This is a genomic window from Nocardia sp. NPDC050717 (assembly GCF_040654275.1).
Lineage (GTDB): Bacteria > Actinomycetota > Actinomycetes > Mycobacteriales > Mycobacteriaceae > Nocardia.
Genome location: NZ_JBFAHR010000005.1, coordinates 282,829 through 324,244, shown reverse-complemented (window position 1 = coordinate 324,244; position 41,416 = coordinate 282,829). Strand labels below are relative to the sequence as shown.

General features: G+C 71.6%; 36 protein-coding genes and 4 tRNA genes (1 of these 40 cut by a window edge). 20 read left to right on the top strand and 20 right to left on the bottom strand.

All coding sequences use genetic code 11. From position 1 onward, the window contains the following. Positions 1 to 506: 506 nt before the first annotated feature. The 4 genes from AB0H56_RS14065 to AB0H56_RS14050 form a co-directional block, all read right to left on the bottom strand. Positions 507 to 1,364, bottom strand: coding sequence for a hypothetical protein (locus AB0H56_RS14065; RefSeq protein ID WP_357161963.1), 858 nt, complete (start codon positions 1,362 to 1,364; stop codon positions 507 to 509). A gap of 1,065 nt (positions 1,365 to 2,429) precedes the next feature. Continuing rightward, positions 2,430 to 2,885, bottom strand: a complete 456-nt coding sequence (locus AB0H56_RS14060; RefSeq protein WP_357161960.1) for a hypothetical protein — start codon at positions 2,883 to 2,885, stop codon at positions 2,430 to 2,432. 545 nt (positions 2,886 to 3,430) lie between these two features. Further along, positions 3,431 to 3,745, bottom strand: coding sequence for a hypothetical protein (locus AB0H56_RS14055; protein ID WP_357161957.1), 315 nt, complete (start codon positions 3,743 to 3,745; stop codon positions 3,431 to 3,433). A 59-nt stretch (positions 3,746 to 3,804) separates the two neighbouring features. Continuing rightward, a tRNA-Val gene (locus AB0H56_RS14050) sits at positions 3,805 to 3,876 on the bottom strand. Positions 3,877 to 4,301: 425 nt separating this feature from the next. Between AB0H56_RS14050 and AB0H56_RS14045 the strand changes: the two genes are divergently transcribed. The 5 genes from AB0H56_RS14045 to AB0H56_RS14025 all read left to right on the top strand — a co-directional run bounded on the left by AB0H56_RS14045 (position 4,302) and on the right by AB0H56_RS14025 (position 7,086). Further along, positions 4,302 to 4,374: transfer RNA gene (locus AB0H56_RS14045), tRNA-Gly, on the top strand. A 39-nt stretch (positions 4,375 to 4,413) separates the two neighbouring features. Further along, positions 4,414 to 4,484 (top strand) — tRNA-Cys (locus AB0H56_RS14040). A 1-nt stretch (position 4,485) separates the two neighbouring features. Next, a tRNA-Val gene (locus AB0H56_RS14035) sits at positions 4,486 to 4,560 on the top strand. A 169-nt stretch (positions 4,561 to 4,729) separates the two neighbouring features. Continuing rightward, on the top strand, positions 4,730 to 5,803 hold the full coding sequence (mraY, locus tag AB0H56_RS14030) for a phospho-N-acetylmuramoyl-pentapeptide-transferase (protein WP_357161954.1): 1,074 nt from the start codon (positions 4,730 to 4,732) through the stop codon (positions 5,801 to 5,803). A gap of 65 nt (positions 5,804 to 5,868) precedes the next feature. Further along, positions 5,869 to 7,086: a hypothetical protein gene (locus AB0H56_RS14025; RefSeq protein WP_357161951.1), complete on the top strand. Its 1,218-nt coding sequence runs from the start codon at positions 5,869 to 5,871 to the stop codon at positions 7,084 to 7,086. On the opposite strand, the gene AB0H56_RS14020 is transcribed toward AB0H56_RS14025, so the two are convergent. Next, positions 7,025 to 7,978, bottom strand: a complete 954-nt coding sequence (locus tag AB0H56_RS14020) for a hypothetical protein (protein WP_357161948.1) — start codon at positions 7,976 to 7,978, stop codon at positions 7,025 to 7,027. The genes AB0H56_RS14025 and AB0H56_RS14020 overlap by 62 nt on opposite strands. A 383-nt stretch (positions 7,979 to 8,361) precedes the next feature. Between AB0H56_RS14020 and AB0H56_RS14015 the strand changes: the two genes are divergently transcribed. Both AB0H56_RS14015 and AB0H56_RS14010 read left to right on the top strand, forming a co-directional pair. Further along, on the top strand, positions 8,362 to 10,983 hold the full coding sequence (locus AB0H56_RS14015; protein WP_357161945.1) for a hypothetical protein: 2,622 nt from the start codon (positions 8,362 to 8,364) through the stop codon (positions 10,981 to 10,983). A 215-nt stretch (positions 10,984 to 11,198) separates the two neighbouring features. Then, positions 11,199 to 11,663 (top strand): CinA family protein, encoded by a 465-nt coding sequence (locus AB0H56_RS14010; protein ID WP_357161944.1) that lies wholly within the window; start codon positions 11,199 to 11,201, stop codon positions 11,661 to 11,663. Between the two features lie 8 nt (positions 11,664 to 11,671). On the opposite strand, the gene AB0H56_RS14005 is transcribed toward AB0H56_RS14010, so the two are convergent. Further along, positions 11,672 to 12,601 carry a LysR family transcriptional regulator gene (locus tag AB0H56_RS14005; protein ID WP_357161941.1) on the bottom strand — a complete coding sequence of 310 codons (930 nt, stop codon included), beginning with the start codon at positions 12,599 to 12,601 and terminating at the stop codon, positions 11,672 to 11,674. Positions 12,602 to 12,668: 67 nt separating this feature from the next. Beyond that, positions 12,669 to 14,177 (bottom strand): NAD(P)/FAD-dependent oxidoreductase, encoded by a 1,509-nt coding sequence (locus AB0H56_RS14000; protein WP_357161938.1) that lies wholly within the window; start codon positions 14,175 to 14,177, stop codon positions 12,669 to 12,671. A gap of 71 nt (positions 14,178 to 14,248) precedes the next feature. Between AB0H56_RS14000 and AB0H56_RS13995 the strand changes: the two genes are divergently transcribed. Continuing rightward, a complete protein-coding gene (locus AB0H56_RS13995) occupies positions 14,249 to 14,791 on the top strand; it encodes a GNAT family N-acetyltransferase (RefSeq protein ID WP_357161935.1) in 543 nt (180 codons plus the stop codon). Here AB0H56_RS13995 and AB0H56_RS13990 read toward each other — a convergent pair. Together AB0H56_RS13990 and zapE are read right to left on the bottom strand one after the other, a co-directional pair. Further along, entirely contained in the window at positions 14,784 to 15,584 is an 801-nt protein-coding gene (locus AB0H56_RS13990) for a tyrosine-protein phosphatase (RefSeq protein ID WP_357161932.1), read from the bottom strand. The two genes, AB0H56_RS13995 and AB0H56_RS13990, sit on opposite strands and share 8 nt — an antisense overlap. Before the next feature lie 62 nt (positions 15,585 to 15,646). Further along, entirely contained in the window at positions 15,647 to 16,666 is a 1,020-nt protein-coding gene (zapE, locus tag AB0H56_RS13985; RefSeq protein ID WP_110035669.1) for a cell division protein ZapE, read from the bottom strand. Positions 16,667 to 16,701: 35 nt separating this feature from the next. Between zapE and AB0H56_RS13980 the strand changes: the two genes are divergently transcribed. The 4 genes from AB0H56_RS13980 to msrB all read left to right on the top strand — a co-directional run bounded on the left by AB0H56_RS13980 (position 16,702) and on the right by msrB (position 20,969). After that, complete coding sequence (locus AB0H56_RS13980; RefSeq protein ID WP_357161928.1) at positions 16,702 to 17,463, top strand: pyrimidine reductase family protein; 762 nt, start codon at positions 16,702 to 16,704, stop codon at positions 17,461 to 17,463. A gap of 32 nt (positions 17,464 to 17,495) precedes the next feature. Continuing rightward, positions 17,496 to 19,049, top strand: coding sequence for an alpha/beta hydrolase (locus AB0H56_RS13975; protein ID WP_357161925.1), 1,554 nt, complete (start codon positions 17,496 to 17,498; stop codon positions 19,047 to 19,049). A gap of 84 nt (positions 19,050 to 19,133) precedes the next feature. Continuing rightward, a complete protein-coding gene (locus AB0H56_RS13970; RefSeq protein ID WP_357161923.1) occupies positions 19,134 to 20,474 on the top strand; it encodes a glycosyltransferase family 87 protein in 1,341 nt (446 codons plus the stop codon). Positions 20,475 to 20,540: 66 nt separating this feature from the next. Then, complete coding sequence (gene msrB, locus AB0H56_RS13965) at positions 20,541 to 20,969, top strand: peptide-methionine (R)-S-oxide reductase MsrB (RefSeq protein ID WP_357161920.1); 429 nt, start codon at positions 20,541 to 20,543, stop codon at positions 20,967 to 20,969. A 34-nt stretch (positions 20,970 to 21,003) separates the two neighbouring features. Here msrB and hemQ read toward each other — a convergent pair whose 3' ends face one another. From hemQ to hemE, 6 genes are all read right to left on the bottom strand, one after another. Further along, a complete protein-coding gene (hemQ, locus tag AB0H56_RS13960; protein WP_357161917.1) occupies positions 21,004 to 21,699 on the bottom strand; it encodes a hydrogen peroxide-dependent heme synthase in 696 nt (231 codons plus the stop codon). A 28-nt stretch (positions 21,700 to 21,727) separates the two neighbouring features. Then, complete coding sequence (locus AB0H56_RS13955) at positions 21,728 to 21,883, bottom strand: hypothetical protein (RefSeq protein ID WP_357161914.1); 156 nt, start codon at positions 21,881 to 21,883, stop codon at positions 21,728 to 21,730. Between the two features lie 52 nt (positions 21,884 to 21,935). Next, positions 21,936 to 23,174 carry a globin domain-containing protein gene (locus AB0H56_RS13950; RefSeq protein ID WP_357161911.1) on the bottom strand — a complete coding sequence of 413 codons (1,239 nt, stop codon included), beginning with the start codon at positions 23,172 to 23,174 and terminating at the stop codon, positions 21,936 to 21,938. Positions 23,175 to 23,178: 4 nt separating this feature from the next. After that, entirely contained in the window at positions 23,179 to 23,643 is a 465-nt protein-coding gene (locus AB0H56_RS13945) for an Rrf2 family transcriptional regulator (protein ID WP_357161908.1), read from the bottom strand. Between the two features lie 304 nt (positions 23,644 to 23,947). Further along, complete coding sequence (locus tag AB0H56_RS13940; protein WP_357161905.1) at positions 23,948 to 25,306, bottom strand: protoporphyrinogen oxidase; 1,359 nt, start codon at positions 25,304 to 25,306, stop codon at positions 23,948 to 23,950. A gap of 446 nt (positions 25,307 to 25,752) precedes the next feature. Then, the gene (gene hemE, locus AB0H56_RS13935; RefSeq protein ID WP_280347455.1) at positions 25,753 to 26,808 is read right to left on the bottom strand and encodes a uroporphyrinogen decarboxylase; all 1,056 of its coding nucleotides are present in this window, start codon (positions 26,806 to 26,808) and stop codon (positions 25,753 to 25,755) included. A 404-nt stretch (positions 26,809 to 27,212) separates the two neighbouring features. Between hemE and AB0H56_RS13930 the strand changes: the two genes are divergently transcribed. Both AB0H56_RS13930 and AB0H56_RS13925 read left to right on the top strand, forming a co-directional pair. After that, entirely contained in the window at positions 27,213 to 27,764 is a 552-nt protein-coding gene (locus AB0H56_RS13930) for a DUF3000 domain-containing protein (protein WP_233001424.1), read from the top strand. Between the two features lie 22 nt (positions 27,765 to 27,786). Continuing rightward, positions 27,787 to 29,037: a ribonuclease D gene (locus AB0H56_RS13925; RefSeq protein WP_357161900.1), complete on the top strand. Its 1,251-nt coding sequence runs from the start codon at positions 27,787 to 27,789 to the stop codon at positions 29,035 to 29,037. Positions 29,038 to 29,088: 51 nt separating this feature from the next. Here the strand turns inward: AB0H56_RS13925 and AB0H56_RS13920 are convergent, their stop codons facing one another. Genes AB0H56_RS13920 through AB0H56_RS13910 form a run of 3 tightly spaced genes read right to left on the bottom strand, consistent with a single transcriptional unit; the run spans position 29,089 to position 31,828 of the window. Then, positions 29,089 to 30,141 (bottom strand): ABC transporter substrate-binding protein, encoded by a 1,053-nt coding sequence (locus AB0H56_RS13920; protein ID WP_357161897.1) that lies wholly within the window; start codon positions 30,139 to 30,141, stop codon positions 29,089 to 29,091. Between the two features lie 3 nt (positions 30,142 to 30,144). Then, positions 30,145 to 31,032: an ABC transporter permease gene (locus AB0H56_RS13915; protein WP_357161894.1), complete on the bottom strand. Its 888-nt coding sequence runs from the start codon at positions 31,030 to 31,032 to the stop codon at positions 30,145 to 30,147. Then, the gene (locus AB0H56_RS13910; RefSeq protein ID WP_357161891.1) at positions 31,022 to 31,828 is read right to left on the bottom strand and encodes an ABC transporter ATP-binding protein; all 807 of its coding nucleotides are present in this window, start codon (positions 31,826 to 31,828) and stop codon (positions 31,022 to 31,024) included. The genes AB0H56_RS13915 and AB0H56_RS13910 overlap by 11 nt, the downstream gene beginning before the upstream one ends. Positions 31,829 to 31,995: 167 nt before the next feature. Here AB0H56_RS13910 and AB0H56_RS13905 point away from each other — a divergent pair, with 167 nt between their 5' ends. From AB0H56_RS13905 to AB0H56_RS13890, 4 genes are all read left to right on the top strand, one after another. Next, complete coding sequence (locus AB0H56_RS13905) at positions 31,996 to 34,002, top strand: ATP-binding protein (protein ID WP_357161888.1); 2,007 nt, start codon at positions 31,996 to 31,998, stop codon at positions 34,000 to 34,002. Continuing rightward, positions 33,993 to 34,673 carry a response regulator gene (locus tag AB0H56_RS13900; RefSeq protein ID WP_357162097.1) on the top strand — a complete coding sequence of 227 codons (681 nt, stop codon included), beginning with the start codon at positions 33,993 to 33,995 and terminating at the stop codon, positions 34,671 to 34,673. The genes AB0H56_RS13905 and AB0H56_RS13900 overlap by 10 nt, the downstream gene beginning before the upstream one ends. A gap of 32 nt (positions 34,674 to 34,705) precedes the next feature. Beyond that, positions 34,706 to 34,858 carry a hypothetical protein gene (locus AB0H56_RS13895; RefSeq protein ID WP_357161885.1) on the top strand — a complete coding sequence of 51 codons (153 nt, stop codon included), beginning with the start codon at positions 34,706 to 34,708 and terminating at the stop codon, positions 34,856 to 34,858. A gap of 76 nt (positions 34,859 to 34,934) precedes the next feature. Then, entirely contained in the window at positions 34,935 to 35,765 is an 831-nt protein-coding gene (locus AB0H56_RS13890; RefSeq protein WP_357161882.1) for a class I SAM-dependent methyltransferase, read from the top strand. Between the two features lie 39 nt (positions 35,766 to 35,804). Here AB0H56_RS13890 and dxs read toward each other — a convergent pair whose 3' ends face one another. Then, entirely contained in the window at positions 35,805 to 37,703 is a 1,899-nt protein-coding gene (dxs, locus tag AB0H56_RS13885; protein ID WP_357161879.1) for a 1-deoxy-D-xylulose-5-phosphate synthase, read from the bottom strand. Positions 37,704 to 37,985: 282 nt separating this feature from the next. On the opposite strand from dxs, the gene glsA reads away from it, so the two are divergent. Both glsA and AB0H56_RS13875 read left to right on the top strand, forming a co-directional pair. Then, a complete protein-coding gene (gene glsA / locus AB0H56_RS13880) occupies positions 37,986 to 39,794 on the top strand; it encodes a glutaminase A (RefSeq protein ID WP_357162094.1) in 1,809 nt (602 codons plus the stop codon). 69 nt (positions 39,795 to 39,863) lie between these two features. After that, positions 39,864 to 40,538: an SIMPL domain-containing protein gene (locus AB0H56_RS13875; RefSeq protein ID WP_357161876.1), complete on the top strand. Its 675-nt coding sequence runs from the start codon at positions 39,864 to 39,866 to the stop codon at positions 40,536 to 40,538. 296 nt (positions 40,539 to 40,834) lie between these two features. On the opposite strand, the gene AB0H56_RS13870 is transcribed toward AB0H56_RS13875, so the two are convergent. Beyond that, a protein-coding gene (locus AB0H56_RS13870) for a TRAM domain-containing protein (RefSeq protein WP_357161873.1) crosses the window boundary here: on the bottom strand, positions 40,835 to 41,416 show its 3' portion. It continues 765 nt past the right edge of the window; 582 of the gene's 1,347 nt are visible here — the last part of the coding sequence; its start codon lies beyond the right edge, outside the window; the stop codon is at positions 40,835 to 40,837.

The window sequence follows — 41,416 nt, the reverse complement described above, 5'->3', positions numbered from 1 at the left end:
ACCGCGGGTGGATCCGCGGGTCACCGCGGGCCGATCCGCAGTTCACCGCGGGTCGCTCCACAGGTCACCGCGGGTGGATCCGCGGGTCACCGCGGGCCGATCCGCAGTTCACCGCGGGTCGCTCCACAGGTCACCGCGGGTGGATCCGCGGGTCACCGCGGGCCAATCCGCAGTTCACCGCGGGTCGCTCCACAGGTCACCGCGGGTGGATCCGCGGGCCAGCGCGGGCCAATCCGCAGGTCGGCACAGGCCAATCCGCCGGCCAGCGCGCGACAATCCGCAGGTCACAGCGGGTCGATCGATCCGCAGGTCAGCGGGGGTCGATGCACGGGCCGTTGCGCGGGTCGGTGTGCAGGGCAGCGTCGGTCGTTGTGCGGGTCGATTCGTGGGGACAGCGTGGGGTCGATCGACGGGGTTGGGCGCGCGAATCTCTGGGCGCGGCGGGCAGTGTGTAAATCGGTCGGCGGGCCAGGCGCACGAGACGATGCGCGGGACTGATGTGCGGGTCAACGGGCAGGTCGACGCGCGGGGTCGGTGCGCGGCCGTCTGCGACGGTCACCGGGTCGGGGTGGTAGCGGTGGACCGTTGCGGCCGGGGGCTGGTAGGCTGGCACGGAACATGCCGTAGGTGATGCGTTGTCGCACTGTGGCATCGAGTGCCTCGCGCAGGGGTCCGTCGCGCAGGACCGCTTCGGTGCCGAGCAGGCCTTCGACGAGGGCCAGCGCGCCGGCGGTGTCGCCGTGGTCGAGGCGCTCCCGGACACCGGTCAGCCAGTCCGGGCGACGGTGCGCCGCATCGATGACCTGCAGGCACGGCAGCGGCGTGCCGGTCAACGCGACCAGCAACTCCTCCCGCCGGATCTCGGCCGGGTCGTGATCCAGGGCGGACAGCACCCCGTCGACCAGGCCGATCCGGTGACGTTCACCCCGGCAGTGGACAAGTGTCTGCTGCAGCTGTCCCGAGTCGCGGCGCGGGCGATCCGCCGGGCCGCGACCGGGCGCGAGCGCCTCGGCGACCAGCGGATGCAAGCGGTCCGGGGTGATCGCGCCGGATCGCAGCAATGCAAGGTCGGGCAGCACCCGGGTCGCGGCATCGGGAAGGACGGGGAGCGAGGAGGTTTCGGCGCGCGGATGGTCGGGCAGGATCCGCACTCTCCCGCCGTCGATCTCGAGCACCAGGTGGCGTCGTCCCCCGAGTCGCACCACGAACGGCCCGGCACGCCGCTCGGCTCGCAACAGGATGTCGGCTTCCGCCGCCCAGCGGTCGACGGCGAAACCCGCCGCCACAAGCTCGGCCCACGGATCGTCGGCGGCGTCACATGAGCGCGGGACCGCCCACCGGTCCACCTCGGATCCGGCTGCCACCAGCCCACCGCGCCGGTTCTCCTCGTGTTCGGGTAGCCCGCTACGCCGGTCCCCACCACGTTCGGGTAGCCCACGACACCCGTCCCCGTCCCCACCGCATTCGGGTAGCCCACTGCACCGGCCACCGTCGCGTTCAGGTAGCCCACCGCACCGGTCCCCACCACGTTCGGGTAGCCCACTGCACCGGCCACCGTCGCGTTCAGGTAGCCCACCGCACCGGCCACCGTCGCGTTCAGGTAGCCCACCGCACCGGCCACCGTCGCGTTCAGGTAGCCCACCGCACCGGTCCCCACCACGTTCGGGTAGCCCGTTGCACCGGTCGGTATCGGACCCGAGGCCGCCGCTGTCGTCGAATCGTGCTGCCCCGGAACGGATTCGCAGGTCCTGCGTTCGGCGGGCATCCCACAGGTGCCGGTGCAGGTCGAGCCGATAGCGCCGATCCGGGCGTGGGTGCGGGTGCAGTGTCGGCGACGCCCCGTCCCACACCGCCAGCGCGATCCGCTGTCCGGCATCCGCCCACGCGGGTGCGGTGCGCACCACCACGTGGACGGGTTGCGTTCGCTCCGAACAGCTTCCGTCGTAGCTGGCCAGGGAGATCGTCAGCCCCGGCCGCAGCAGACCGTCGGGCGCCACCCGAGGGAGATGCCAGCGCAGCAGATCCGGCGCCAGATACCGCAGATCGTCGCGCACCCGAGCGGCCAGATCCCGACCGTGCGTCCGCGCCACCGCACGGAGTTCGAGGTCGACATCCACGCCGGCCGCGGCACAGGCGCCCGCCCAGTCGCCGACTCGCCTTCTGGCAGTGGCCGTCTCGATCATCGACCAGGGCACGGCGAAGTCACGCACCCGCGACCACAGGCGCAGCCGGGCATCGTCCCACCACGTGGTGGACGCGCGGACGCGCGGCGAAGCAATCAGAAATTCCGCTCGATCGAGCGAGGAAGCCGGTTCGAGGACCGGCGTGCGGCTCAACGGCCTGGGCGCTCGACGCCCTTTCGACTAGAAGTCATGTGGCCCAGTATGCACAACCCCGCGCCGCCGGACAACCAACGACCCCGGCTCGGCTCAGCGCAGCACGCCACGGCGAACCATCCGGTGGCAGTAGGCCGCGAACGCGACCGAGAGCAGGAAGACCACCAGGTCGAACAGCGCCAAGCGCGTCCCCAGAATGTCCAGACGGTCCCGGAAACCGTAGGTGACCAGCGCCAAAACGATCTGACCGACTACGCCCGCGGTCGCCGCCGCGAAGGCCCAGCGGCTCCGCGCCAGCAGCAGCACCGCCGCGAGGAGTCCGCCCCACACCCCGACGGTCCAGAACACTGCGAGCAGGAGCGGGTAGTCGGTGAAGTACGCGACCTGCTCGGCCGTGTAACCCTGCGACCGGAAGTACTCGGCGTTCTCCGACAACGCCATCACCTGGTCGTAGACCCCGCCCAGATTCAGCAGCAGGAGCACCACTCCGACCACCCACACGTGCCAAGGTGTGCGGATCCGGGCAGCCTGCGTTCCGTGCTCGGACATCGCGCCGGCACCCCCTGTCTACTCGGAACCACCGGCGTCCTCCGGTGGCGGTCAACCAGCCACCGCTCGCCGCCCGACGCCGCGCCTCTCGACACCAGCCTAGGTCGACGACCCGACCACCGCCCGGCGATTCCACGGACACACCACGTCCGGACGTCGGTGCGGCTCAGCCGAACTCGGCCAACCGACCGTCATCACATCGGGCACACAGCACCGCATCCGCCCGGGATCCGCGGCGACGCACGCGCGGTGCACCCTGTTGACATCCATCGGGCACACTGCAAGCGCGACGCTGGGACCGCGATGATCTTCAGCTGTCGACCATCAGGTCGAGTGGCCGTAGCCCAGACGTCCACATGCAGTAGTCGATGAATGGTCCGACGAACTGCAACGGGACCTGCATATTCCTACACGCCCGCGCCACGTCCACTCACTGACTTTCCGTGTACCGCGGTGGATGCGCGATGCCCGCGGCCGATGCAAAGGCACCGCTCGACCAGCACGATGGCGAGCCCGCCCATCACCTGGAGACGGTCGCCGTCGGACTACGGCGTCGTGAATCGGACCGGTCCGAACTCGAACTCGGCCTGCTCGATCGCCGCGGCGATATCCGAGTGGTAGGTGTCGGTGACACAGTTCCACTCGGCGTCGCAGTAGAACAGGTAGGCCCCGTCGCCGCCGTCGTAGCGGGCGATCGCGAGTGCGGCGAAGCCGTCGACCACGGTCCCGGCAACGGTGTGGCGTGTGCGACCGATCGGTGCCAAGTCGCCGATCTCGGCAACCCGCAGGACTTGTGCGCCGTCGATCAGCGCCGGGACAGGCCTCGGATTCGTTCGATCAGCGTTCACGATCAGCCCCACAGGTATGTAGCAAAAAAATGCAGGCCAGCAGCGAAGGCTGCTGACCTGCATTCTCGGAGTGGTCCCAGCTGGTTTCGAACCAGCGACCTTCCGCGTGTGAGGCGGACGCTCTCCCGCTGAGCTATGGGACCGAACTGTGCGCCGAGGGGCTTCGGGGGTGCCTCTCGAACGAGATGGAACATTAGCACGGGGTACCCGTGTGACACCAAATCGCCTCGTGACGGGGAGCATCGGGCTTCCGTGCGCTCGCTGGACGGGTGCGGCCGCCGCCCCGCCCTGTCCCGGGCGACGGATGCCGCCCGGGTGGCAGATGCCGCGAACATCATTTGATGCGCATATCTATGTTTTTTCATGTCATGGGCCATCGGGCGTTCACCGGGGCGCCACGGACGATTCAGCGCCGCGACCATCTCCCGACCGCGGGAACAACACCCCTGTAATTCACATTTAGGCCCATCTACCAGCCGATTTGTAGTCTGCGCCGACCGTCGGCTAATGTTTCTCTCGCACCACGGAGAGCAGCTAGCCGCCAGGCCGGCCACTCCGGAGTGTGAATGCGGATGTAGCGCAGCTGGTAGCGCATCACCTTGCCAAGGTGAGGGTCGCGGGTTCGAATCCCGTCATCCGCTCGAGAGGTAGGTTAGGCATCATGCCATCCTCCTTTGCGCGGTGGAGTGGCCGAGTGGTGAGGCAACGGCCTGCAAAGCCGTGCACACGGGTTCGATTCCCGTCTCCACCTCGCGCGATTAGCTCAGCGGGAGAGCGCTTCCCTGACACGGAAGAGGTCACTGGTTCAATCCCAGTATCGCGCACCACAAGAAGGCCCCGGTTTCGACCGGGGCCTTCTTGCTGTTCCGGGGAAGATCATCCGATGTAACCCAGGTCACTCCTTTGCCGGACGGGGACCGCACTCCCCTAGGATCGGCACTCGGCGTCGCCCGGCCGGTGGTGGCGCGGTGGACGGCGGCAGGGAGAGGCGAGCAGTTGAGGCAGATCCTGTTGTCGGCGGGGATCGCCCTGTTCGTGACCATCACCCTCACCCCGGTACTCATCCGGGTGTTCGCCCGGCGCGGGTTCGGGCAGGAGATCCGGATCGATGGACCGGCCAGTCACCAGACCAAACGCGGCACCCCGACGATGGGAGGGCTCGCGATCGGCGCGGGTGTGTGGGTGGGGTTCCTCGGCTCGCATCTGATCGGGCTGCTGTGGAACGCGCCCGGACCCAGCGCCTCCGGCATCCTCGTGCTGCTGCTGGCCTCCGCGCTGGGCATGGTCGGATTCCTCGACGACTCCATCAAGCTGCGCAAACACCGCAACCTCGGGCTGACGGCGGCGGGCAAATACCTCGGGCAGATCGGTGCGGCCGTCGTGTTCGCCGTGCTGATCCTGCGCTTCCCCGGCGCCACCGGCCTCACCCCGGCGAGCAACAACCTCTCCTATGTCCGTGACATCAACACCATCGCCTTCACCTCGCTGATCTTCGTCGCGTTCATCTGCCTGCTGGTGGTGGCCTGGTCGAACGCGGTCAACATCACCGACGGCCTCGACGGGCTGGCCGCCGGTTCCATGAGCCTGACCCTCGGCGCGTACGTGGTGATCACGCTGTGGCAGTTCGAGAACTCGTGTGAGCTCGATCCGGGGCGTGGCTGCTACAACGTGCGCGACCCGCTCGACCTGGCGGTCGTGAGCGCCGCGGCGGCGGGCGCGTGCATCGGGTTCCTGTGGTGGAACGCGGCGCCCGCCAAGATCTTCATGGGCGACACCGGGTCGCTCGGGCTCGGCGGGCTGGTGGCGGGGCTGTCGATCACCAGCCGCACCGAACTGCTCGCGGTGGTGCTCGGCGCGCTGTTCGTCGCCGAGATCCTGTCGGTGCTGCTGCAGATCGTGGTGTTCCGTACGACGCACACCCGGCTGTTCCGGATGGCGCCGTTCCATCACCACTTCGAGCTGAACAACTGGCCGGAGACCGCGGTGATCATCCGGTTCTGGGTGCTCGCCGGCATCGCGTCGGCGATCGGGTTGTGCCTGTTCTACGGCGAATACATCACCGCGATCTGAACGGGCGCTGTCGGTGGCCCCGGCTACGCTGACCCGACACAGCGAGCCGAGCGGGAGGATGGCCAGTGAGAGCCGGGAGCGGGCGCGAACTCGACCACGACATCGCCGCGGAGGTGTCCTTCGAGCTGGAGGAGCTCGACGAGCTGGTCGCCGAGCTGCTGGTCGAGCATGCCGAACGCGCCGCAAGGGACGCGAAGATCGTCGCCCTGCGGCTGGGCATCGGCGGGCAGCGCCCGGAAACCCTCACCCGCATCGGCGCCCGCTACGACCTGGCCCGCGACCGGGTCCGCCAGCTCTACGCCAAGGCCATCGGCCAGCTCCTGCGCGAAGTCGCCCGCTCCGGGCATCGCAGCGCCGCGGTGTTCGCCCACCGCTACCCGCGTGATGTCGGCGATCTGCGCCTGGTCCGGACGCTGCTCGCCGAGACCTATGCCACCGACACCGATCTGGTGGCGATGGAGTGGTCCTATCTCAAGCTGCGCCTGGCCGGGCACGACCAGACCGACGCCAAGCGGGTCGCCGGGTACGTGATGCAGCGAATCCTCGGCTGGCAGAAGAAGACCGCCAGCATCCTGGCCAAATTGCGACCGCTCGACGAGACCGACGACCTCGACGCGCTGCTCGACGACATCGCCGGGGGCGACGGCACGCCCGCACCGCTGCCCACCGCCTCGGCCCGGGTCGCCGACGGCGACGACGACGGCCGCGGCCGGTTCTATCTCGCCTCCATCGGCCGCGACGTGGCCTACGACTCCGCGCTCACCGCCCGCCTCCTGCGCAGCCTCGACGCCGACCCGAGGGTGACGGCCTTCCAGGAGGAACCGGTCGCGCTCACCTACCGGTTCGGTGAGCAGGACCAGGTGCACTATCCGGCGGTCGCCGCGCAATTCACCGACGGGCGGATCACGCTGATCGACGTCGTCCCGCTGGGCCGGATCGCCTTCCACCACACCAGGGTCCAGTGCGAGCTCGGCCGCGCGCACGCCGACGCCAACGGCTGGGGCTGGCACGCCTGGACGGGCAGTGCCCTCGACGAGGCCGCGCTGCGCGCCCGCCCGATCGACCCCGCCGTCGAGGCACGCCTCACCGCCGACCTGGCGCGCGGCCCCTACGATCGCCGCGCCCTCGCCGCGCTGCGCGCCGAGACCGGTCTCGAGCTGCTCGACCTGGCCGGGCTGGTGCTGCGCAACGACTGGCGGTGGGAACGAACGCCGATGCGGCTCAGCGCATCACCATCGCGCCCGCCATCAGCGTCACGCACAGCAGCATCGCGCAGCAGGTGAGCCACTGCCACTGATTGATCGTGCGATCCATCCGCGCGATCGTCGCCCGCAGACCGGCCGCGATCCGCTGCTGCGCGACGAGCTCGCTGCGCACGCCCGCCAGCGTGATGGCCTCGGCGTCGGCGTTCACGCCCGCCCGATCGATCCGGTGGTGCAGGCGGGAGACGAGCTTCTGCTTGTCCCGCACGGTCTGGCGCGACACCGCCAGCTCCACCCGCTGGTCGCGCAGTTGCTTGCGCTGCTGTTCGATCAGGGCGGCCTGCGCCCCGGTATGCCGTTCCCAGGTGCCCACCTCGGCCCACCCTCCTGTCATCAGATCCACGTGTCCCCAGTGGATCTCACCGTTCACCCAGCCCGCGAGGACATCGCGCAGTTCCCAGCTCGCCCGCGACGCCGTCGCGAACCCGGACTCCCCCGCCGCCAGCATGCCCTGGTCGACGCGGTAGTCGGCGGACGCGGGCGCGAAGTCGGCGATGCCGACCGCGGGCACCAGCGGCACCCAGTAGCCGCGCGGGCAGACCCACAGCACATCGTCGATCCCCGCGGCCCGCAGCCGCTCACGGTGGGCGCGGGCGGCGGTGATGTCGAGCGGGCCGGTGCGCACCTCCACCACGCAGCGACGGTCGCCGCGACGCCAGTAGACGTCGACGGGGATGTCGTCGACGCGGGCGTCGACCTGCGCCTCGTCGGCTCCCGCCGCCGTGAGACGGCCACAGATCCAGTGCTCGAGCCGCTGCGTATTCCACTGTCTGGCCACACATTCGGGGCAGCCGCAGCCGTAGCCGGTCCGCTCCGGCGCCGCGCGCCGGGTGCCCTCGGAGATGCCGAGTTCGTCCAGCAGCGCCCGTCGTCCACACGCGACCTTGGTGTCGCCTCGCCGCTTCGTCCTCACACCATCACTCCCTCACCCGGGACCCTGACGTGTGCCAGCGCCCACGCCATGTGTCCAGGTTCCCGCAGCGGCCGACACGCCGCCAGCCCCCTTGACCCGCGCTCGGGTGCGTCACCGATCGGTGATCGAGATCACACACGCGACTCTGCTTGTATATCAAGCCATTTCATTGTGCCAACGTCGCAGAACGACGCCGAGATCTTGATCATTTCGATACACACACCCGGCCTGTTGCTGGTCCTTTTCGTCCGGATTACGAATCGGTTCGGCGCGTCGCCGAATCCGTCCGGCGGCCATCGCGCCCGGACGGAGCGGGCCGACGGTGGATATGATCGCTGCGGCCGGGGCGGGCACGCTCGCCGAGCACGGGAAGTAGGGTGTGCATGAACCACGCTGAGCACGACGAATCCATCGGGTCGATGCTGGCGAGTATCGCCGCGGCACTGCGTGAGGTCAGTGACAAGCTCGATATCGTCGCCGCCCGGGTGCAGCACGAGGTGCCGACCTTTCCCGCCGACGACGATCTTCCCGAGAAGACCAGGATCCACCGGCTCGAATCCTGGGCATTTCATGCGTCACAGGACATTTCGCGGTTGAGCTCCCGGCTCGACGCCCTCGACGGTGGTGACACGCCGCCGCGCACGGGGCGCAGCACCCCGAGCCGCCGTGAGGTCAGGGAGGCCGCCGAACGCGCGGCCGCCGAGGCGGAGCACGCCGACGAAGGGGCGCGGCCACCGCTGGAACGGCGGTCCCCCCGCACCGATCACCTCGGCGATCCGACGTGGCCGCTCACCGTCGCCCCGATTCCCCGGGCGAGCGGGGAAGCCTCGGGTGCGGAAGCTGTTTCGTGGTCGCCGTTCTCGGCCCCCGACAGCGAGTCGCGCTCGGATCAGAGCGGCGGGTCCGGCGGGGTGTCGACGACGCTCGCCCACGACATGGGCGCGGCCCGTGACGCCGCCTCCGCCGAGCGACGCAACGGTCGCACCGTCGCCGCCGCGCACGGCGCGCGGGAGGAGACCCGCAACGGTGCCGTGCCGGAGGGCGGCGTGGCGCTCGACTCCGGGCGCGGGCTCAATGGCGCGGGGACGGGCCTTTCGCAACGCGTCCCGAGTGCCGGGGGCCGTGTGGCCGAAGAGGAGCCGAGCCGCAACGGCGCCGTGGTGCGGAACGGGGCGGCGGCGGACGCGCCTAGCCCTGGCACGACGTCGGGCACGGGCAGCGGTCGCGAAGTCGTGTTCGGCACCGCGGGGACGACCGCGGTCGGCGGCGTCACCCCGCGCGAGCCCCGGTCCGCGACCGAGGTGTTCGGAGACTCCGTCCGTGGCCGCGAACCCGCGGAATCGAGCGACACCGCGGCCGCACGCGACATCCGCACCGCCACCGACGGGCGCGACGGCGGTGCGCACCGGCCGATCTCGCCGGTCGAGACCGCCGTTCCCGGGACCGTGGGCGATGCTGTCCCGGCGGCGGCCACCGAGACATCGGGTGTGGCGGGAGCGTCCGCTGACGGGCGCGTCGGTGGGCATCGGACGGCGGAGATCCCGGTGGAGCGGGCCAGACCGGTGGGCAGGGTCGACGCGGAGGTCGAGACCGCGGTGAGCCGGATCGGATCGGCGGCTTCCGGTGACGGCCCGGGTGCCGCCGAGACCGCGGCGTCAGCGGCCGGCTCCGCGCCGGCGCAGCGGACGAACGGCCACGCGCACGGGTCCGAGCCACGAACCGCGGAGCCCGGGTCGGGCGGGACCGCGAACGGTATCCACTGGACGTTCGCCGACGACGACACGCTGACCTCCACGCCCGTGGTCCGAAACGGTCACGACCACAACGGCTTCACGGGCGGAGACTCGCGCGACCAGCTACCCTCTGCCTCCTCCTCCGGCACGCCCGCACCACCCGCGCGACTCTCCGCGCCGAAGACCCGGCCCGTCCCCAGCGCGGAGGCTGCGGCTCCGCCCGCGCACTCGGCCCCCGTCCCCACGAGCATCACGATTCCGGCCGGCGATTCGCCCGAGCGAGTGCCGGAGTTCGCCGACCCCACCGGGCAGGCCGACACCCGCGCCACCGACCGTCGCCCTGCGGCGGATTCGCTGGTCAACGGCCAGAACGGCGCCACCAACAGCGCGCTGTCGGGCTTTTCCGCCACGGTGGAACTGACGCCGTCCACGACCGGTTCCCCTGCGGCAGAGACCGATCACACCGCGAACCCCGGACCGGCCTCGCACGCGCCTGAGCCGGCTCCCACCACCAGCGCCACGCCCGTGAGCACGTCCCCGCACGGGATGGCCCGCTCCACGGAATTGACGGCCCCCTCGTCTGTCGATCGCGGCCAGGCCGCGTCGAGCACCGATGACACGGGACAAGCCGCCGAGCACACGGCGATGACAGCGAGTTCGGATATCGCCGCGCACACCGGCGGCATGCGCACGCAGCGCGGGTCGGCCGGCGAGACATCCCCGACGGGCATCCCGCTGTCGACAGGCCACACGGCGCCGGCCCGGATCCCTCCGGGCGAGGTGCGATCGGCCACGGACCAGGCCGCGGGCACCGCCGACGTGGGACGGGCGCCGGGTGGGCTCACCACCGCGGCGGACAGTGCCGGGCAGCGGTCGGTCGCCCAGGGATACCCCGCACCGGCCGAGACGCGATCCGCGTACCCCGCCGCGGCCGACGAGTACACCGGATACACCCCGTCGGGCAATGGCCGCGGGCCCGCTGACATGCTCACGAACGACACGGGTCGGCCGGGATCCGCCGACTTCGGCGCGCCGGTCCCCGGCGGTGGCGGCGCGCAGACGAGCCCGTTCGATCGCGTCCCGACCGACCCCGAACCGCCGACGGCGACCGACGCGGCGGGGATCACGGTGACCGGCACGTACCGCGCGTTCGACATCGAGCGGGCCCACGTCGACAAACTGCAGGCGATGCTCGACGAACTGAAGCGCTCGGCGGGTCTGCCGCCGGGGCGGCGCGACGTCTTCGGCCCGCCGACCACGGACGCCGGCTGACCGGCCGCGAACGCGGCTCGATCCGAGGTATGGATGGCGGTTGCCGGTCCGTCGTCGACACGCAGCGCCACCGGCGCACTGGACCCGGCAACCGCCCGCCCGCCGGTCGGGAGGCCGGACATCCCGTCCCCGGTGGCAGTCTGTGATTGGATCCACGGCGAACATACCCGCGTGTTCCCGTGCCAAACGGGTCCCCGACCGCGCCGGAGGAGACCATGAACGCGATCGCCGAGCAGCTCGCCGAGCTGGCCGAACGCCACGATCTGACGGTGGCCGTCGCCGAATCGCTGACAGCGGGCAATGTGGCCGCGGCCCTGGGCGCCGCGCCTGATTCCGCCGTGTGGTTCCGCGGCGCGGTCATCGCCTACGCCACCGAGGTCAAGCGACGCGTCCTCGATGTCCCGGATGTGCCGGTGGTCTCCGAGGTCGCGGCGAAGGCCATGGCCGAGGGCGTCCGAACGTTGCTGGACGCCGACCTCGCCGTCGCCACCACCGGCGTCGGCGGCCCGGGTCCACAGGACGGTGAACCCGAGGGCTCGGTGTGGTTCTGCGTGTGTTCGCGCGACCACGTGCGGACCAGCCACCGGCAGTTCGACGGCGCCCCGGCGGAAGTCCTCGACCAATCCGTGCGCTACGCGCTCGAGCTCCTGCTGTCGATGGCGACGGCGATCGCGCGGTAGTCACCGGTTCACACCGCTTCCACTGCGACCAGCTCCGGTGCTGTCGACTCGCGCAGGACGGCGTCGATGAGGTCGCGCAGGGCGCGGTGACCCGCGTCGGCGGTGTTGCGCGGATGCCAGGCCATGGCGATCACCGGAGCGGGGAGCGGGAGGGGGATCTCGAACATCGACAGGCCCAGGCTCGCGCGGGCGGGGCGGGACAGCAGTTCCGGTGCGGGACAGACGAGTTCGGTCGCACCGACCGTGAGCAGCGCGGTGGACAGATCGGGGACGGTGGCGACCACGCGGCGGGTACGACCGTGCAGGGCCAGCCGGTCGTCGATGGGGCTGTGGGTGCGGCCGGTGGGTGACACCTCGAGGTGGGGCGCCGAGGCGTAGGCGGCGACCGTGGGCCGCTCGGCGCCGAACGGATGACCGGCGGCGGCGATGCCCACCCAGCGGTCGGCGAACAGGCGCTTGACGACGGTCTCCGGGTCGGTCCGGCCGATCATGCCGACCTCGACGTCGACTCGGCCGTCCCGCAGGGCGACGGCGGCGTCGGCGGGGTCGGCGGCGAGCAGGCGCACCGTCACCCCCGGCAGTTCGGCGCGGACCGCCGCCAGCAGCGGACCGGCCAGCCGCACGGCCACCGGATCGGCGAGGCGGACGACGAAATCCCTGGTGCGGCCGGGCTCGTCACCGTCGCGGGTGGTCAGCAGCAACCGCGCCCGCTCGACCAGGGCGGCCACGTCCTGGCGCAGTTCCAGCGCCCGCGGCGTCGGCACCAGCTGACGGCCCGACCGCACCAGCAGCGGATCGCCGAGGACCGCGCGGAGGCGGGTGAGGGTGCGGCTCATCGCCGAGGTCGAGGTGTGCAGACGCCGGGCCGCCTCGGTCACGCTGTTGGTGTCGAGCAGTGCGTCGAGAGCGAGCAGCAGGTTCAGGTCCAGCGCGTCCACGCGAGGATTATCACCAACGCGACGATCGGGACCAAGCGCTGCGCGCGCGGCCGATCCGGCGTGTCGGCTACCGCTCGGCAATCGGTGCCGGTGCGGGCGCCGCGGGCACCGGCACCGCGCGCTCGCGCAGGACCCGGCGGTAGGTCGCGGGCCGTACCGGGCGTACCCACTGCGCCAGCCTGCTGCTCAACGGCAGCGGAGTGCGCAGATCGTCGAGCATCTCGTCGATGTTGGCCAGCGAGAACGGGCTCACCGAGGCGCCCTGGGCGTGCCTGCCCTCGGAGCGCTCGTGCGACCAGGCCAGCCGCTCGTCGATCTCGGAGTTCATCTGTTCGGCCATGGGCGGCACGAACTTCCCGGTGAGCAGCCCGGCGATCCAGTGTGCCCCGACCTCGGCGCCCAGCGCGCTCACCTGCGAGCTGTTGTAGCCCGCGAAGGTCAGGTTCGGCACGTCGACGGGCAGGATGTTGCGGTAGAGCCGGAAGGCGCCCACGTCGTCGGTGAGGGCCCGCCGCACGTACGGGGTGAGGAACGGCACCTCCTGCCGGTAGCCGGTGGCGCAGATGACGATCTCGGCCAGTTTCAGGGTGCCGTCGGACAACCGCACCGCCGGGCCGTGCTGACCGCCGATGAGATCGGTGACCTCGGTGTCGCGGTGCACCGCGATCCGGCCCGCCTCGACCTGCTTGGCGAAGCCCTCGGTCGCGAGCGCGGCACTGCTGGTGGCGATCTGCTCGAACCGCCCCTCGGGCAGCAGTCCGAGTTCGCGCAGCTTCAGCCTGCGGGTCACCCGCTCCTGCAGCAGGTCCATGTTGGCCTCGCGCAGGCTCAGGGAGTCGAGCAGGCGTTCGGCGCGGTGGGGTTCCCTGGAGGCGAAGTGCGCCTCGCCGAAGCGGGTCAGCAGCAGCCGCTCGTAGTCGAGGCCGCCGCCGAACTTGCGCGGCATCTTCCAGGTGAGGCGGCGGGCGATCACGCTGGTCTCGTCGGCGAGGTGGCTGACGGCCTCGGCGACGTCGGTGGCCGACTTGCCGTAGCCGATGACGACCACCGACCGGTCCCGCGCCCATTCGGCGTCGTGGAAGTCCGAGACGTGGCAGATGCGGCCGCCCGCGGCCCGGAACGCGTCGGCGCCGGGGAGGTCGGGCAGCACCGGATCGCTGAAGACGCCGTTGGCCACGATCAGGTGATCGCAGGAGGCCCGGTGCACGCCGTCGGCGTCGCGGACCTCGAGCAGCCAGCCGCTGTCCACCGGATCGGCCGCGACCACCTCGGTGCCGAGGCGCAGCTGCCCGGCGAGACCGAAGTGCTGGACGTAGCCGGCGAGGTAGGCCTGCATCTGCTGGCCGTCGGGCCAGCGCGGATAGTCCTCCGGCATCGGGTGATCGCTGAAGTGGTACGTGAACTTGCTGTTCTGCGCGCGCAGGCCCGGGTACCGGCGGGTGGCGCTCCACACACCTCCGACGTCAGGGGCACGGTCGAACACCTCGACCGGGAACCCCGCCCGACTCAACACTTTCGCGCAGGCCAAACCCGCAACTCCCGCACCGACGATCCCGATGCGGCTACCGCTCGTCATGGCGAGGAGAGTACTCGGGACGGCGGTCGCGGTGCCACCGCCGCGGGGCCGACCCGTGCTGTACTGGAACTATGACCAACAGTTCCGTCGTCGTCGATCGGGCCGGACTCTGGGATGCCGAGGAGCTCAGCGATGTCGCCGCCGCGACGTTCCCGCTGGCCTGTCCGCCCGAGGCCACCCAGGGCGATATCGAGATCTTTCTCGAGCAGATGCTCTCCGGGGAACGCTTCGGCGAATACCTGTCCGATCCGCGGCGCACCGTGCTCAAAGCCGTCGAGGGCGACGAGATCGTCGGCTACGCCATGCTCATCGCGGGCAGGCCGGAGGACCCCGAGGTCGCCGCGCAGGTGCGACCGGGCGCGGTGGTCGAGCTGAGCAAGATGTACGTGCTGCCCGGCCATCACGGCAGCGGCGTGGCCGCCGCGCTGATGACGGCCGTGGTCGCCACCGCGCGCGAGGCAGGCGCGGTCGCGGTCTGGCTCGGGGTGAACCAGCGCAACGAGCGCGCCCAGAAGTTCTACGGCAAGCACGGTTTCGCGCGGGTGGGCACCAAGACGTTCACCGTCGGCAATCAGGTGCACGCCGACTTCGTGTACGAGCGCGAGCTCAGCTGAGCAGCGCCGACCGCAGCGCGGCGACCTCGTCCTCGGTCAGGCCGAGACCGGCACGCACGTAGTTGTCGAAGCTGCCGTAGGACTGGTCCACCTGGTCGAAGGCGCCGTCGAGCCAGCTCTGCTGCACGCCGTTGAGCGGGTCGGTGGGCGCGGCGTTGCGGTAGGTGTTGGAGGCCAGGTAGTCGGCGGTGACGGTGGCGCGGTCGACGCCGAGCAGGGTGAGCAGCACCGCCGCGGCCCAGCCGGTGCGGTCCTTGCCCGCGCTGCAGTGGAACAGCACACCGGCTCCGTCGGCGGCGATGATGTCGCGCAGGACCGCGGCGAAGGCCTCGTTCGCGCCGGGCGCGGTGATGAAGGCGCGGTACATGCCCTCCCCGCCCACCAGGGCGCCCGCCAGGATCAGCGGCGACGCCTGGCCGATCACGTCGTAGGAGTGGCCGACGGCGCCCGCGGGGAGCTTGTCGGGGCCGAGGGCACGCTCGTAGCCGGTGCGCAGATCGTCGACGACCCGCACGCCGAGCGCGCCCAGGCGGGCCAGGTCGTCCGGGGTCGCCTTGTCCAGCGCGCCCGTGCGGAACACCAGGCCGGTGCGCACCCGATGACCGTCGGTGGTGGCGTAACCGCCCGCGTCCCTGGCGTTCTGCACTCCGGACAGCCCGAGCGCTCGGTCCGGGGCCGCGGCCTCGGTGCCGACGGGGTCGGCGAGAGTCTGGCCGGCCACCGGACCGAACACCACGGTCACGGCGGTCGCGGCGGCCAGGCCCGCCCGGACGGCACGACGGTTGCGGGTCACGGGAACTCCTTCGACGACACCGGAGACACGGTCGAGCTCAGAAAGTACCCCGTGCGCGCCGCTCAGGCCGCGGCGGCCTCGAAGCGCGACAGCGCGAGCAGACGCGAGATCGCGCGCAGGTACTTCTTGCGGTAACCGCCGTCGAGCATCTCCTGCGAGAAGATCTCGTCGAGCTTGGCGCCCGAGACCGTCACCGGGATGCTGGCGTCGTAGAGCCGGTCGGCCAGCACCACGATCCGCAGCGCGACGGCCTGATCGGTCACCGGGTGCACACCGGAGATGAACACCGAGCTCACGCCGTGGATGAGCGCGCCGTACTTCGACGGGTGCAGCGTGCTCAGGTGCTTCAGCAGCGCGTCGTAGTCGTCGAGGGTGGAACCCGGTGTGGCGGCGGCCCGTTCGGCCAGCACCTCGGGCGAGGTCGGCTCGGGGGCGGGCGGCAGGTCGCGGTGGCGGTAGTCGGGACCGTCGACGCGCACGGGCTCGAAGATCGAGCCCAGCTTCTTGATCTCGCGCAGGAAGTCCTGGGCGGCGAAGCGGCCCTCGCCGAGCTGGCTGGGCAGCGTGTTGGAGGTGGCGGCGATGGAGACGCCCGCGGCGGAGAGCTCGGTGAGCAGGCGCGAGACCATGGTGGTGTCGCCCGGATCGTCGAGCTCGAACTCGTCGATGCACAGCAGGCTGTTGCCGGAGAGCCGCTCCACGGCGTTGACGAAGCCCAGCGCGCCGACCAGGTTGGTCAGCTCGCCGAAGGTGCCGAACGATTTCGGGGCGGGCGCGCTGTGGAAGATCGAGGCGAGCAGGTGGGTCTTGCCGACGCCGAAGCCGCCGTCGAGGTAGAGCCCGGCGCCGGTGACGGCCTTCTTCTTGCCGAACAGGCTCTTCTTCGACCCGGCCTTGTGGATCTTGGCGACCTGACCGGCGAATTCCTCGGCCTTGCGGACCGCCGCCGCCTGGCTCGGCTCCTTCGGGTCGGGAATGTAGGAGGCGAAGCTCACCTCGTCGAACATGGGCGGTGGCACCATCTGCGCGACGAGTTGGTCGGCCGGGACCTCCGGATGGCGATCGACGAGGCGTTCTTGCATGAACGAATCGTACGGACGTGGTTGCATCAGTCCCTATGCAGCGTATCCACAATGTGACCCAGCTCGCAGACCTCGACGACGACGCACTGGCCAGGTGCTACGCCTATCCGCGGCAGCTGGATCGGCCCTGGGTGCGGGCCAACTTCGTGAACAGTATCGACGGGGCGTTCACGGTGGACGGCGTCTCGGCCGGGCTCGGCACCGAGGCCGACCACCGGGTGTTCACGCTGCTGCGCGAGCTGGCGGAGGTGATCGTCGTCGGGGCGGGCACGGTGCGCGCGGAGAACTACGGTGGCGCGCACCCGGATCCGGCGCGGCGCCGCGCGCATTTCCAGCACGGCATCGGCGGGTCGGCCGAGGGCACGCCGCCGCCGATCGCGGTGGTCACCGCCTCCGCGCGGCTGGATCCGGCGGCGAAGCTGTTCACCGACGCCGAGGTGGCGCCGCTGATCATCACCACCGCGCACGCCGACGCCGACGCGGTCGCGGCGCTGGCGCGGGCCGGGGCCGAGGTGGTGGTCGCCGGGGAGGCCGCGATCATGCCCGCCGCGATCCCGCGCGTGCTCGCCGAGCGCGGCCTGCAGCGGGTGCTGTGCGAGGGCGGCCCGCATCTGTTCGGGCAGCTGGCCGAGGCGGACCTGGTCGACGAGTTGTGCCTGACCACCTCGCCCCGGCTGGTCGGCGGCGCGGGCGGGCGAATCTCGCTGTCGGCGAGCGGTTTCGACACCCCGATGAGCCGCAAGCAGCTGGTGCTGGCCGAGGACGGGACCGTCCTGGCCCGATGGGCCCGTCGATGAAACCTGGCGCCGAACCTGGCAGTGTGTAGCCCATGCGCTGGACTCGGGCCGCGGTGACGGCCGCGACACTGTCGATCATGCTCGCGGGGTGCGGGGCGGGACCGTCGGATCGGCCCGTCGTCGCCGTCGAGCGTCCCGGCGCTGGTGGCGCGCAGACCGAGGCGCCGGCGGCGCCCGAACTCGCCAAGGCCGAGGTGCCCAAGACCGATCTGACCTGGAAGGACTGCACCGCGTCCACCCTGGGTTCGCTGGATCTTGGCCCCGGGCCCGCGGGGCTGGTGCTCGAGTGCGCCGACTTCTCGACCCCGATCGACACCGCGGGCACTGTTCTCGGCACCTTCCGGGCCGGCGCGCTGCGCGCCCGCCTGCCGCAGACGCCCGCCGACGCCGCGCCGCTGGTGCTCACCTCCGGCGCCGATCGTTCCTCGGCCGCCACGCTGGCCGGACTCGCCGTCGGCCCCAACACCGCGCTGCTTGCGGCGCAGCCGATCGTGGCCGTCGACCGGCGCGGGATCGGCGCCTCCCAGCCGATCGACTGCATCCCCGCCCAGCTACGCGCCGTGATGACCGATCTCGGCCAGTTCGGCGTGGGCAGCAAGGACCAGGTCGGCGCGGTCGCGGGCTACAGCCAGGACGCCACCATCGCCTGCCGCGACTTCCTGCAGCCCTACGAGGGCACCTTCGACGCGCCGCACGCCGCCGACGACATCGAGCAGCTGCGCAAGCAGTGGCAGGTCGACAAGATCAACCTGGTCGGCACCGGCAACGGCGGCAAGGTCGCGCTGAGCTACGCCCGCCGCTACGGCGACCACGTCGCCCGGCTCGTGCTCGACTCCCCCGAACCGGTCGGCGCGGACGCGACCACGATGGCCGAGGCCGCGGTCACCGGTGCCGAGGCCGCCCTGACCGCCTTCGCGCAACGCTGCCGGGCCGCCAACTGCGCGCTCGGCAGCGACCCGCGCGCGACGGTGACCGGCCTGATGGCCAAGGCGACCGCAGGCGAACTGGGCGACATCTCCGCCGCCGACCTCTCGACCGCCCTCACCGGCTTCCTGTCCAGCCCGCGCGGCGACCAGGCCACCCGGGTGACCGCGCTGGCCGACGTCCTCGCCGCCGCCGACCGCGGCGATCGCACGCCGCTGGCCGCACTGGTCACCCGCGAATCCGCGGCGATCGCCTCCGACGGCGAGTTCGTGAACCGATGCACCGACAGCCAGCAGCCGCCCACGCCGGACAAGGCCCGTGAGCTCGCCGACACGTGGGCCGGCAAATATCCGGTTTTCGGCCGGACCGCCGCCATCGAGCTGATGGTCTGCTCGGCCTGGCCGGTCACGACCGCGCCGCCGCTGCCGTCCGAACTCGACCTGCCCGTCCTGGTGTTCGCCGGCGCGGCCGACCCGGTCGTCGGCGGCGCCGCCGGCTCGGTGACCGGCGCGCTCGGCTCGGCGGGAGCCAGGCACGCCACGATGACCTGGCAGGGCTGGGGCCATCCGGTGATCGCGCACTCCGGGTGCGCGCAGAAAGCGGTCACCGACTATCTCGCCGAGGCGAAATTGCCCGCCGACGGCGGCGCCTGCCCGGCCTGATCGGGCGCGCGGGCAGCCCGCGTTCCGGCGCGTCGGACGGGTCCGGCGACACCATCGCTACCCGATCCGGTGTACCGTGCCCCAGTGTTGTTCCGACAGCTCGAGCCTCGTACCGCTCGCACCTCCGCCGAGGTGATCAAGTTCGCGCTCTGGCCGTTCGCGGTCATGACGGTGCTGAACCGTGTGTTCATCAAGGCGATCAACGGCTTCGTCACCGACGACTACCGACCGGTCTACAACGCCTCGTTCGAGTTCCTGAACGGCAGGCCGCTGTACACGGCCGATTTCTCGTCGGTCGACCCGCACTACCTCTACTACCCGAGCGGCACGCTGCTGATCGCGCCCGTCGCGGTCATCGAGTACGAACTGTCCCGCTGGCTGTTCATCGGACTCAACGCGCTCGCGATCCTGATCGCCTGGTACCTGCTGCTCCGGCTGTTCAAGTTCGGGCTCGGCTCGATCGCGGCGCCCGCGCTGCTGCTGGCGATGTTCGCCTCCGAGACGGTGACCAACACGCTGGTGTTCACCAACGTCAACGGCTGCCTGCTGCTGGCCGAGCTGGCGTTCCTCCACCTGCTGCTGCGGCGGCGGGATCTGTGGGCCGGTGTCGCCCTCGGCCTGAGCATCGCGGTGAAACCGACGCTGGCGCCGTTGCTGCTGGTGGCCGCGGCGCGCGGCCAGTGGAAGGTCTTCCTCACCGCGTTCGGCGTGCCGCTGACGCTCACCGCGATCGCCTGGCCGCTGTCGGCGGATCCGGAGAAGTTCTTCACCCGGGTCGTGCCCTATCTGGCCGAGACGCGCGACTACTTCAACAGTTCGATCGGCGGCAACGGCGCCTACTACGGGCTGCCGCACTGGCTGATCCTGGTGGTCCAGGCCGTGATGGCCGTGCTGGTGCTGGTGACGCTGTGGCTGCTGTGGCGCTACTACCGCGACGACGAGCTGTTCTTCGTCACCACGTCCTCGGGTGTGCTGCTCACCGCGTCGTTCCTGCTGCTCTCGCTGGGCCAGATGTACTACTCGATGATGCTGTTCCCGTTCCTGATGTCGGTGGTGCTGCGCAATTCCGTGCTGCGCAACTGGCCCGCCTGGCTGGCGATCTTCGGGTTCATGACCTACGACAAGTGGCTCTCGGATCGCTGGCAGAGCATCGGCCGTTCGCTCGAGTACCTGCGGGTGACCTTCGGCTGGGGTCTGTTGCTCGTCGTCGTGTTCTGTGTGCTGGGTGACCGGTACCTGGCAGCGCGCCGCGAGGGCAGGCTGCGCTTCGGGCTCGACCCGGCGTGGATGGCCGCGGCGCCCGACTCCCGCGACGGCGCCGACGAGCCGAAGCCGGTCACCGGGACCGCGCCTGCGCCGGACACCGACGACGACCCGGTGACCCCGGAGGAACCCGCCGGCGAGCGCGAACCCGCGCTGAAATAGGGACCCGGCCGGTGCCGTGACGCGATGCTCGCGGCGCGCACCGGCCGAAACCATTAGCGTGGAGTGATGAGTTCCGATACTTCGTTGCCCACGCCGCGCATCCAGCTGACGCCGCAGCAGTGGCGGGCGAAACTGGATCCGCAGGAATACGCCGTACTCCGCGAGGCCGCCACCGAGCGTCCCTTCGTCGGCGAGTACACCGACACCAAGACCGAAGGCGTGTACACCTGCCGCGCCTGCGACGCCGAATTGTTCCGCAGCACCGAGAAATTCGACTCGCACTGCGGGTGGCCGTCGTTCTTCGACCCCGCCGATTCCGACGCGGTGATCCTGCGCGCCGACGACTCCCTCGGCATGCGCCGGGTGGAGGTGCTCTGCGCCAACTGCCACAGCCACCTCGGCCACGTCTTCGAGGGCGAGGGCTATCCCACCCCCACCGACCAGCGGTACTGCATCAACTCGATCGCGCTGCGCCTGCATCCGAGCGCGGAATGAGCGAAGGCCCGGTCGATGACCGGGCCTTCTTTCGTCACGGCAGCGCGGCGATCAGCTTGTCGATCTCCACCCGGGGGCCGGTGAAGAACGGGATCTCCTCGCGCACGTGCAGGCGGGCCTCGGTGGCGCGCAGGTCACGCATCAGGTCGACGATGCGGTGCAGTTCGGGTGCCTCGAAGGCGAGGATCCACTCGTAGTCACCCAGTGCCATCGAGCTGACGGTGTTGGCGCGCACGTCCGGGTAGCCGCGCGCGGCCTTGCCGTGGTCGGCGAGCATCTTGCGACGCTCCTCGTCGGGCAGCAGGTACCACTCGTAGGAGCGCACGAACGGGTACACGCAGATGTAGTTGCCCGGGTCCTCCCCGGCGAGGAACGCCGGAATGTGGCTCTTGTTGAACTCGGCGGGGCGGTGCACCGCGACATTGCTCCACACCGGCGCGCTGGCCCGGCCGAGCTCGGTGGTGCGGCGGAAGTCGGCGTAGGCGGCCTGCAGGTCCTCGACGCGCTCGGCGTGGGTCCACAGCATGAAGTCGGCGTCGGCGCGCAGCCCGGCCACGTCGTAGATGCCGCGCAGCACGATGCCCTTGTCGGCGAGCCCGTCGAAGAAGGCCTGCGCCTCCTTGATCGCCGCCGCCCGGTCGTCGCCGAGCACGCCCGGCTGCACCTGGAACACCGAGAACATCAGGTAGCGGATGGTGGAGTTGAGAGCCTGATAGTCGAGTCGCGCCATGGTTCCTATCGTGCCACTGTCGTGCCGGTCAGCTCGTGGTGGGCCGGTCCGTTCGCCACGGCCGGTCTTCGTCGGTGCCGAAGATCGAGACGACAGCGCTGACCCGATCGGCCTGGTATTCGACCGGACCGAGGTCGGGGTCGAGGTAGAGGTAGCGGTGCGAGGGCGCGTCGGCGGAGGTCACAGCGAGCGATCATGCCCGATCGCTATCATCGCGACCTCCGGACACGCCGGGTTCACACCGGGCAGCTCAGCGCCCGCCAGTCGGTGGGGGTGAACTGTTCGAGGTGGACGCGCTGCGCGGGCACCCCCGCGGCGGCCAGCTGGGTACGGGCCGCGTCCAGGAAACCTGTTGCGCCGCACAGATAGAACTCGGCGTCGGGCGCGAAGGTGATCTCACCGAGGTCGAGCAGGCCGTGGTGCGCGCCCGCGGTGGGTTCGGCGTACCAGAGGTCCAGGCTCGCCGCGGTCATCCGGGCGACCAGCGCCCGTGTGCGTTCCCGCAGGGGATGGGTGCCGGGCGACTGATCGGCGTGCAGCACCCGGACCTCACGGTCCGGATTCCGGGCCGCGAGGTGTGCCAGGATGCCGACCATCGGGGTGCTGCCGATGCCCGCCGAGATGAGCACGAGCGGGGTGGTGGCGCCGGTGTCGACGGTGAGATCGCCGAAGGGCAAGGTGATCTCGAGCTCGTCGCCCGCGTGAACGGTGTCGTGCAGGCGATTCGACACCTCGCCTGCCGGACAACCCGCCGTGGGCCGCACGCGTTTGACGGCGAATTCGAGCACTCCCCCGCCCGGCGCGCCGACCAGGCTGTACTGCCGCAGCTGACGCGCGCCGTCGGGAAGCCGCACGCCGACCGAGATGTACTGCCCCGGAAGGAAATCCGGTAGCGGATCGGCTCCGTCCGGCGTGGCGACGGTGAACACGGCGGTGCCAGCGGCATCGTCGGCGCGCTCGGTCACCGTGACCCGGCGGAAGACGTCACCGGGCTCGACGCCGGCGCCGACGTAGAGCTGCTTCTCCAGGTCGATGAGCGCGTCGGCCATCATCCAGTAGACGGTGTCCCAGGCCGCGGCGACCGGCGCGGTGACCACGTCGGCGCCGAGCACGGCCACGATCGCGGCGAACAGGTTGTCGTGCACCACCTGGTACTGGTCGGGGGTGATGCCGAGGGAGGCGTGTTTGTGGCCGATCCGGGCCAGCAGTTCGGTCGGGTGCGGCAGCGCCGGGTCGACCAGGTAGCCCGCGAACGTCGCGATCGACGCCGCGAGCGCGCGCTGCTGGCTCCCCTGCGCCTGGTTGCCGCGGTTGAACAGGTCGCGGCGCAGCGCCGGGTGGTTGTCGAACAGGGTCGCGTAGAACGTGCTGGTGATCCGGTCGATGTTCGCGCCGATCAGCGGCAGGGTCGCGCGCACGGTCTCGGCCTCGGCCGGGGTGAGTTCGGGGGCGCCGCGACGGACGGGTGTGGTCATGGGTTCACTCCTGGGAATCGCCGATGCCAGCGCGTGGATGCGCGAGCAGCTGCAGCAAACGTCCGGCGGGACCGGCGACCAGGTCGGCGACGACATAGCGGTCGAGTTCGGCGTAGAACGCCGCCTTCGCCTCGGCGAGGAGCCTGCGCAACCGGCACGCGGCGATGAGGGGGCACGGGTGCTCGCCGGTGCATTCGACGATCTCGCGGTCACCCTCGAGCTCGCGTACCAGGGTGCCGAGGCCGATCTCGCGGCCCGCCGCGGTGAGCGTGAGGCCACCCATCCGGCCGCGCTGGGCCTCGACCAGCCCCATCGCCACCAGGCGGGCGATCGCCTTGGAGGTGTGCCGTGGCGAGGCGCCGACCTGACGGGCGATGATCCCGGTGGTGATCCGGCCGCCCGTGTCGTCACCGGCGGCCAGCCGCATGACGGCCCGCAACGCGATGTCGGTCGAGGGCGAGAGCTGCATGACGTCGAGACTATCGGCGCGAGCACGGGTTTCCGATGGCTTGACGCCGTGCGGTCTATTACGTCCGCGCGTGCGTATTTTCGGTCACCGCGAATCTCCCGCAACCGGACGGGTCGACACGCGCACAGGTGATTTCCGCCGTACGGGCCCGGCGGCTCCGGCCACGCGCGTCGCTCCGGCTGCTCTCGGTGATCAGTCGACGCGGGCATCCAGGGCGGCGGCGCGCACGGGTGATTTCCGCCGCGCAGACCCGGCGGCTCCGGCCCATGCGCGTCACCCTGGCGCGGCGGAGGCTGCCTGGTGATCAGTCGACACGGGCGCCCAGCGCGGCGGCGACGCGCTCGGCGGCGGCGGTGCCGGTGGCGACGCAGGCGGGGACGCCGACGCCGTGCAGGTAGGCGCCCGCCACGGCGAGCCCGTCCAGGGGCTCGACGGCCGAGGTGATGGTGGCGACGCGGTCGGCGTGGCCGGGGGCGTATTGGGGCAGGCCACCCGGCCAGCGTTGGACGAGCGACTGGACGGGGGCGATCGCGACGCCGGTCACCGCGGACAGATCGGCGACGGCGGCGGCGATGAGGTCGTCGTCCGACCAGGACAGCGGCGAGTCGTCGCCGAAGCGGCCGAAGGAGGCGCGCACCAGCGCGACATCGCGGGCGGCGAGGTGCGGCCACTTGCGGCTGGAGAGCGTGAACGCCTTGGCGCGCAAGGGTTCTCCGGTGGCGACGAGAATGCCGGAGTTGTCGGGCAGCGCCGTCTCGCGCGGCAGTGCCATGGCGACCAGTGCCGAGGACGAGAGGGCGATGCCCGCGGCGGCGTCGGCGGCGGCCGGGACCGCGTGGTGCAGGAGGCGCGCGGTCACCGGCGCCGGGGTGGCCACGACGACGGCGTCGACGAGGCCGAGCGGATCGACCACCCAGCCGCGGGGCGCCCTGGCGACCCGGGTGGCGGCCATGGTGGTGAGCACGCGAGCCGCGGACGCCGCGGTCAGCGCGGCGAGCAGGGCGCCGTAGCCGTCGCGCAGGCCGCCGAAGACCGGCTCGGTGCTCGGCGCGGGCATGGCGGCGCGCACGGCCTCGGTGAGGCTCGCCGCGCCGCGATCCAGGGCCGCGGCGAGGGTGGGCAACGCGGCCCTGACACCGATCGACGCGCTGATCCCCGCGTACACCCCGCCCAGCAGCGGGTCGACACTGCGCTCGACGACCTGTGGGCCGAAGCGGTCGGCGACCAGGCTCTGCACGTCGACGTCGGTACCCGGCTCCCAGCGCAGCGGCCGCTCCGGTTCCGCGGCGACCCGTGCGAGAGTGGCCTCGTCGACGAGCCCGCGCAGCGATTCGGCATCGGACGGGATGCCCATCAGGGTGCGCCCCGGCAGCGGGTGCGCCGCACCCCGGGCCCAGACCAGCGGCCGCTTGCCCGCGGGCCGCACCAGCTGATCGGCCAGGCCGAGTTCGGCCATCAGCTCGATCACCTCGGGCCTGCGCCCGACGAAGGCCTCGGCCCCGAGATCCAAGGGCTCCCCGGCCAATTCACCCGTGCGCAGCACCCCGCCGACGCGCGCGCCCTGCTCCAGCACCACGATGTCGGCCTCGGCGCCGAGCCGCCGCCGCAGCCGATACGCCGCGACGAGCCCGCTGATACCACCACCGATGACCGCGATCCGCATGCCCCGACCGTAGTCGCGCACGGCCCGGGGCCGAAACGCGCGCCCTGAGCGATGTCGCCCGGATCACCACTCGCCCCATGCGCGCCGTTCGGAACTCGCCATGCTCGGTGAGCGCGCTGCCGTCCCCCGACCGGCGACGCAGGCCACCGCCGACGAGCTGCGGCCCGGGCCACCGCCGACGAGCTGCGGCCCGGGCCACCACCGATGAGCTGCGGCCCGGGCCACCACGGACGAGCTGCGGCCGGCCACCACGGACGAGCTGCGGCCCGGGCCACCACCGATGAGCTGCGGCCCGGGCCACCACCGATGAGCTGCGGCCCGGGCCACTGCCAATGCGGTGCGGCCCGGGCCATCGCCAATGCGGTGCGGCCCGGGCCATCGCCAATGCGGTGCGGCGCAGGCCACCACCGATGAGCCCACAGCGCGAGCTCATCGCGCGCGTCGAACTACAGCGAGTGCACCAGGTCGACGAGGGCGGTCAGGACACCCGGGTCGGTGTCGGGCAGCACGCCGTGGCCCAGGTTGAAGATGTGGCCGCTCGCGCCGAGGGTGATCGCCTCGTCGGCCTCGCGCACGATGCGGCGGGTCTCGGCCTCGACCGCGTCGAATCCGGCGAACAGGATCGCGGGATCGAGGTTGCCCTGCAGGCCCTTCCCCGCGCCGACCCGGCGCACGGCCTCGGTGAGCGGCACCCGCCAGTCCACGCCGACCACGTCGGCGCCCGCCTCCCCCATCGCGCCGAGCAGTTCCCCGGTGCCGACACCGAAGTGGATGCGCGGCACACCCGCGGCGGCAACCTCGGCGAAGACGCGCTCCGAATGCGGCAGCACGTACTCGCGGTAGTCGGCCAGCGACAGCGCGCCCGCCCACGAGTCGAACAGCTGCACCGCGTCGACCCCGGCGGCGAGCTGGGCCTGGAGGAAGGCGATGGTGATGTCGGTGAGCGCGCCGAGCAGGGCGTGCCAGGTCTTCGGGTCGGCGTGCATCATCGCCTTGGTGCGCTCGTGATGCTTGCTCGGCCCGCCCTCCACGAGATAGGAGGCCAGGGTGAAGGGGGCGCCCGCGAAACCGATGAGCGGGGTGTCGCCGAGCGCGGCGGTGAGCAGGCGCACGCCCTCGGTGACCGCGCCGACCTCCTCCGGCCGCAGCCGCGGCAGGGCGCGGACGTCGGCCTCGGTCCGCACGGGCGAGGCGACCACGGGACCGACGCCGGGCACGATGTCGAGATCGATGCCCGCGGCCTTGAGCGGAACGACGATGTCGGAGAACAGGATCGCCGCGTCGACGCCGTGCCTGCGGATCGGCTGCATGGTGATCTCACACACCAGCTCCGGGTCGAAGCACGACTCGAGCATGCCGATGCCCTTGCGCAGTTCCCGGTACTCCGGCAGCGACCGGCCTGCCTGGCGCATGAACCAGACCGGCCGCCTGCTCGGCGTCGCGCCGGTGGCGGCGGCCAGGAAGGGGGCATCGGTCAACCGGCGGCGGGTGTAAGTGCTCATCGCCGCCCATCCTATGCGGACCTCGACCCGGCGACGGCGCGCACCTCATCACCCCCGCGGGGCGCGGCGCCGCGGGCGCACCACGCGGCGGCGGGGTCCCGCTCGCGGTCGGTCCGCCCGACACGCCACGCGCGCCGGAAAGGTCGACCGGGACACCCACCGACCCGCGGTCTCACGGACGGCCGACCGCCCGTGATCGCACAGGGTGCATCCCGCCGACGCCGAGAATGCGCTCTGCGCAACGCAGCCCGCACGCGGACGCGGTTGGCGGCGCGCCTCCGCCCGCGCCGGAGGGCGACGGTCTACCGTTGCTCCTCGTGACACCGCTCGACATCCGCGACGGCGCCGCACCGACCGGGGGAACGCCCCGCGAGCCCGCTTCTTTCCGGGCGGCGGTCGATGCGATGGGCACCGCAACAGTGCACCCTCGAATCGAGCTGGCGCCTATCCGTCCCCCGCAACGGTTGGCGCCGTTCTCCTATGCGCTCGGAGCGGAGGTCACGCACCCCGACAGCGCCGTGGTACCGATCGATTCCGAAGGCGACGCCTTCGGCAGACTGATCTTGTTGCACGACCCCGACGGCGACGAGGCCTGGCACGGCGTCTTCCGGCTCGTGGCCTACATCCAGGCCGACATCGACGCTGCCCTCGCCGCCGACCCGCTGCTGCCCGAGGTGGCGTGGAGCTGGCTGGTCGACTCGCTGGAATCGCGCGGCGAGCCGTTCACCGCGCTCGGTGGCACGGTGACCGCGACCAGTTCGGTCCGCTACGGCGACATCGCGGGCCCGCCGCGTGCCCACCAGCTCGAGCTGCGCGCGTCGTGGACGGCCATGAACACCGAGATGCGCCGCCATGTGGAAGCGTTCTGCGAGGTGCTGGCGTTCGCCGCCGGATTGCCGCCCGCCGGGATCACCCATTTGCGACCGGAGTCCTATACCCGCACCGATCGACCCTGACCGCCACGTAGAGTTCACGGTTATGCCGGTCGCCGAGGAACCCACCGCAGCAGAGCCCCTGCTCGCCCCCGCCGAGGGGGTTCCACCTGTGCTGGCGACCGCCGACGAGGTCGCCACGGCCGCCGCCGCGATCGCCGCGGGCACCGGCCCGCTGGCCGTCGACGCCGAACGCGCGTCCGGTTTCCGCTACTCGGCCCGCGCCTACCTGATCCAGCTGCGGCGCGCCGGCGCCGGTTCCTTCCTCATCGACCCGATCCCGGTCACCGACGCGCTCACCCCGCTGGCCGAGGTGATCAACGAGCTGGAGTGGGTGCTGCACTCCGCCGATCAGGACCTGCCCGGTCTGGCCGAGCTCGGCCTGCGCCCGGCCCGCCTCTTCGACACCGAACTCGGCGGCCGCCTGGCCGGCTACGAGCGCGTCGGGCTGGCCGCCATGGTGGAGAACCTGCTCGGGCGGTCCCTGCGCAAGGGCCACGGCGCCGCCGACTGGTCGACCCGCCCGCTGCCGGACGAGTGGCTCAACTACGCCGCCCTCGATGTGGAGTTGCTGCTGGAACTGCGCGACACCGTCGCCGCCGACCTCACCGAGCAGGGCAAGATCGACTGGGCCGCCGAGGAATTCGAGCACGTCCGCACCATGGACCCGCCCGGGCCGAAGGCCGACCGGTGGCGGCGCACCTCCGGCATCCACACCCTGCGCCGCCCGCGTCAGCTGGCCATCGTGCGCGAGCTGTGGACCACCCGCGACGAGCTCGCCCGCGCCCGCGACGTGGCGCCCGCGCGCATCCTGCCCGACTCCGCCATCGTCGCCGCCGCGACCGGCGAGCCGCGCAGCATCGCCCAGTTGCGCACCCTGCCGGTCTTCGGCGGACCGCGGCAGCGCCGCTACTCGCGCGACTGGCTCGCCGCGGTCGAGCGTGGCCGCACCCTGCCGGACAAGGAACTGCCGCCGCTCACGCTGCCCTTCGACGGCCCGCCCCCGGCCAACCGCTGGGAACGCCGCGATCCGGCGGCCGCGGCGCGGCTGTCGACCGCCCGCGCGGCCATGGGCGAGCTGTCCACCGAGTACGCCATCCCGGTGGAGAACCTGCTCTCCCCCGATCTCGTCCGCCGCCTGTGCTGGGACGGGCTCCCGGACTACGCCGACGTCGGCGAACCGGACCAGCTCTCGGCCACCATCGAGGCCTTCCTGCGTGCCGGTGGCGCGCGGCCCTGGCAGCGCCGCCTCGCCGTGCCCGCGCTCACCAAGGCGCTCACGCCCGCCAACAGCTGAGCACACGACTCGGCCCCACCGCCGGAAGACGACGGCAGGGCCGAGGTGTGGCTACGGGGCGGGAACCTGGTGGGCCTGTTCCACGAACCGGTTGGTGTAGGTGGCCGCGAGGTCGATGCGCTCGCGGACCGGAGCCACATTGCGGGAGTACTGACCGAGAATGCGCAGAACGTTCTGGGCGCCTTCGGGTTTCATCAGCCCGTCCCCGTTGAACATGCCGATCGAGTCGCGGATCGACCGCACGTAGAGCCCCGGATCGCTGCCCGCGTACTGCGCGGGCATCTTCGCGGCGATCTCCTCCGGGGTGTGCGTGTCGATCCAGCGCAGGGTCTGTACGAAGGCGGCCGCCAGCTTCTGGACGATCTCCGGATGCGCCGAGACGGTGTCGCACTTCATGTACAGCGAGGACGCGGGATACAGGCCGCCGAGCGCCGCCCGCGTCCCCTCCTCGTTGCGCATGTCGGTGAGGATGCGCGCGTCACCGGACTCGACCATCTTCGCCACCGTGGGGTCGGTGGTCATGCCCGCGTCGATCCCGTCGTGGTTCATGCCCGCGATGAAGGTCTGACCGGCGCCGACCTTCACCCGCGTGTAGTCCGACGTGCTCAGCCCCGCCTGCCCGGCCAGGGCCTGGGTGAGGAAGTCGGTCGACGAGCCGAGCGAGGTGACGCCCAGCTTGCGGCCGCGGAAGTCGGCGGGCGAGCGGATCTCGGCGGCGTCGGCGGTCGAGACCAGCTCGACCTCGCCGGGCACGTCGGCGAACTGGACCACCGTCTGCAGGCACTGGTCCTTGGCCTGCAGGTCGATGGTGTGGTCGTAGAAGCCGACCACCGCCTGCACGTCCCCGGTGAGCAGGGCGGTCTCGGCGCTGGCGCCGGACTGCTCGCCGAGCAGTTTCACGTCGATGTCGTTGGCTTCGAAGGCGCCGAGCTGCTGGGCCAGCATGGCGGGCAGATAGATCACCTTCTCCAGACCGCCGACCATGATGGTGATCTGCGGTCGGCCGTCCGACATCGGGATCGAACGCGAGTCGCGGCAGCCGGTGGCCAGCAGCAGCGAGCTGATCGCGAGCAGAGCGAGGGCGAAAGGCTTGCGGTATCGCATCGTCTACACCCCGTGTCCCGACTGTGCCTGCGAGGGACGCCATTTCAGCAGCCGGTTCTCCGCGAAGCCGATCAGCCATTCGGCCATCAGCGCGACCACGGTGATGATGATCATGCCCGCGTAGATGCCTGCCGCGTCGAAGGTGCCCTGCGCGTTGGAGATCAGCAGACCCAGACCCTTGCTGGCACCGGCGTATTCACCGACGACCGCGCCGATCAGCGCGAAGCCGAACGCGGTGTGCAGGCTCGACAGGATCCAGGTGGTGGCGCTGGGCAGCACGATCGATCCCAGGATCTGGCGCCTGCTCGCGCCGAGGATGCGGGCGTTGTTGATGACATTGCCGTCGACCTCCCTGGCACCGGTGAAGGCGTTGAAGAACACCGCGAAGAACACCAGCACCACCACGGTCGCGACCTTGGACGACAGGCCGAGGCCGAACCAGATGATGAACAGCGAGGCGAGCACGATGCGCGGAACGGCGTTGAGCGCCTTGATGAACGGGGCGAGCACGTCGGCCCAGTAGCGGCTGCGGCCCAGCAGCGTGCCGAGCACGATGCCGGCGACGGTGCCGATCACGAAGCCGAGGACGGCCTCCTGCACCGTGGTGAAGATCTGCAGCCAGATCGAGCCGAATTGCGTTCCCTCGGTGAACCATTCGACCAACCGGTCGAAGATGAGCGAGGGCTTGGAGTAGAAGAACGGGTCGATCCACACGCTGGCGACCAGCTCCCAGGACCCCAGCCACAGTGCCACCAGCGCGGCCCGCAGGCCCCACACCCGCAGCTTCGACCTGCGCTGCGCGGCCCTGACCCTGGCCAGGATCTGGTCCTCGGACTCCGCCTCGACCTCCGGCGCGGTGGCGGCGATCTTGTCCATCGTCTCAAGCGACACGGGTCGCTCCCTTCGTCCGAGCCGCCTCGACCTGGTCGCGCAGCGTTTCCCAGATTTCCCGGTAGAGGTCGCGGAACTCCTCGGTGAGGCGCACCTCTTCGACATCGCGCGGGCGTTCGAGGGTGACGCGGAAGTCGCCGCACACCGTCGCGGGGCCCGCGGTCATCACCACGACGCGGTCGGCGAGCGCGATCGCCTCCTCGAGGTCGTGGGTCACGAAGATCACCGCGGCGTCGGTGCCCGCCCACACGCGCAGCAGTTCGTCCTGCATGAGCTGGCGGGTCTGCACGTCGAGCGCGCTGAACGGCTCGTCCATGAGCAGGATCTCGGGCTCGTTCACCAACGTCTGAGCCAGCGCGACGCGCTTGCGCATGCCGCCGGAGAGCTGATGCGGGTAGTAGTCCTCGAACCCGGCCAGGCCGACGATGCGCACCCACTCGGCGGCCTTCGCCTTGGCGGCGGCCTTCGACTCGCCGCGGAAGCGGGGACCGAGCGCGACATTGTCGATGACGCTGCGCCAGGGCAGTACCGCGTCCTGCTGGAACATGTAGCCGATGCCGTCGGGGATGCCGTCGACATCCTTGCCGCGCACCAGGGTCCGGCCCGCCGAGGTGGGCTCCAGGCCCGACACCAGCGAGAGGGTGGTGGACTTGCCACATCCGGTCGGGCCGACCACGGCGACGAATTCGCCTGCCGCGACGGTGAAATCGATGTCCTTCACCGCGGTGTGGATGCCACCGTCGGTCCCGGGGAAGCGTTTGGTCGCGCCCCGGAGTTCGATGAGTGGATTGCTCATTGCTGCTCCTGTGTCCGTCGCCGCTCGGGAGGTGATGTGCGGCCGCAGTCGAAAGATAAGTGGGCTGGGTCACAGGGCGCGCGCTTGTGCGCACAACCGGCGCAAGCGGCGATTCGCGGGTTGTGCGCATTGTGCTCACGGTCGCGGGTGGTGCCTACACTGAGCCGGTGAGGCTGTTCCCCCGGGGCGTCCGGCTGCGGACGCAGATCGTCTTGCTGCAGGTCGCGCTGGTAGCGCTGTCCCTGGGGCTGGCCTTCGGGGTGTTCGCCTACCTCAGCGATCAGCGGCTCACCGCCGAGTACGGGCAGCGGGCGCTGGCGATCGCGCGGACCGTCGCCAGCGACCCGGTGGTGCGCGCGGAGGTCGCGCGATACGCGGCGCTGCCGCTCGCGGGCGGACCCGGCCTGCGCGCCGAACTCACGGCAGGCGAACTCGAGCGGACCGCCGAAGCGGCACGGCAGCGCACTGCCGCGCTGTTCGTGGTGATCACCGACGACGCGGGATTGCGGCTGGCCCACCCCGATCCGGCCCGGCTGGGCGAGAAGGTGAGCACCGACCCGTCCCAGGCACTGGGCGGGGCCGAGGTGGTGATCAGCGAGCACGGCACGCTCGGGGACTCGGTGCGCGCGAAAGTGCCGGTGCGCGAACCGGGTTCGGACCGGGTCGTCGGAGAGGTGAGCGTCGGCATCTCGACCGCCGCCGTGGGCGAGCAACTGACCAGGGACCTGAGCCGGGCCGGGCTGCTGGTGCTCGGCGCGCTGCTCGCCGGGATCGCGGGCTCGGTGCTGCTGGCCCGGCGCTGGCACGAACTCACCCTGGGCCTGCAACCGGCGGAACTGGCCGAGCTGGTCCGCGAACAGGACGTGGTGCTGCACGGCATCGGGATCGGCGTGGTCGCGGTGGACGCGCGGTGGCGGACGACGGTGATCAACGACGAGGCCAGGGGCCTGCTCGGCATCGGCGGCGAGTCCGGGGTGCCGGTCGAGGCGATCGGTTTGACCCCGCGGGTGCTCGAGGTGTTCCGGGCCGCGGACGGTCATCCGGTGCAGGCGGCGGTCGGCGACCGGATCGTGGTGGTCACCGCGCGCACCGTCAGCCGCGACGGGCGCGCGCTGGGCGCGGTGCTCGACGTGCGCGACCGCACCGACGTGGAATCGCTGACCAGGCAGCTCGACGCGGTCCGCTCGATGAGCACCGTGCTGCGCGCCCAGCGCCACGAGTTCGCCAACCGGCTGCACCTGCTAAGCGGACTCCTGCACGGCGACCGTCCCGACGAGGCCGCCCGCTACCTCGGCGAACTGCTCGGATCCGGACCCCTCGGCGCCGCCATGCCCGGCATCGACGCCGTCCGGGACCCGTACCTGCAGGCCTTCCTCGCCGCCAAGGCGGCCCACGCCAGGGAACGCGGCGTCGCGCTGCGACTCGGCCCGAACACCTGGGTCGACGCGAACCTGCTCGCCCCCGTGGACGTCACGACCGTGCTGGGCAACCTGCTCGACAACGCGATCGACGCGGTGCGCGACCCGCGCCCGGCAGCCGACACCGCCCCCGCGACGACATCCCCGGCGAGTGACACTCCCCCGGCAGCCACCGAACACTCAGCGACATCCCCCGCGACCGGCGCACCGTCGACAACCACCGAACACCCAGCGACACCCTCCCCGAGCGACGCACGCTCGACTGCCACCGAACACTCCGCGGGCGACGCACCTTCTGCAGCCGCCGAAAACTCCGCGAGCGACGCACCCTCGGCAGCCATCGAACTCTCGGTGACACTGTCGCCTTCAGCAGCCACCGGTCTCCAAGCGGCATCCGGCGGCGACAGTGGTTCCGGTGCTGCCCGGTACGGCGTCGGCGCGGAGCACAGAGCGCGCGGGATCGTGGAAGTCGAATTGGTGCAGGAGGATTCGACGTTGCACATCACCGTGGCGGACGACGGGGCCGGGGTGTCGCCGGAGCTGACCGCGACCTTGTTCACCGAGGGCGTGTCGACCAAGCCGGGGGCGGGGGTGCCGGGTGGGCGCGGGGTCGGGCTCGCGTTGGCGCGGCAGGTCGCGCGGGCGCTCGGTGGGGACGTGTGGTTGGCCTCGGCCGGGGGGCCGGGCCGGGAACTGGCGGGGGCGGAGTTCATCGCGCGTCTGCCGGGCGTGCTGAGCGAAGGAGAATCCTGGTGACCGAGTTCCGTGTGCTCGTCGTCGACGACGATTTCCGGGTGGCCAACATGCACGCCGGCATCGTCGGCGCGCTTCCCGGATTCACGGTCGGGGCGGTGGTGAACACCGTGGCCGACGCGCGGCAGGCGCTCGCGGCCGACGCGGTCGACCTGGCGCTGGTGGATGTGTACCTCCCGGACGGGTCGGGAATCGAGCTGGTTCGCGAATTGCGCTGCGACGCCATGATGTTGACCGCTGCGACCGAGTCGGCGACGGTCCGCGCGGCCACGGCGGCGGGCGCGCTGGCCTACCTGGTGAAGCCGTTCGAGCACACCGCCCTGGCCGCCCGGCTGGCCGGGTACGCGCGCTACCGCCGCATCCTGTCCGCGCCGGAGGTCGGCGCCGGCGATGTCGACGCCGCCCTGGCGGCGCTGCGTCCGGCCACACCCGCCGCCGAACGTCCGTCCGCCGCGTCCTCCTCCCCCACCCGCGAGCTGGTGCTCCGCGCGGTCCACGGCGCGCCCGCTCCGCTGTCGGCGGGCGAGATCGCCGCCGCCATCGGGATCTCCCGCGCCACCGCGCAGCGCTACCTCGCCGCCCTCTGCACCACGGGCGACCTGCGCATGCGCCTGCGCTACGGCACGACCGGCCGTCCCGAACAGGAGTACTCGCCGGCCCGCGGCACGCCCTGAGCCGCCCCGGCGCCGCGTGTAGACGACGATGCTTGTCGCCGCGATCCAGCACGGTCACCCTCACCTTCGACACCGACCTGAGCATCCTCAACGCGGTCGGGTTCGCGTTCAACATCGCCCTGCTGGTGCTGACCTTCCTGCCCGCCACCGGACGGTGGCTGGCACACCGCGGGCCGGGGGCCTGACCCGAAAAGCGGTCGACCACCCCGCCTCTCGACGGTAGCGTCGGCACGCCCCGCCACCACCGTCGAGAGGACCGCCGTGCTCGAAGCCGAGATCGCCGCCAACCGCGCGAACTGGGACGACCGCGCCGAGGTGCACGCACGCTCGCGAATGTACGACGTCGAGGCCTTCCTGGCCGACCCGGCCGCGGTCTCGACCGTCGTCCGCAACGACCTCGCGGTACTGGCGCCCCACCTGCCGGAGAACGGGATCGTGGGCCGGTCGCTGCTGCACCTGCAATGCCATATCGGGACCGACACCGTGTCCTGGGCCCGGCTCGGCGCCGTCGAGGTGCACGGGCTCGACCTCTCCCCGAACTCGCTGCGGCACGCCGCGCGCATCGCCGCCGCCGACGGACGCGACATCACCTGGGTCGAGGGCGACGCGCGGAACGCCTCGACACTGATCGACCGCCACTTCGACACCGTCGTGACGAGCGCGGGCACGATCGTCTGGCTGCCCGAGCTCACCGCGTGGGCCCGCTCGATCCACGACCTGCTCGCGCCCGGCGGACTCTTCGTCGTCCGCGACGACCACCCGGTCCTCGGCGCCATGGACCACGAGCCGTGGGAGATCACCGACGACTACCTGGCGGGTGGCGGGGTGCGCACCTACTCCGACAGCGGGACCTACACCGAGGATTCCGCCGGGACGATCGCGCACACGACCAATCACGAATGGCGTCACGACCTCGGCGAGGTCGTCGGCGCGCTGCTGTCGGCCGGGTTGAGCATCGAGGCGCTGCACGAGTTGCCGTACATGGACTGGCCGGCGTTTCCCGACCTCGTCGCCTGTGAGCAGGGCTGGACCCTGGCCGCGGGCAAGCCGCGGATCCCGTTGAACTTCGCGGTCGTCGCCCGCCGCCCGTAGGTGCGCTCGCCCGGTGCTGCCACCGGGCGAGCCCGGACGTCAGCGGGACCGGAGCCAGCCGCCGATGCGCTGGGCGATGGCGTCGGGCGTGAGGCCGAGGTCCTCGAGGATCTCCCCGCGCGCGGCGTGGTCCAGGAACTGCTGGGGCACACCGAGATCGCGGGTCGGGACGTCCAGCCCGGCTTCGCGCAGGCGGGCCGAGAGCGTGGCGCCGATGCCGCCGTGCAGGCCACCGTCCTCGACGGTGACCACGAGCCGGTGGTTCTCGGCCAGCTTGACCAGCGTGTCCGAAACCGGGATGACCCAGCGCGGATCGACCACCGTGACCGAGATCCCCTGCGGGGCGAGCAGTTCGGCGACCCGCATGGCCGTCTCGGCGAACGAGCCCACCGCCACGATCAGCACGTCACCGTGCTGGGACTGAGCCGAGCCCGCGCCGGGTACCGCCAGGCGCAGCACGTCGACGCCGTCGAGCCGCTCGACCGCCGTGATGTCCTCGGCGACACTGCCTTTCGGGAACCGCAGCACGGTCGGTCCGTCGGTGACGGCCAGCGCCTCGCCCAGTTCCTCGCGCAGGGTGGCGCCGTCACGCGGGGCGGCGACCCGGATGCCGGGGATGATGCCGAGCAACGACAGGTCCCACATGCCGTTGTGGCTGGCGCCGTCGGGGCCGGTGATGCCCGCGCGGTCGAGCACGACGGTGACCGGCTGCTTCAGCAGCGCCACATCCATCAGCAGCTGATCGAAGGCGCGGTTGAGGAAGGTGGAGTAGATCGCCACCACCGGGTGCATGCCGCCGAGCGCCAGACCCGCGGCCGAGGCCATCGCGTGCTGTTCGGCGATGCCGACGTCGAACATGCGCTCCGGGAAGCGTTCCCCGAACGCGGCCAGACCTGTGGGACCCGGCATGGCGGCGGTGATGGCAACGATGTCCTCGCGCCGCGCCGCGTGCTCGACGAGTTCCTCGGAGAACACCGCCGTCCAGCCCTTGGCCTTCTTGCCCGCCAGCGGGCGGCCGGTGAGCGGGTCGATCGGATCGCAGGCGTGCATCTGATCGGCGACGTGGTTCTCGGCGTGCTCGTAGCCGTTTCCCTTGCGGGTCACCACGTGCACCACCACCGGACCACCGAAGTCCTTGGCGCGCCGCATCGCCGCCTCGAGCGCGACCAGGTCGTGGCCGTCGACCGGGCCGACGTACTTCATGCCCAGGTCGCCGAAGAGCTCCTGCGGGCTCACCGCGTCCTTGATGCCCGCCTTGAGCGCGTGCACCATCGAGTAGGCCGAATCCCCTACGGCGGGAATGCTTTTGAGAATGCGCTTGCCCGCGTCGAGCGCGTGCTCGTAGGCGGGCTGGGTGCGCAGCGCGGTGAGCCGGTCGGCCAGGCCGCCGATGGTCGGCGCGTAGGAGCGGCCGTTGTCGTTGACCACGACCACCACCGGGCGGTCGGGCGCGCCCGCGATGTTGTTCAGCGCCTCCCAGCACATGCCGCCGGTGAGCGCGCCGTCACCGACGACCGCGACGACGGTGCGGTCCTGCTCGGTCAGCGCGAACGCCTTGGCCAGGCCGTCGGCGTAGGACAGCGCGGCGGAGGCGTGCGAGGACTCCACCCAGTCGTGTTCGCTCTCGGCGCGACTCGGGTAGCCCGACAGGCCGTCGCGCATGCGCAGCGAGTCGAACCGGTCCTTGCGGCCGGTGAGGATCTTGTGCACGTAGGCCTGATGACCGGTGTCGAAGATCAGCGGATCGGCCGGGGAATCGAAGATCCGGTGCAGGGCGATGGTCAGTTCCACCACGCCCAGGTTCGGGCCGAGATGACCACCGGTGGCGGCGACCTTGCGCACCAGGAACTCGCGGATCTCGTCCGCCAGGTCGCGCAGTTGCGGCACGCTCAGCCGGCGCAGATCTTCGGGTGAATCCACCCGCGACAGCACTCCCACCTGAACTCGCTCCCTCCGGACTACAGTGTGATCCGCCCAGTGTATTTGGCCGGGCGAGCGGCTCCGGCTCGCGGCCCCTCCCGCACCCCGCGCGCCGGTGTGCCACCCGCACGTCGCGCACCCCACCGCATGCCCGCTGAACTGGGCGATCCGGGCGCGGCGCACCGCCGCGACGGCTGTGAGGACTATCTCCCCGCGCGTCCCCGCCGGGGGCTCGGCGCCGCGCCCTACAGTGGCGCTGTGGCGCAACCCGATGGTGTCGATCCCGGTGTCGTGGCGAGCATGCTCGACGAGGTGTACGCGGCCCTGCGCGAGGACTGCGCCGGCGCGCCCGCCGACTACATCCCCGAACTCGCCGCGGTGCCGCCCGACTCGTTCGGGCTGTGCCTGGCCACCGCCGACGGGCTCGTCTACGAGGTCGGTGACACCACGACCGGATTCACGATCCAGTCCATCTCCAAGCCCTTCACCTACGCGCTGGCGCTGGCCGACCGCGGCCTCGACGGCGTGGCCGCGCACATCGACGTGGAACCCTCGGGCGAGCCGTTCAACGAGATCAGCCTCGAGCCCGACACCCAGCGCCCCAGCAACCCGATGATCAACTCCGGCGCGATCACCGCGGCCTCCCTGATCGCCGGCCGCGACGCCGCCGACAAATTCGAGCGGGTCCGCCGCTGCTACTCCCGCTTCGCGGGCCGGGAGCTGACGATGGACGAGGCGGTCTACACCTCGGAGGCGCGCACCGGGTTCCGCAACCGCGCGATCGGTTACATGCTGCGCTCGGTCGGGATCATCGACGTCGACCCTGACGACGCCGTCGACCGGTACTTCCGGCAGTGCTCGATCGAGGTCACCTGTACCGACCTGGCCGTGATGGCGGCGACCCTGGCCGACAACGGGGTGAACCCGCGGACGAAGGAGCGAGCGCTCTCGGCCGCGCTCACCGAGCGGGTCCTCAGCGTGATGACGACCTGCGGGATGTACAACGCCGCCGGTGACTGGGTGACCACGGTCGGACTGCCCGCCAAGAGCGGGGTGGGTGGCGGGATCATCGCGGTGCTGCCCGGTCAGCTGGGGATCTCGGTGTACTCGCCCCGGCTGGACGCCCACGGCAACAGCGTGCGCGGCGTCGCGGCCTGCCGGGAGCTCTCGCGGCGGCTGGAATTGCACTTCTGTCACGTGACCCGGTCGGCGCGCACCGCCATCCGCGCCGAGTACACGGTGGCGCAGGTGCCGTCGCGGCTGCGCCGCTCCCCCGCCGACGCCGAGGTGCTGGCGGCGCACGGCGAGCGGGCCCGCGTCTACGAACTGCACGGCGACCTGCTGTTCGCGGGCGCCGAACGGGCGGTGCGCGCCATCGAGGGCAATGTCGGCGCGCTCGACGCGCTGGTGATCGATCTGCGCCGGGTCGGCGAGGTGAGCGCGGTCGCCCGCGAGATGCTCGACGCGCTGCAGGCCGAACTGGTGCGACGGGGAAGCCGGGTCGCGCTGGTCGACCCCGAGGCCAAGCTCGGACACGAGGTGTCCAGCCTCGACCCCGACGATCCGCGCGGTCGGGTGTTCATCGACCGCGACACCGCCACCGAATGGTGCGAGGACATCGTCCTGGCCCGGCACCGCCCACCCGGCACGAACGCGCGCACCTCGATCGAGCTCGCCGACCACCCGCTGCTGCGCGGGCTCGACCCCGCCGACCGGGATCGCCTGGCCGCCGACTTCCAGACCCGTACCTTCGCGCGCGGCGAGGTGATCGCCGACCGGGGCGACCCGCGCTGTGGCCTGTTCTTGATCCTCGACGGCCGCGTCCGGGTCACCTTCCCCGGGACCGACGGGCGGGTGCACCGGCTGGTGACGCTGTCGGCGGGCATGACGTTCGGCGAGATCCCGATGCTGCTGGGGGAACCGTTCGTCAACGAGATCGTCGCCGAGACGCCGTTGCGGGTGGCGGTGATGCGCCCCGAGGTGTTCGACGAGCTCACCCAGGGGCACCCGCAGCTGAAACTGGCCCTGCTGCAACGACTCGCCGCGGGTGCCTACGCGCAGATGGACGCCGCGGTGCGCACCATCTCCGGCAGCGCGGGCAACTACTGAGCGCGGGAACCCCCGATTCGCGGCGGTCGTTGGGCTGCACGACACCCTTGGAGCGACAGGAGCACCACGATGGCAGAGATCTCCCCGCGAGCGAGCGTCACCATGTTCGGGTACGGCAGCGTCCGTGCCGTCCCCGACCTGGTCCGGCTCACGCTGTCGGTGGAATCGCGGTCGGTCACCGTCGTCGGCGCCTATGGACGCGCGGGCGACCGGGTCGCGGCCGTGGTGGCCGCCCTGCGCGCGGCGGGTGTGCGCGACGCGGACATGGCGACCAGCGGGCTGAGCGTGCAGACCGAGACCGTCTACACCAACGACCGCCGCAACGAGATCGTCGGCTATCTCGCGACCACCGGGCTCACGGTGTCGCTGCGGGAGGACATCGGCGCCGACCCCGCCGAGGCCATCGCATCGGCGGTCGCGGCGGGCGGTGACGACGTACGTCTCGGCGGACTGAACCGCAGTCTCGCCGACCCCGAACCCCTGCGCGCGCAAGCCCGGGATGCCGCCTTCGACCACGCCCTTGCCAAGGCCGAGCAGTACGCTGCCCGCGCGGGGATCGCGCTCGGCGAGGTCGTCGAGATCACCGAGAACACCGCCGCCCCCGTGCCCCAGGCCTACGGGATCAGCGCCGAGATGAGCGCCCCGGCGGGGCTCGCCCGAGGCGGTTCCCCGATCCCGATGGTCCCCGGCGAGACCGAGATCAGCGCAACTGTCCGGGTGACCTGGGCACTCGCGCGATCCTGACACCGACCCGGCGATGATGCCGGCACCCGTGCTCCGGCGTGCCGATCATCGCCGACAGTGGTCGTGTCGACCGCCGGCAACGACAGACCGCGGCGACACCTCGAATCACAGCTCGCCCGGGCGTCGGCCGCGCAGTAGGCAGCGCGCCCTGCGCCGAAGGCCCGCGCTGATCGCCGGTGGGGTGGGCGAGCACCCGCGATGATGGCCGGGTCCACCCGGCTCGCGGTGTGCCGGCGCCTGCCCGCCGACAGCGGGTGGCGGGCACAGTCGAGTCCCTGCCGTCGTGGCTGTGGCGCTCAGCGGTCGAGCAGGGCCACGCATTCGACGTGGTGGGTGGCGGGGAAGGCGTCGAAGGCGCGCAGGTCGGCGAGGTGGTAGCCCGCGTCGAGGTAGAGGCCGAGGTCGCGGGCGAACGAGGCCGGGTCGCAGCCGATGTGGACGATGCGGCGGGGGTCGGCGTCGGTGACGGCGGCGACGACCTCCTTGCCCGCGCCCGCGCGCGGCGGGTCGAGGACCACGACGTCCGGCGTGCCCGTGGCGTCGCGGACCCAGCGTTCGACGCGGTCGGCCCGCAGTTCCAGCCACGGCAGATCGCCGAGGGCGGCGGTGCCGTCGGCGACGGCCGCACGGGCCGATTCCACGGCCGCGACCGCGCCGGTCTGCCCGGTCTGCTCGGCCAGGCGCGCGGCGAACACGCCGACCCCGCTGTAGAGATCCCAGCCGGAACCGCCGGGCGTGAGCCCCGACCACTCGGCCACGAGATCCGAATAGCATTGCGCCGCACCGCGATGCGCCTGCCAGAAACCGGTCGCCGCCAGTTCCCAGCGCCGCCCGGCGACGTACTCCACCGCCCGCCCCGACCCGGCGAGCACCCATTC

Bases quoted from the DNA above. Each gene is read 5' to 3' on its own strand.
- AB0H56_RS14060 (WP_357161960.1), bottom strand. From the start codon at position 2,885: ATGTCCGAGCACGGAACGCAGGCTGCCCGGATCCGCACACCTTGGCAC.
- AB0H56_RS14015 (WP_357161945.1), top strand. From the start codon at position 8,362: ATGAACCACGCTGAGCACGACGAATCCATCGGGTCGATGCTGGCGAGT.
- AB0H56_RS14010 (WP_357161944.1), top strand. From the start codon at position 11,199: ATGAACGCGATCGCCGAGCAGCTCGCCGAGCTGGCCGAACGCCACGAT.
- AB0H56_RS14000 (WP_357161938.1), bottom strand. From the start codon at position 14,177: ATGACGAGCGGTAGCCGCATCGGGATCGTCGGTGCGGGAGTTGCGGGT.
- AB0H56_RS13995 (WP_357161935.1), top strand. From the start codon at position 14,249: ATGACCAACAGTTCCGTCGTCGTCGATCGGGCCGGACTCTGGGATGCC.
- zapE (WP_110035669.1), bottom strand. From the start codon at position 16,666: ATGCAAGAACGCCTCGTCGATCGCCATCCGGAGGTCCCGGCCGACCAA.
- AB0H56_RS13980 (WP_357161928.1), top strand. From the start codon at position 16,702: ATGCAGCGTATCCACAATGTGACCCAGCTCGCAGACCTCGACGACGAC.
- AB0H56_RS13975 (WP_357161925.1), top strand. From the start codon at position 17,496: ATGCGCTGGACTCGGGCCGCGGTGACGGCCGCGACACTGTCGATCATG.
- msrB (WP_357161920.1), top strand. From the start codon at position 20,541: ATGAGTTCCGATACTTCGTTGCCCACGCCGCGCATCCAGCTGACGCCG.
- hemQ (WP_357161917.1), bottom strand. From the start codon at position 21,699: ATGGCGCGACTCGACTATCAGGCTCTCAACTCCACCATCCGCTACCTG.
- AB0H56_RS13950 (WP_357161911.1), bottom strand. From the start codon at position 23,174: ATGACCACACCCGTCCGTCGCGGCGCCCCCGAACTCACCCCGGCCGAG.
- AB0H56_RS13945 (WP_357161908.1), bottom strand. From the start codon at position 23,643: ATGCAGCTCTCGCCCTCGACCGACATCGCGTTGCGGGCCGTCATGCGG.
- AB0H56_RS13940 (WP_357161905.1), bottom strand. From the start codon at position 25,306: ATGCGGATCGCGGTCATCGGTGGTGGTATCAGCGGGCTCGTCGCGGCG.
- hemE (WP_280347455.1), bottom strand. From the start codon at position 26,808: ATGAGCACTTACACCCGCCGCCGGTTGACCGATGCCCCCTTCCTGGCC.
- AB0H56_RS13930 (WP_233001424.1), top strand. From the start codon at position 27,213: ATGGGCACCGCAACAGTGCACCCTCGAATCGAGCTGGCGCCTATCCGT.
- AB0H56_RS13925 (WP_357161900.1), top strand. From the start codon at position 27,787: ATGCCGGTCGCCGAGGAACCCACCGCAGCAGAGCCCCTGCTCGCCCCC.
- AB0H56_RS13920 (WP_357161897.1), bottom strand. From the start codon at position 30,141: ATGCGATACCGCAAGCCTTTCGCCCTCGCTCTGCTCGCGATCAGCTCG.
- AB0H56_RS13910 (WP_357161891.1), bottom strand. From the start codon at position 31,828: ATGAGCAATCCACTCATCGAACTCCGGGGCGCGACCAAACGCTTCCCC.
- glsA (WP_357162094.1), top strand. From the start codon at position 37,986: ATGCTCGACGAGGTGTACGCGGCCCTGCGCGAGGACTGCGCCGGCGCG.
- AB0H56_RS13875 (WP_357161876.1), top strand. From the start codon at position 39,864: ATGGCAGAGATCTCCCCGCGAGCGAGCGTCACCATGTTCGGGTACGGC.